Origin of the sequence: Paenibacillus sp. FSL E2-0151 (assembly GCF_037993015.1) — a bacterium.
Classification (GTDB): domain Bacteria; phylum Bacillota; class Bacilli; order Paenibacillales; family Paenibacillaceae; genus Paenibacillus; species Paenibacillus amylolyticus.
On the sequence record NZ_CP150308.1, the window covers coordinates 4,262,699 to 4,320,369 of the forward strand.

The window sequence follows — 57,671 nt, forward strand, 5'->3', positions numbered from 1 at the left end:
ACGTCAGATCAGCGATCTGTTTGGGATCGGCATTTTCATTTTGATCAGCAACGTTGGCCCATGCCTGCTGATCAGCAGATGTTTCTACCATATATTTCACAACCGTGTTTTCTCTCCACGTTATCTCCGCTCCAGACAGATTGTAGTCTTCACCCAGATCAATCATCACCCACTGTGGTTGTTCCGTTGTCACTCCAGCCTTAGCAGCCCAATGCGTGTCACTTTTACCATCAACCAAGTGCTCCTTTTTGCTCCAATGCTCCAAATATTCTGTGCTTACCGAAACCGCCTTGTTAAGTGCCACGTTCACTTTTTCATCTTCTGCAGCCGCTGGACGAACCATCAACCCCAGATCACAGAACAGCATTAGTAATACCAGACACCCGCTTATGTACCTTTTGTTCACTCTTGATCTCCCCCTTTTTGTGTTTGATTGTGCATGGATCAATGAATGTTATGATTCCTCCTCATTGTAAGCGCTTAATAGTGATGGGTAACACGGCATTTTCCAAAGGAAACAGCAGTTATTTTAACAATATGATCCTGTGACAGTTACATTTAGTTATATTAATCACACTATTTTGTAAAAAAAACAAAAAAATCTGTCCGTCTACCGTAAGGCAGAACAGAACAGATTTTCAGGTATATGATCATTGTTACACTTATTTAGAAAGTTTCAATTCAAGTTGTACCTGGATATCATTTTCAGTCGAGAGCACAACGGAGTGCGGATTTTCCATTCCGAAATCTTCGAACGTTACCATCGATGTTGCCGACAACAATACTGCATTATTCTCATAAGCAGCTTTTGCGTCAAAAGTCACTTCTTTTTCAATACCTTTAACCGTAATGGTACCATTCATTTTGATATCAACCGTTTGACCGACAGGCCATTCCGCAGGTACCCCTTCAAATGAAGTCGCTGTAAATGTAGCTTGTGGATATGTAGCAACGTCGAAGAAATCGGCTTGCTTCACGTGACCATCACGCTGTCCATTCCCGGAATCAATTCCGTCCATCTCGATCTGTCCTTCTGCCTTCATCTGAGCAGCATCATCTACATTAATTGTCCAATTGCCTGTTACCTTCTCGTCCACAAAGTTAACTGTCTCCTGTGATGTGGTTACGGAGAAGTATACTTTGGAACCTTCGCTGATGCTCCAGTCTCCGTTCAGTTGCTCTGCTCCAGCAGTTTCATTGGCTACAACCGTTCCTGTGCTATCTACAGCTGTAGTGGAAGTCGCTGTGCTCGCAGGAAGCACCTGCTCAATCTCCACGTTGTTGCCCAAGTAACTGTTTGTGATATAGTAACCACCGCCACCGATTACGGCAACCGCCGCTACACCTGTAATAAGCCATGCTTTTGCTTTCTTGTTCATCTCTATGTTTCCTCCAGTACATGATTGTTTAGGTTGCTTCTTGGAGTGAATCATATCAATTGAATGTGTCAGGAAGAAGTCAAGATAAGACAAGTCACATATTTTTTTGAAATCCGTAATACAGGATTGGCTTTACGCTCTGGCTAATGTAAAATCAGTACAAGTTTACAAAGCGAAAGGAGAACGCTTTTCTTGAAATCCATTCTTATCGTCGAGGATGAGCAAGCTATTGCACGAGTATTGGCTGCTTATCTGAGAAAAGCAGAATTTGAAGTTCATCATGCAGCAGATGGACCGACTGCACTTACCCTTTTTGATACCGTAACGCCTTCCCTTGTATTACTTGATGTGATGCTGCCAGGAATGGACGGATGGGATCTGCTGCGGATTATTCGTGAAAAAAGTGCTTGTCCCGTGATCATGCTAACTGCACTGGATGACATTTCAGACCGTCTCAACGGACTAAATGCCGGTGCTGACGATTATATGAGCAAACCTTTTGTACCGGAAGAAGTGGTTGCCAGAGTTAATGCAGTGTTGCGCCGTAATCCACATTGGACCTCAGGTGGCAAAGAGAAGCGTTCCTTTGGAAATCTCGTCATTGATCTTGCTGCCAAGCAGGTGCTGCTGAACGGTGCAGAGGTTGCACTCACACCTCGTGACCTGTCGTTACTGTTCTTCCTGTCCGATTATCCGAATCGTACATTTACCAGGGATCACCTTATTGAACAGGTATGGGGGATGGACTACGATGGCAGTGACCGTGCTGTGGATCTATCGATTAAACGACTACGTCAAGCCCTCTCCCACTGGTCGCCAGAGACGGGAGAAATTCGGACGTTGCGAGGAATGGGGTATCAATTTTGGATCGCCAACTGAAACAGAAGAAACCCAAACGAACGATATCCATTCTGTCACACTGGACACTGCGATATTTTCTCATTTTGTGCATTGGTTTCACGATTATTGCGGCAGGGGCACTCTACTGGATTCGAACAACTTCCATTGAGAAAAGCCTCAAAACCGCAGAACTGCTTGGTCTGGAGATTGCCGATCGAGTGACCAGTGAGAATAATATGCTTCGAGTTCCACCCGATCTGGACAGACTGGTAACCAAGCGAGAGAAACTATTCAACACAGATCATTATTTTTGTGTCATGATCTTGGACAATAACAATCAATTGATCTTTTCCCAGCCTAAAATGGAGCAAAAAGATGTGCATTATCGACTGTCAGACGACTATCTTGAACCGCGAAACAACAAATATGCAGGTGTAACGGTCAACATATCCGAGGGCGATCAAACCTTGGGCAAAGTGTGGGTCATGCAGTCCAAACAATCCATTACATTTGGTCCAGAGACGATATGGCTCGTGGCTCTAATCCTCGGAGGACTAATCCTCTGTGGATGGTTTACAATCTATCTCCTGTCCAAAAAGTTATCCAGACCGATTCGTCAGGTCGCCTATGCCGCTGAACAGATTCGAGGTGGCAATTATGATGTGAGTCTTGACTTGAATACACGAGAACGTGAGATCAATGAACTTGTAAATTCATTTCGCGATATGGCCACTCGTCTCCAACAACTTGAAGAATGGCGTACACTTTCGCTGGCAGGGGTAAGTCATGAACTCAAGACACCGGTAACTTCCATCAAGGGGCTCGTTATGGCAGTACGTGACGATGTCGTGAGTCCACAGGAAGGTAAAGAATTTTTGGATATCGCTTTGAAGGAATCTGAACGCATGGAGCGAATGGTCGCAGATTTGCTTGACTATAACGCCATGGCTGCAGGAAGTGTTGCCGTTCGCAAGGAACGGACGGATCTGAAACTGTTGGTCGGTGAGATCATCTATCAGTGGAAGATTGCGTATGAGGACAAAATGCCAGAGGTTCAGCTGCACGCACCTCCAATTAACTTTTTTACCATGGGGGATGCTCTCCGCATTCAGCAGATCATTGTCAATTTGCTTAATAACGCACTTCATGCCACAGCTCCTGAACAGAAGGCTGTCTTCGATATTTATCTAAGTACAGAAGAACAGATGCTTTACGTTGATGTTAAGGACCACGGCACAGGCATCGCAGCCGAAGAACAACCAAAAATCTTCGAACGGTTCTATCGTGGAGAACTCAAAAAACGTCGTAACCGCGGTCTGGGTCTAGGATTAACATATAGCCGCCTACTCGCTCAGGAACAGGGCGGTGAACTGATACTTGTCTCCAGCAGCCCGGAAGGCAGCATGTTCAGATTAAGCCTGCCACGCTGGACTGCAACACAAGAAGCTATGAATACAGAAAAAGCATACGGAGCAGCCGTTAAAGTATAACGCACCTCGCTAACATGACAACTAGCCCAGAACTCCATTCAGGAGACTGGGCTAGTTCAACGTGTTCCTTGTTGCTCTAGCCAGAATGGAAGCAATCAACACTCTAATACACGTGGTCTGTATTCATCGTAAGCATCCGAGATCAGTTGCTTATGAAGTACACTACTGGCAATGATTGCTTTCCGCTTTGCTTTCAGAACGATCTGCTCTATATCCGCATAACTGCACCCGGTCAAGCGTTCACATATGTAATCTTCCAGCCGAGTCTCCTGTTCAAATGCCCCTACCAATTTGCTGATATACAATTTGCGACTCGAATCATCAGGCATACCGTAGGTCATCTTCGTATCAAACCGCCGCCAGATGGCGTGATCCAGTTGGGTTTCCAGATTCGTTGCAGCCACCAGAATGCTTTCCCCATCGAATTCGTCCAGACACTGCAACAATGTATTCACGACACGAGCCATCTCTTTCACTTCATCATTGCTCTCACGTGTCCGGCCTATGGCATCAAATTCATCCAGAAATAACACACAGGGATTCATTCGTGCATATTCGAATAACTTACGTACGTTACTCCCCGTCTCCCCAAGATGGCTATGAATGATCGCATCTAATCTCACAAGAACCAATGGCAGATCAAGGCGCTCCGCCAGATGTGATGCCGTTAATGTTTTTCCCGTACCGGGTGGCCCGAACATGACCATTTTGTTGGGGATTGATACATCATGCTCTCTGAACTTCTCTTTCATGCCCAGAATGGTGATAAATTCATTAATGATGCGTTCATTTTCAGCGGAAAATACAATATGCTGGGCTTTGCGTCTACACTCTTTCGGCGTGTAAAAAGCAGCCATATCGATCCCTTTCGCGCGGGGAATCCGGTTCATATGGTTTATTTTGCTCATGTATACACATGCTCCTTCATTTATGGTTTCAGTCCATGATTCAAGTTATATAAGTTGAACTAATGAATATTTACACTGACCACTTCGATGACAGAACAACCTTCCGATCGCTGTTATCCCCAGATTTTTTGATTAAATTCCTAGAGGGGAAATCCAGGGATAAAGGCGAAGTATATGCTTCCGATGCAGCTTTTTTTCCAAAAGCTTTTAGCTCCGCTCCTTCAGGTTCTTTCTGTCCTCTCCGTTTTCGTGTAAATGTTTAGTTCAATTTATATAGAATCAATTAGACTTTTAATCGTAATTATTACTATTAAATAATAACATACTACTGCCTTTTTGCAAATATAACCACAGCACGTCCACTATTTTGCCACAGATGGGGGCATTTGGTTGCAAGCTTCAATAAAATTTGCTATTCTAAGTGTGCATCGTTGTGTATAACGCAAAAAAGCCCTCCGAATTTCGTGAGAGCAACAAAATTTTCCAGATTGACAAGCGGCAACTTGTTATATCCGGATTCTTTATACCAACGACTGTAATCCAATTAAAGTGAGGTTAACAATCATGGCAAAAGACGTATTGTGTGAAGTTAATTCCTGTCGTCACTGGGCTCAAGAGAACAAATGTAACGCTTCTTCGATCTACATTGTGAGTCACAGTAACAAAGAAGCAAGTCAGTCTGCTGAAACAGACTGTAAGACTTTTGAAGTAAAATAAGTAATTTCATGTGATTCACTTAAAGGAGCCCTTACCGGTTCCTTTTTTCTTTGTCTATTGTAACAAGAATGATAATTATTATCAAGCCCTATTCTGTAAAAATCCTTCTCACCTCTTCAATGCACATTGGACAGATGACCTACGTACACTACGTAAGAAGTCAGTATGCCCATGAACGATTAGAACCAAGAGGTGAATAACAATGCCTGTTAAAAGTGGCACACAGTATCGCGAACGAATTGATGCACAGTCCGTCCCTTGCTGGTACAAAGGTAACCTTATTACTGGAAAACGCTCTGAACATGTAGCATTTGCTGGTTTGATGGAGACTCAGATGTACATGTATGATCTGCAATCTGATCCTAAATTTGCAGAAACGATGACGTATGCCTCCCCGGCAGACGGCAAACCTGTGGGCATATCCTTCCTGCCTCCAACCAGTGCCGACGACCTCCGTAAACGACGGGAAGGGATGAATATCTGGGCAAATGTGCATCACGGCTTTCTTGGTCGCTCACCCGATTACATGAATACAGCCATAATGTCCTTTTACACAGGTGCCGATCTCCTGAACGAACTATCTCCCCAATATGCAGAAAATCTCAAAAATTATTATGCGTACTGCCGTGATCATGATATCACACTATCCCATGCCTTCATTCAGCCATATGCCAGCAAAATCTCAGGGCAATTGGATGCTACTGAAGATGCTATTGCCGCAAAGGTCGTGGATCGCACCGAGGAAGGTCTCATTATTAGCGGAGCATTCATGATGGCTACACAAGCTGCCACTTCGGATGAGATTTTTGTCTATCCGTCACCTTCTCCCGCCCCATTTGATGACGAAAATCCATTTGCATTCTCTTTTGCTGTCCCCAATGATCTTCCGGGTATCAGTCTGGTATGCAGGGATACCTACGCGGCCGAATCTCACGCTAACTATCCGCTGAGCTCCAGGTATGAAGAAATGGACAATATCGTCATCTTTGACCGGGTGCTCGTTCCGCATGAACGGATATTTTTTGCAGGAAGTGAGGAAATGTCCTCGCGTCTCTTCAGTGGTAGCAACTTTCATATTCACGCTGGTCATCAGGTATTGTGTCGTTATATTGCCAAGACGGAATTTGTTCTCGGTACAATCCAGCTTCTCACGGATACGCTGGATCTGAATACGGAAGCACATGTTATAGAGAAAACTGCACGTGTGTTCGCAGGTCTTGAATCGTTAAAAGCATTAGCTTTGGCCGCGGAGGCAGGTGCAATACCAGACGGAAGAGGATTTGTATTACCTGCACCCAAACCGTTGATGGCAGCTAATCTCCTCTTTCCGAAACTTTATCCTGAGATGATTGAAATTCTGCAGCTCTTGGGTTCGAGCGGGGTGATTATGATCCCTCAGGAAGAAGAGTTTCAATCCGATATCGCTCCTTCACTGAATATATATCTGAAAGGGAACGATATGCCTTCTCACGAACGCAACGCTCTGTTCCGCCTGATCTGGGAGCTTGGGTCTGGTTCATTCGGGGGCAGACAGACCCAATTCGAACGATTCTTTTTTGGCAATGTTCTTACGGTATCCAATCGGTTGTTCTCCGTCTACAATAAAGATCAGACGAATCGTCAGCTCGTTCGTGATTTTCTATTCAACACCAGCATATAACAGAACTAATGAATCATTTTTTTAGACCAGATGGTCATAGACCGTCATCAGTTCAGAGGCTGGTCTGCTTGCATCCATATCCCGCAATGCAGGCTGGTCTCCGTAACCGATATGAAAGACCCCCAGCACCTTCTCTTCACTTGTCAAACCCATCAAATTCATAAACACAGGATGTTGTTGATAATCATTGATCTTCCAGACAGCATTCAACCCCTGTTCCGCAGCCAGAATACTAAAGCGTTTGCTCCAGGCTTTGGCCGGCAGAAGATCATCCTCACGGGCATTTCTAGGCGCCACGACAACCAGATGGGTAGGGATTGCTTCCGTGTATTGATATGTAGCCCAATCGCCGTAGCGATCAGCCAGATGGGGTGGATAGCTCTGTCTGACCGCTTCCAGATAAAGCTGTCGTCCTTCGCCTGCAAACAACATAAACCTCCAAGGTTCTGAACTCATTACATATAATGAAGGATCTGCTTCATCAAGCAACTTTCGTATAACCGACTGGGGTACTGGCAACGGACTGAATTCGCAAGTTCCTGCACGTCTCTTGCTGCTGCTTATATCTTGACTTAGACCGGTAGACATGGCAACTTCCCCTCCTCTATCTGCATGATATATCGTTATCCTTCAACTGTCTTCACATCAACCATGTTTTCTTCGGTTCAATGGCTTCCGTTCTCCAGCGATCTACCTCTTCGTGGATGCGCGCTTTATCACGCGTCGTAAACTGTTCTGACTCCACCACTTCTGCTTGCGGCATGCTGTCACGTATCAAGCGAATGTAGTCCATGGAACGGATCAGAGACTGGCGTCCAGGGATGTACCTTATTTTGCGTCCTTCCAACAAGCAGTATATCTCGATCATACCCGGTAATTTTCCGAAGGCTTCCCAGCAGAATGCACTGACCATATGCTGAAATGCCTCAACTACGTTTGGATCATGGACAACCATATATTTCTGAATCAGCAACGAATCCCAGCCTTCTGGTTGCCAGGCCGCCTGAAATATCATCGATAAATGCATGGATAATGAAGGTAACTCCGTTCTCCACTGTTCAAAAAGAATGGCTGGATGCTTCAAATCATCGTTCATTGCAATGGCGAGTGACAATTCATCCGTAATCTTGTTCTTCACATCCCAGTAATGGAGAACAGATTCGAAACCATCCGTCTTTCTGGGCCACCACTTCTCAAGTAAATACTGTACGGGTACCTCTTTGCGAACATCGGGGTCGAGACTGTAAAAAGCATTGACCGCATGGCTCACCGCATATTGTACACGGTGCCTCCATTGAAGTGGAAGACGCTGCTCAGACACTGGTTCAGGGCGGATGAATCGATGTGGGCTGCGCAGCATTTCTTCCAATCTGTAATCTTCAAGCAGACGTCCAGGAAGATCATTCCTTCCGACTGGCATCGCTGCCTGAACATTATGTCTTAACATGATCTTTAGGATACCTGTAATCCGGCAGCAGCGAAGCGTTTGCCAAAGTCACGGCATGTTTCTTTCTCCTGCTCAAGCGGACTATATTCAATTTTCAACATCTCTGGAGATACCTCCGCCCCACGCTCCTGCAGCTTGGCAGCCGCCAGATCAACTGCACCGCAGAACTGCTCATACGAGGTGTCACCACTACCAAACACCGCAGCTCTCTTACCACTCAGGTCAAGCTCATCCAGCTCCTCATAGAAATCAAGGAATTCATCTGGCAACTCCCCATCTCCCCAGGTGTACACACCGATCATGAATCCGTCATAGTCCAATACATCAGATGCATTACAATCCGTTACGGATTTCAGGTCTGCCTCGTGGCCTCCCTGTGTAATTCCTTCCACAATCAGTTCTGCAATTTCTTCTGTATTTCCTGTCATGCTCGCATAAGCCACTAACAATTTAGCCATCTATTTTTCCCTCACTTTAATTTGATCATGTTATATTCTCTCTATGAAGAAAGAATGAATTTTGGATTAACAAAATCATATGTGATAATGATTATCATTGTCAAATTAAATTTTTGGTTATCTTTGTTTTTCAGTATATGGTGCACTCCCGTCCCCCAACTGGCGTCCAAGCCCTTTTTTGTTGTACAATAGTATCCAAATGACTTTTGAAGGATGGATAAATCATTATGTACGTAGCTAAGAATTGGAAGGACTATGAAGTAATTGATACAGGAGGCGGCGAGAAACTGGAGCGTTGGGGAGATGTGATTTTACGCAGACCCGATCCACAGATTATCTGGCCCCTTGAGCAAGAAACCAATGAATGGCGTCAGGTGCATGGTCACTATCATCGCAGTTCTTCCGGTGGCGGTAACTGGGATATGAAAAAGCCCATTCCCGAGCGCTGGACGATCGGATACGAAAACCTGAAATTCCACATTAAACCTACCAGCTTTAAGCACACTGGCCTGTTCCCTGAACAAGCTGCTAACTGGAGCTGGATGATGGATAAAATTTCCAATGCAGGACGCCCTATTTCTGTTTTGAACCTGTTTGCCTATACAGGCGGAGCAACGGTAGCCGCAGCTTACGCAGGCGCTTCTGTTGTGCATGTGGATGCAGCTAAAGGCATGGTTCAATGGGCCAAGGAAAATGTTCAATTATCCGGACTGGCTGATCGCCCTGTTCGTTTTATTACAGATGATGTATTCAAATTTGTACAACGGGAACAACGTCGCGGAAATCGTTACGACGCCATTATTATGGACCCTCCTTCATATGGCCGTGGCCCTAATGGAGAGACATGGAAACTGGAAGAGAACCTATATCCTTTCCTGAAGTCGTGTATGACGATCTTATCGGATAATCCATTATTCATGCTGGTTAACTCCTACACTACGGGCATTTCCTCTACGGTTCTGCGCAACATGTTGACCATGACGATGTCTGCTCAGTACGGTGGTGACATTACTGCAGGTGAAATTGGTCTGCCGATCACACGTAGTGGTCTTGATCTGCCTTGTGGTATTCTGGGCCGTTGGGAGTCTTAATCATGTCAGAACATCGGCATGACCACGATGCGATTCCGATTCTGTTTGAAGACAACCATCTGTTAGGCATTACGAAGCCGGTCAATGTACCTACCCAGGAAGATTCATCAGGTGATCCGGATTTGCTTACATTGCTGAAGCAGGATTTGAAAGAACGATACAACAAACCTGGCAATGTTTATCTCGGGTTAGTACACCGACTTGATCGTCCTGTTGGAGGGGCAATGATTTTTGCCAAGACTTCTAAAGCAGCTTCGAGATTGTCCGAGACTGTGCGGGGACGTCATTTCCGTAAAATATATGCGGCTGTTGTACATGGCAAGTTACCTGCACAGCAGGGAACGTTAAAACACACGCTCCTGAAAGATGCACGTACAAATACCGTTACTGTTGTACCTAAAGGTACGGCTGGCGGTAAGGATGCCGTTCTGGATTACCGTGTTATCGGCGAGACAGACCGTTACAGCCTCGTCCATATCGAACTGCACACCGGCAGATCTCATCAGATTCGAGTGCAAATGAAAGAAATCGGCTGCCCTCTGTACGGGGATCAGAAGTACGGCGCAAGCGTGAATAAACCCGGGCAACAGATTGCTCTATGGTCGGCGATTGCTGCTTTTCCTCATCCAGTTACTAAGGAAGAAGTTATTCTGCAATCTTTGCCTGCAAGAGAATTCCCCTGGGCAGAATGGCCCGCTACCGTGTACCAAAAAGCTTTTGGACAACCTCAATAAGTACGTGTTCAAAAGACTGATTTTCAGTACCGTTACGATGGGATCAGAAGCGGTATTATCGAACAACCTCTATAAGTGCACAGGATCAGGTTACATCTGTCCATACAACGTGTCGTTCAGATTCTGTATCTGAACGACACGTTTTTTCATATTTTCAGCTATATACCTAAAATACAGAGAGGAGACATCATGATGACCCCGTTTACCAAACAAGTCGTTGCGATCATCGCAGCGATTCCTGAAGGTAAAGTGATGACTTACGGTCAGATCGCAGCCCATGCCGGAAGTCCAAGAGCCGCGAGACAAGTCGTACGTATTCTGCACTCGATGAGCCGAAAGGAACGTCTGCCCTGGCACCGTGTCGTCAATGCAAAAGGAGAAATCTCCATACCGGACGAACACTCGCGCATGATGCAGGAAACAGAACTGATTAGCGAAGGTGTGGAGTTTCAACTAAACGGAACCATTAATCTCAAACAGTTCGGTCATGAGCCCGATCCTGTATTTCTTATCGATCCAACGATCCAGCCCGAATAATAAAAGTACTCTCCTCCTATCGCGCACACCAAAAAAAGAGAACTCAGGCAGTTAGGGTTACCCCTTCGACTGCTAGAGTTCTCTTTTTGGTTTTATCTGATATTCGTTATGCTGTAGCCGTCGCTTTTTCCTGTTCTACAGTAACAGGCTCAACAGCTGGTTTTGTTTTCCGAATAAAGAACGCCATGATCAAAGCAACCACGGTCATTCCGGTAGCCACGATGAATGCATAGTTAACGCCGTAAATCGTTGCATCTGCTGTAGCTGCTAACATCGCTGTCTTATTATTAGGGTCAACTTGGCCAGCAGCCACTGCATCCGCCAGATGTGTTTTGAGCTTACTACTCATGATAGTAACCAGAATTGCTGTACCAATCGCACCGGCAACTGTACGCAATGTATTGGACATCGCTGTACCATGCGCGTTCAGACGTTGAGGCAGTTGATTCAGACCTGCTGTCTGGATTGGCATCATCAGCATCGACATACCGAACATACGAGCCGTGTAGATAAACATCATGTAGCCGTAGGTAGTATCGATTGCCAGACGACTCAGTCCAAAAGTTGTAATTGCCGTAATGGCAAGACCTGCAACCGAAAGCCAGCGTGCGCCCACTTTATCAAATATGCGACCTGTAATTGGGGACATAATCCCCATCAATATCGCACCAGGCATCATCAGAAGTCCTGATTCAATCGGTGAGAATCCACGAATGTTTTGCAGGAAAATAGGAAGCAGGATCATACCTGCAAACATCGCCATGGTCACGAGCATATTGATAATCGTTGTTAATGTATACATGTTGTACTTGAAAATACGGAACTCAAGGAGCGGATGATCTGTTGTCAGTTGACGAATAACGAACAGAATCAGGGATATCGCACCTACGACGAGACATCCAATGACAATTGCACTGCCCCATCCATCGGTACCCGCATCACTGAATCCGTAGAGCAAACTACCAAAACCAAGTGTAGATAAAATAACGCCTGGATAATCCAGTTTAGGTCTGGACTGACGTGTTACGTTTTTGACAAAAGCAATACCAATTGCCGTTGCAATAATAGAGAATGGCAAGATGATGTAGAACAACAATCTCCAGGAATAATGCTCAACCACATAACCTGAAAGTGTAGGCCCAATCGCAGGAGCCAGAATCATCGCAATCCCCATGGTTCCCATGGCCTGACCGCGTTTCTCAATTGGGAAGATGGTCAGGAATACAACGGTCATCAGAGGCATCAGGATACCTGCACCTGCCGCTTGAATAACACGACCTACCATCAGAATGGTGAAGGTTGGACTAAGACCACAGACTAATGTACCTATGGTAAATAGAGTCATGGCTGTAATGAAAATTTGACGCGTTGAAAATTTGGCAATCAGATATGCCGTAATTGGAATCAGCACACCGTTCACAAGCATATAACCCGTAGTTAACCATTGGGCTTTGTTTGGCCCGATGCCGAGGTCTTCCATGATTTTAGGAAGCGCTACGTTCATCAGGGTTTGGTTCAGGAATGCCACAAAGGCACCAATTAACAATGCCGCTACAATTGGGCCTTTCTTGATGTTGTCCATCGCTGAGGATGGAGCTGCAGCAGTAGTCGTACTCATATGTTGTTCATCTCTCTTCCTTCTAACTTTTCAATCATTTGACTATGAATTCTAAGTAGGTGCTCAAGGTCTTCCTTCGATATGTCCAGAATGGGTGATACTCTTTCCATCCACAAATGGTGCGTTTCCTGTTGGGCCTGTTCCCCTTTATCCGTAATCTGAAGTTTAACGGATCGGCGGTCAGCATCCGAACGTGTCCGAACGATATACTCGCCTTTGACCAGTCGCTCTACAACAGCGCTCATGGAACTGCTACCCATATGGCATAGCTCAGCCACTTCATTGATGCCAATGGAAGGACGCTCCCTCAGAATGGATAACACCATAAACTGGATCGAAGTCAGCTCGATCTCCTTGTTCTCATTCCAAAATGCTCGAAAAAGCATTTGATTCACTTGGCGGAACGAATTAATAATATAGAATACTTCATACGTATCAGTCATTGTTTCACCCTTTTACTTTTGGAATATAATATTTCGTACACGAAATATCAGGGGAACAATTATTTATTATAACAAAAATATTTACATAGTCAACTCTTTACATATGAATTCGCAAAAATAATATTAGGACATACTAACTGTGTTACATCCATGCCTTTACTCAACTAACCTGGACACAGTGTGTAGCATATGTAATTTGTAAATAAAATAACCATAGGGCTCCTGCACGAAACGAGCAGGCACTCCTATGGTTATTCATAAGAATCAGCATGGTATCATACCGAAGTAGATAAGGCAGGCTCTTTGGTTTTGGGTGTTGTCATTTTGCCTAACAGATATACCAGCAATTGTTGATTGTGCATCGAAATGTTACTGAGAACAGAGTTCATGAATTCATTCCGGATGGTGATTCCCCGCTCTGTCTCCATTCTTCCTTTCTCTGACAGAGATACCCACACAATGCGTCGATCCTGATTATCCCGATTCCTGCGAATCAGATCATTCTTCTCCATTCGATCGAGCAGCATGGTTACAGCAGCTGGCGTAGTTGACAGATAAGGAATCAGATCCGAAGGTTTCATCTTCTGATGGTCTTCAAGTACCTCCAAAACAGCCAGCTGAGCCTCCGTTAATGAGGGTGCCAGCTCTTGATCCATATGCAATTTATAATCTTTGGTCAACCTGGACCAGCACTTGGCAAAATCGGAATTATACATCTTCCATCGCTCCTCTCTGCAACCGGTTATCACTTCACCTGCTTAAGTTTTCGCGCTCCAAAGCCGCATTCCTGCTGCCTTTTTTCAATTTCCTAGCGATCGACCGTAATCGACGAAGGTTGTTAAACTTTGCATGAATGCCCTCTTCTAATCCGCCTTCGAACAACAAAAAAAGACTTCTCGCATGACAGGATTAGCTGTTCTGCGAAAAGTCTCGTTTGTTTGTTTTTATGAAGATGATGGTGGTTGATTCTCATTGAAGTCCCTTAGAAGTTCAACGATCTCGTCCTGTTTGTCCACATGAACGATCAGCTTGCCAATATGTTTGCGCTCTGTAATCGGAACACCTTCCGAAGAGATCGGGAACACTTGGCCTTCTTTGGTCATTACAGTGATCTTACGTTGCTCTTTGCAATAAAACGCTCCAACAATACGGCTACCATTCGGTTTCACACGTTTGCCTTCTTTGAACTCGAATGTGGCAAGCCCCTTGCCTCCACGGCTCTGTATAGCGTAATCCAGAAGTAATGATCGTTTACCATATCCCAGATCGGACAACACGGCAACTTCACCTTCATCTCCTTCTACCCATAGAGCCGATACAACTTCATCTGTATCTCTTAACTGAATACCACGAACACCACCGGATACACGTCCCATTGGATTAACCTCATCCTCTCGGAAACGAATCGCCATGGCTTCTTTTGTAATCAACATAATATCTTGACCACCTGTACTTAGATGTACAGATAACACTTCATCGTCCTTGCCCACTTTACATGCCGCAACTGCACCGGAACGTTTGGTAACGTAATCCTTCAGCTCCGTTCGTTTCACCTGTCCTCTTCGTGTAACGAAGACCAGACTGTGATTTGGCTCTTCAAAGGATTTCACAGCAAGCACACTTGCAATACGGTCATCTTTCGCAAGGGGAATGACATTCACAATGGCTGTGCCTGGATCTTTCCACTTGAATTCAGGTACCTGGTGAACAGGTAACAGGAAGTACTGACCTTTCCTCGTAAAGACAAGCAAGTTCTCAAGCGTATTTACTTCCAGAACCTGAGCGATATAATCGCCGTCTTTCACACCACTTCCGCTCCGTTCACCACCAGAACGTGTAAAGGACTGCATGCCTGTACGTTTCACATATCCCTCTTTGGATAACGTAACAAATACATCTTCCGCATTCACAAGTACTTCGAGATTAACCTTAAGTTCTTCCACTTCACCCTGGATCGCAGAACGACGGTCTATGCCGTATTTCTCACGAATCTCCATCAATTCCTTACGGATGACTCCGATGAGCTTGCGGTCACTATCCAGAATGGATTGTAATTGTGCAATCTTTTTCATCAGTTCACCGAGTTCCTTCTCCAGAGAATTGATCTCCAGATTCGTCAAACGGTACAATTGCAACGTAAGGATGGAATCCGCTTGGCGTTCCGTGAATCCAAACATCCACATCAGGTTGTTTTGGGCATCTTGACGGTTCTTCGACGCTTTGATAGCCGCAATGACCTCGTCAAGGATGTTAAGTGCTTTTACCAAGCCCTCGAGCACATGCGCACGGTCTTGCGCCTTCTCCAGCTCAAACCGGGTACGGAAGGTTACAACCTCCCGCTGATGGGCAATGTAAGCCTCGAGGATCGATTTCAATCCTAATTGATGAGGTGCTTTATTCACAATCGCCACCATATTGAAATTATAGGTGACCTGCAGGTCGGTTTTCTTCAGCAAATAAGCCAAAATACCTTGTGCGTCCGCTTCTTTTTTCAACTCAACCACGATTCGCAGACCTTCACGTCCGCTCTCATCACGCACTTCGGCAATACCTTCAACCTTCTTCTCAAGTCGGATGTTCTCCATCGCTGTAACCAGACGAGATTTCACGACCTGATACGGAATTTCGGTAATAACGATCTGCTGTTTACCACCGCGCATGTTTTCAATCTCGGTTTTGGACCGGATATAGATCCGTCCCTTACCTGTGCGATAGGCATCCAGAATGCCGTCACCGCCCATAATCAATCCGCCTGTTGGAAAGTCAGGACCCTTCATAAACATCATGATTTCGTCCAGCTCAATCGACGGTTTCTCCATCACAGCGATCGAAGCATCAATGACTTCACGTAAATTGTGTGGAGGAATCTCCGTTGCAAATCCGGAGGAAATACCGCTGACACCATTAACCAGCAAGTTCGGATAACGGGATGGCAATACAACCGGTTCTTTGGCCGTATTATCAAAATTATCCTTAAACAGAACCGTCCGTTTCTCGATATCGCGAAGCATCTCCATCGCGATGGGCGACAAACGGGCCTCCGTATACCGCATCGCCGCTGCCGGGTCATCATCCTGTGATCCCCAGTTACCATGACCGTCCACGAGCATATGGCCCATTTTCCATGGCTGAGCCATCCGCACCATGCCCTCATAGATGGATGAGTCACCATGTGGATGATAATTACCCATTACGTCCCCAACGGTTTTGGCAGACTTGCGGTAAGTCTTGTCAGGCGTATTACCTGAATCGTACATGGCGTATAGAATACGCCGTTGTACTGGCTTCAACCCATCCCGGACATCCGGAATGGCTCGATCCTGAATAATATATTTGGAGTAGCGACCGAAACGGTCCCCAACGACCTCTTCGAGAAAGGCCGGCATAAATTGTTCTGATGGACTCATTCCAAGCACCTTCTATTCTTCGTACTCTGTAAAGTCGACGTTCTCTACGATCCAGCGTTTCCGCGGATCAACCTTATCACCCATGAGCGTAGATACACGACGTTCTGCTTTTGCTGCATCAACAATCTGTACCTTCAGCATCGCACGAGTTTCCGGATTCATTGTTGTCTCCCACAGTTGATCCGGATTCATCTCACCAAGACCTTTATAACGTTGAAGCTCAACATTATTACCGAATTCCTTCATATAATTGGCCAGTTCTTCATCCGTCCATGCATATCGAACACTCGCAAGCTTACCAGACTTACGAGTAAGTTTGTACAATGGCGGCTGAGCAATATATACTTTGCCTGCATCAATTAAAGGCTTCATATAACGATAAAAGAAGGTCAACAGCAGCACCTGAATATGTGCGCCGTCCGTATCCGCATCGGTCATAATGATAATTTTGGAATAATTGCTGTCTTCAACTGCAAATTCGGTTCCTATGCCCGCCCCGATCGCCGCTGTAATGGCGCGGTATTCTTCATTTTTGAGAATGTCGGCCAGCTTTGATTTTTCCGGATTGAGCGGTTTTCCCTTGAGCGGCAGAATAGCCTGAATCTTCGAGTCACGTCCCTGTTTGGCAGAACCACCTGCGGAATCCCCTTCGACAATAAATAACTCATTTCGGGTAAAATCCTTTGATTGCGCCGGCGTTAGTTTGCCGTTCAGGTTGGAACTTTCGCTACGTTTCTTGCCTGTGCGCATATCATCACGTGCTTTGCGGGCTGCTTCTCTGGCTCTGGAGGCTTGGACCGCTTTGCGAATTAACGTTTGCGCTACCTGCGGGTTTTCTTCCAGAAACCGTTGAATATTCTCGGACACGACCGAATCCACTGCACTTCGAGCGGAAGCGCTGCCGAGCTGATCCTTGGTCTGACCTACGAACTCAACCTCTGACATCTTGACACTGATGACGGCCATCATACCTTCACGCAAATCATTGCCTTCAAGGTTTTTATCTTTTTCCTTAATCATGCTGGTACGGCGCGCGTAGTCATTCATTACACGAGTATACGCAGCCCTGAATCCGGTCTCATGTGTACCGCCACCCCGAGTAGAGATCGAGTTCACGAACGAAGCCAGCGTTTCGGTATAACCCGCGTTATACTGGATTGCCACTTCGACTTCAATGTCATCCTTCTCCGCATAGAAGTGAATAACATCATGCAGCACATCTTTATTTTCGTTAAGAAAAGCAACAAACTGGCTTGCTCCACCTTCATACATGTATTCATCCTGATTGCCCGAACGTTCATCCTTGAGCACAATTCTCAGACCCGAATTCAGAAAAGCAATCTCCTGAAGACGTTCTGCCAATGTATCATAATTAAATTGAATACCGCTCTGGAACACCCGAATATCCGGTTTAAATGTAACTTTTGTACCTGTCCGATTGGTATTGCCCAACACTTCGAGACCGGAGACCGGTTCACCGACATGTTCAATCCCTTTTTTGTCCTTCCAATACTCGAATCGCTGACGATGAATCTTGCCATCACGGAAAATCTCGACTTCAAGCCACTCGGACAATGCGTTAGTAACTGACGCACCTACACCGTGCAAACCGCCTGATTTTTTGTATCCTGATCCACCGAACTTTCCGCCTGCGTGCAAAATCGTAAACACGACCTGGGGAGTAGGAATCCCTGTTTTATGTATACCTGTCGGAATTCCCCTTCCGTTATCCTGAACCGTAATAGAACCGTCCTTATGCAGCGTGATATCGATTTTGGAGCAGAATTTGGCGAGATGTTCGTCGACAGCGTTGTCGACAATTTCCCATACCAAATGATGTAAACCTGAAGTGCTGGTGCTACCGATGTACATCCCCGGCCGTTTCCGTACCGCTACCAACCCTTCAAGTACTTGAATGTCGTCCGCGTCGTAGCCTGAAGACCCCTGTCCTCCGCCTGTCGAACCTGCCGACATATCGATTTGCTCGACCATTCATGCTCCCCCTTCTTAACTTGCAACTAAAAAAATGCCTAAAATGCAAACAGATGTTTTCTTATCCTTGTCCATTTTAATTCAAGATATCCCGTTTCGTAAAGACAAGGAATGACACAATGAGTGAAGCAATGCCCCAAACACTAAGCACAATAAGGGAAAAACCTAAATTCATACCCTCGATTGGAGGTAACCCGCCAGACAAATAATTCGGAAGTTCGAGGTTAACCATGAACAAATACTTCGCGGTCTGCCAGGACGCTGCCATACTGGTCAAGATTGTTCCTGCAATCAAAGCGGCCATCATGATAACAATACTTGCAGCAGTACTGCGCACAAGCACAGATACCATAAATGCAAGCATAGCCACAATTACACTCACAAACCAGATCAGTCCTGCCTGCATGAGCATGTACAGCCACTGGTCTACAGCATGCACTGCCGACATATCGACATCTGTTCCCACAACTTTGAATCCTGTGAAGATTGGCATGTTGAAGCCTTTATAACCAAAGACCGCACCCGATATGACATAACATATAATGTAGGCTGATACCACTATGATCGAAACAAACATAATCAGCGTAATTAATTTACTCAAAAGCACTTTCCAGCGTCTAACCGGACGCGTTAAAAGCATTTTAATCGTACCTGTCGTACGTTCACCAGAAACAAGATCTGAAGCAATAGCCATGATTAACAGTGGAATAAACAATCCAACCGCGTTGTTCATGAACTCCCGCGTAAAGGTGACACCGCCCGGTTCTTTGGGATTGATGTCATTCTCAAGATAATACTGCATCTGCTGGATGTATACTGTTCTATATTTTTTGTACTCTTCAGGTACCCGGTCGCTACCGAGCGAATTTTGATTGTCTGTGATGGCCTGTTGCAGTTCAAGACGCCAATCGCCGCCAAACTTGTCGCGATTATTCTCCGCAGATTTCATCTGGGCATACGTAAACATCGGTACGAGGACCGCAAGTACAATAAATATAATATAAAGCCGTTTTTTCTTCACCATCTTAATCGTTTCATTGCGGATCAGCGGCATGATATTACTCAATGGATTCACCTTCTGTCATTTTTAAGAATAGTTGTTCAAGCGTAGGCTGAATCCGCTGTACCCCTTCAACCTGTATACCAGCTTGAACCATCTGTTGTACCATATCAGGAATTCGATCTTCGTGCATCTCGGCAACCACAGCGTTGGGACCAAGGCCCGCAACAATGGTATCATCCATCACATCCGCAGGTCGACCTACCAGAGCAATGCCTGCATCCTGCAACATTTTTTTGCCTTGCTCCAGTGGTGAAACATGCCATATAGCCAACTTCGAATGATCTTCAATCAGTTCGCTTACACCTCCAACGGCAAGCACACGCCCAGCACTGATAATGGCTACTCTGTCACAGAGAAGCTGGATCTCACTTAACAAGTGACTGCTGACAAATACAGCCATACCTTCGCTGGCAAGTTGCTTAATAAAGACACGAAGTTCCTTAATCCCTTTTGGATCAAGACCATTTGTCGGTTCATCCAGAATAAGCAGACGCGGTCGTCCAAGCAGCGCTTGTGCAATACCGAGCCGTTGACGCATACCCAATGAGTACGTTCTGACTTTATCGTGAATCCGCTGATCCAGACGCACAATATCTACAACTTCCTGAATTCGTTCATTGTCCACACCTGGTTGCATGCGAGCGAAATGCTCCAGGTTCTCCCACCCTGTCAGATATGTATATACCTCCGGATTTTCAACAATGGAGCCTACATACTTCAAAGCACGCTCAGGGTCCCGATTCACATCATAACCACAGACTTTAATTTTTCCTTCTGTTGGTTTGATCAGATCGACCAGCATCCGTATCGTCGTTGTTTTGCCGGCACCGTTGGGACCGAGAAATCCGAAGATTTCACCAGGTTTTACGTCAAATGTAACGTCCTTAATGATCCATTTGCGTCCGATCCGCTTTTTCAGATTCTGTACGGATAGGACGGAATCATACTGCTGCTCTGCCATTTAATTTCCGCTCCCTTCTGCCGGTGTATCTGCCTGGAATTCCTGTGCAATCCGAACTGCAATTTGCTCATAACCTTGTCCGTTGGGATGGAAATGATCTGACGAGAGATACTCCCCCAGATGATTTTCAAACAAATCGAATGTAGGGACCAATGTCATCTTGTCCTCATTGTTCAAAATAGCCAGTGCAGCATCGTTCCATGCAGCCACCACTGCATTACCTGGCTTCTCCAGTTCCTTCACATCGCCAAATGGATTGTACAACCCTATGTACGCAATCTGCGCATCGGGATTAATTTCTTTTACTTTCTTCAATATCTCTTGAAGGCGCTTCGACGTTTCCGGCAAAGCCGCTGCCAGCTGCTCTGCTGTTGGCGGATCTTCCCCCTGTAGAACTTGTCCTCCCTGGAACAAATCATTTGCGCCGATCGAGAGCAAGATAAAATTGGATTGTTGTAAGACGTAACGTACGCCTTGCTCATCGAGTTTTTCCAATAAAGCATCTGTTCTCAAACCGTTTACACCCAGATTATTAAGAACCTGAACGTCATATCCTTTATCTTTAAGCAGATTCCCTGCACGTCTCACAAAACCGAGTCCTTCATCATCGCCCGTGCCTCTTGCCAGAGAATCACCGATGACGGCCATCCGAATCTTGCCATCTTCCAGGACAGCCGGTTCCCCCTCGATATCCTTAGATGGAGCAGTTGCCTCCTGGCCTGTCGTTAATGCGGAATCTCCCTCGGGAAAAATCACGTCTTTTATGGCGTATCCAAATCCAAATAACAACAACAAAGTTGCCAAGATGGATACTGTACTAACAGTTCTCCAGATCCAGGGTGCTGAATCCAGGCTTTTTTTCTTTTTCATCATCACATCTCCACTCATGTACACCAGTCCGGGTGCTTTATAATTTATAATTTATAATTTATAATGACTTTACATTAAGGCGTGTCTGAAAATCCGATTACTTCGGAGTTTTCAAACACGCCCTGATGATGCTATTCCTAAATAACATAAATGTTCTGTCGTTAATTTGCAAACTTTGGCGCTGCATTCTCAGAATTCATTTTTTATATGTCATTTTACGGAAAAAAGGTTATGCCATACACAGATTTGAACTGTGTACTGGCATAACCTTGTGGAAAAGAAAATCATACTTTCTTCATTATAAATCGATTACTTACCGATAAACTCTTGTGCCCAGTATCCGTTGTAGAAACCTACACCGATATGCGTAAAGTTTTTGCTCAGAATATTGGCACGGTGACCTTCACTATTCATCCAAGCTGTAACAACTTCCTGTGGTGTTTTTTGTCCTTGGGCAATGTTCTCACCTGCATAGCTGTAAGTTACTCCGAATTGTTTCATCATATCAAACGGAGAACCATACGTAGGTGACTGGTGATCAAAATAGTTATTGTTACTCATATCTTTTACTTTAGCAACAGCTACTTTGTCCAGAAGTGCATCTGAAGTCAGAGCGTTCAGACCTGCTTTAGCACGCTCAGCGTTCACAAGTTTTACAACTTGAGTAGCAAAGTCGGATTGTGTGCTTTCGCTACCATTATTACTTGTATTGTTACCTGTATTACCTGTGTTACCCGTGTTTGAAGGATCTTTAGCCGGTGTAGTTTCCGGTTTTTCTTCTTGAGCTGGTTGTGTTGGTTTAGTCGGTTGCTCAGGCTTAGTTGTAGGCTCAGCAGGTTTTGTTGTTGGTTGAGTTGGTTTTGTTGTCGGCTCAGCAGGTTTCGTCGTTTGATCAGGCTGCGTAGCAGGTTTCTCTACAATTTGCCCCTCGGATACGGTGTATCCATTTTGTTTGAGCCATTTCTCAATGTAAGCTTTCAAGCTGTCTGTGCTTGTAATTTTGTACGTTGTGATAGTCTTATATGTTGAATCTGCAGCAGACGCGGAAGCAGGAAGCATTACCCCTACGGCCAGTACGGCTGTCAGACTACTCGTTACGACAGTTTTCATCCATTTCTTTTTCAAATTCATTCATCTCCTTAAGATTAGTTATTACAACTTTGTAATTAATACTCTAGCAGTATATCAATTCGACAGGAGATTGTGAACCTATAAAATATGGAAAAGTAACTTTTTTGTCATTTTTTAGAATGTTACAGATTTTACAAAAGCATAAAAAAAAGACATTCGGACTAAAAATGCTAGTCGAATGTCGCTTCACCATCTATTTATCATTCACCACACCAGATTGTGCAGATCAGGATATCATGAGAATTTCCATGCAATAGAAGAAACTTTTTTTATACTATAGAAGAACTTTACTGAACCGATAACCTCTTTTCTGAAAACCAATGTGCTCATAAAAAGAGTACGTTGTTGAAGTCACTTCACGGTTTGCACCCGTGACAAACAGTTGTTTACCACCTTGCTGTCTGCCCCAATCTTCGGCACGAGCCATCAGACGACGGCCAATCCCACCACCACGATGTTCTTGACCTACAATCAGGGAAGTAATTTGTGCGGCAGGTTCTGGATAGGCATGACTTTGCACACATTGCAAGCCAATCACACCAATAATTTGTTCATCCACTTCGGCAACAAGCATGCATGCGTTTGGATTGGTTTCCAAACATTCAATACGTTCCTTCATGACATTGGTTGTTGTCGGATAGCTGACCTCTCGCATCAGTCCCGTTACCGCTTCAGCATCTCGTAGCTCACACTCTCGGATCATCAGTACAGGGGCCTCAACATTATTGGACATGATTTACCTCCACTTTCAGCATATTAGCGGCTTGAACCGCTGTTTTACGAGCTTCTTCCACATCTTGACCAGCACTTAAGGCTACAGCCATTCGGCGTCCTACTTTGGTCTCAGGTTTGCCAAATACACGAATCTGAGTACGAGGAAGAGCCAGTGCTTCTTCAATCCCGCCTACAGTAAAGTCAGATGTTTCATCATTAGCCTTCAGCGTTGCTGAAGCTCCCGGTGTCAACAGATGTACACCTGTGACCGGAAAACCAAGAATTGCACGTACATGCAGCGCAAACTCGGAACTGTCTTGCGTCACCATTGTAACCATACCTGTGTCATGTGGACGAGGAGATACCTCGCTGAACACAACACCATCCGATGTGAGGAACAATTCCACTCCAAACAGTCCATACCCGCCAAGTTCATCCGTGACGGATTTGGCAATATGACAAGCTTGCTGCCATTGCTCAGGAGTCATTGCATGAGGCTGCCAGGATTCGACATAATCCCCATCCTTCTGAATATGACCAATAGGAGGGCAAAATACGGTGCCTGATACAGACCTAACGGTAAGTAATGTAATCTCACTGTCAAATTGCACAAAGCTCTCCACGATAACACGAACGGATTTGCCACGAGCCCCCGAAAGAGCAATGTTCCAGCAATCCTCCACGTCGCCCGGTGTTCGGCATACACTCTGCCCTTTGCCGGAAGAACTCATTAATGGTTTAATGACACAAGGTGTGCCAAGCTCACGTACGGCTTCCTGAAGTTGTTCCAGGTTGTCCGCAAAAAGGTAATCAGCTGTCGGAAGTTTCAATTGTTCGGCTGCAAGCCGACGGATGCCTTCGCGATCCATCGTTAGACGTGCAGCTCGGGCAGTAGGTACTACACAAAATCCCTCTTCCTCAAGCTCCAGTAAAGCTTCTGTTGCAATAGCTTCAATCTCAGGTACGATGTAATGAGGTTTTTCTTTACGGATCAATTGTTTCAAAGCTTCGGCATCCAGCATGTCGATGCAGTAAGACCGGTGCGCGACCTGCATTGCAGGTGCGTTCTCATAACGATCAACAGCGATCGTCTCTACTCCCAGTCGTTGGGCCTCAATAACGACCTCTTTTCCCAATTCTCCACTGCCTAGTAGCAGCATTTTTTTGGCTTGAGCCGTAAAAGGAGCACCCCACATGTTCTTTCCAATCCTCCCAAAGAGAAATCTTCTATATCTGTCTCTCTATTTTCGGGGTTTTGGTTAAAGATTGCAAGAGTGCTCCCTATTTTTCTTGTGAATTTTACAAGATTTTTTGTGTTTTTTCGATCAAATTTTACAATTACCGCTCACAGATTCGATACTCCTTCCATTCCTCCCAAAATTAAGGAAATGTTAAAAGAGCAGACTTCAATACTCCAACGAATCGAAATACGCAAACAAATCCCAAGTTTAAAGACTTGGGATTTGTCGATTTTTTTCTCTGAAGATTTCATTATGGGAAGAAACATAAGCCATCTTGGGTGCATCTGGCGTCATATATTGTTTCGCACTATTAACTGCCACGATCGCATCATTGAAAGCTCCTGCAATGAGCCTAACTTTGCTATCGTGCGTCGCACAGTCTCCTGCTGCAAAAACACCCGGCAGACTCGTCTGTGCATGGTGACTCATTAGAACCATTCCATCGTCCATTTCTAAGCCACAACTGGCAAGATCACTTAAATTGCTTTTATATCCATGACTAATGACGACTTCATCCACATCTATCAATACATTTTCCTGACTCTCCATATGCGTAATTACAACCTGATGGATACGTTCACCATGATTATGAAGCCGTGTGATGCTATATGGTGTTCTGACATCCGTTACATTGTTCATCTCGCTAACATTGCGTTCCATTGCACGAAACTCATTTTTTCGGTGGACGACCACTACGCTCCGTGCAAGTTGAGCAAGTTCAATTGCCCAATCTACTGCACTGTTGCCTCCTCCTGAAATGAGCACACGCTTCCCTGAAAAATGTTCTGGATTTTGGACGGTGTAATGAAGATTCTCATGCTCATATTGAATCTGCTCCTGAAGCTCCAATTTCTGAATTTCTGCGATACCGCGGCCTACTGAGACAATGATTGTACGCGTATAGTGTATGTCGCCTTCAGCAGTATACAGAGCCAAAATCTCGTTGTCCAGTCGAGCGAACCGATCTACTTTGCAATTCAATTCAACCGTTGGATTAAAGGTATTCGCCTGCTGAACCAGATACTCAATCAACTTTGAACACTTCATGGGTGGCAGGCCACCCACATCCCAAATAGTTTTTTCGGAATAGGTATGCAGAAAACCACCAAGTTGGTCTTTGCCGTCAATGATCTTAACTCTCATATCACGCATCCCGGCATAAAAGGCCGCATATAATCCTGCCGGTCCGCCTCCGACGATGGTCAGATCATAGATATCTTCCTTATTCATTTTAAACACACCTTGTTAATTTAGTTATGAATTCGAGATACATGTAACTTTACCCGTTTGCTTTATTTGTTTTTTGCTTCAAAAGCAGCAACAATATCATCAATGACATATTCATCGGCAAGTGGAGACATTCCCAGATTGAACCATTCCTTGCCACCCACCATATAGACGTGGTCCTGCTTGACTGCTTTCAGATTTTTCCATAACGATGAAGATAACATATCTTCAAATTTCTTTTTAATTTCCGGATTTGTCTCATCATCCAGCTGAACGATCAGATGATCTGCGTCGTATTCAGGCAGTACTTCCAAGGATACGGACATGGCAGTTTGATCTTTCGGGAAATTAGGAAGTGGATTCATTCCCAATCGTTTATGGACAAAGTTTCCTCGGTCAAGGTTCTCCCCATGAAGTACGATTTCTTTTTCCATCACTCTAATGTAGAGAACAGTCTCCTCACCAATCAGCTTATCCAATTTGGAAGCAGCTACCTTCTCCTTATCCACCAAATCCTGAATCACCTTTTCTGCCTGTTCTTCTTTGTCCAGAATTTTGGCCATATCCCGCAGTTCATCGCGCCAATCATCACGCTGTGGCAAAAGTACGGTAGGTGCTATCAGAGTAAGCTGATCATAGTCCTTTTTGGACCACCAGTCAGGGGCGATAATCAAATCCGGAGCTGCCTCCATCAGGGCTTCAAAGTTAGGCGTTCTTCCTATTCCCATTTTCATCGTGTTTGTGAATGGCTCTTGCAAGTAAGAAGGAAAATCCTCATGGTAGTTCTGTACAGCGATGGGTACGATGCCAAGTGAATATAAAAATTCTGGATATACAACGGACAAACCAACTATTTTTTGTGGGTTCACCGGAATTTCAACTTCTCCCATTTCCGTGTTCACTTTTTTCACCTGACTGGCTTCTGTTGTTGAAGAATTGGCGGTACCCGCTTCTTGACCCTCGCTCGAGGATGCTTCGTTGCCTGCTGCACCGCAAGCCGAAATAATGAGCACCAACATCATGGTGCATAGTACCGTTAACCATCTGAATCTCATTCTTTATGTACCCCCTATATGGCATTTAGTTATGACAACGTCTAATTAATAATAATTATCATTATCATTTGATATAGGAGTAAGTATATTAAAATATGTTCAGGTATGATATTGACTATTCAGACTTTTTGCTATGGACGATCTTGCCATAACTTTAATATTTCATCCAACATAAGCTCATGGGTAAACGCAGTGTAGTCCAGCAGGACGCTCGACAAAAGCATATCCATTCTGCCATTCTGTACCGCTAACAATGCAAGCCATTCCTCAGACTTACGCACAGCAGACCATGTCTGCCTAGATTCCTCATCTTCACCCACAATCAATAATATTCTTTCCACGTTGAGAACAGATAACTCCTTAATGGTCACTGTGCCCCGTTCCCAATAAGTCTCAACTCCTTCGGGACCCTCCATTTGCATATCAACGTAAAAAACGGAAGCAATGCTCCTTGGGCCTAACATCTGCAACGCTTCACCATAAACTTTGAGTACAACTAATCTGTCTTTTCGTATGAAATCCTCAAGCTGATCCTTTATGGTCGTTGCCTTCTCTTCATATCTTTGAAGCCATACCTCTGCAATATCAGACCTGTCCAAAAAGCTTGCAACATATCTCAAATGTTCTCTCCAATCGCCTTTTTCCCACGGGAGGTCACACATAGGAGCAATGGAATGAAGCTGCCTCTGCAAATCCTCAGACTCCGTCCCAACAGTAATAATATAATCAGGTTTAACTAATCGAAGCTGTTCCAGCCAAGTGGTCTCACTCTCTGTGAGTGGCATAACTTTGTCCGTTTCATATTTACGTCTATAATAGTATGTCCATGGATGACTTGCCGGCGCGGCACAGGGAATGATCTGCAATGCAAGCAGTATACCAATGCTCACAGAATGAATTGCAGCAATTTTTTGTTTGCTATTACGTATAAACGCTGCTGGTGGAATGCCAGAGATTTGCTTGAATTTACGCCGGAAATACGTCTCATCCTGATAACCCACGTACGATGCCACATCCTTGAGTCGATAACTGTGATCATTTCTCATTAAGATCTGGGCTTGTTTAATTCGGTATAGCGTTAGATAGTCCACTGGACTGTACCCATACCTTTTCTTGAATAAACGCATGAAATGTCGAGGGCTCATTCGTGCCACATTTGCTAAATCCTCAATGGTTAATCTCTTCGAATAATTCTGCTCCATGTAACCTTTGACATGTTCAATTGGTGAAGCCGGATCCGTCTTTTCGGCACAGGCCACGTCGTAAAACATGGTATACAACAGTTCCTGAAAACGAATCTGACCATAGTACCTTTGCAAACCATCCTTCTTCAACGTGTGGTGGTAAATCATCTGACAGATCACACCAACAGCAACGGGTGAAGATGAGCTGACCTCGCCATTCACTTCATTACGTAAAAGTTGCTTCATCATTTCAAGGGCTGTTCCACCCTCCTGCTCCAGTGCGTACATGACATCAAAACTCATGTGATACACGCCTCTTTCATCCAACGAATGCACATTTGCCTCAACCAGTTGCCCCGGGAAGCCTACATACAGTCCGCCCGCCTTCAATTCGATGAAACTGCCATCTATCTTTAACCACCCTTGCCCACTGGCTACAAATAATAACATGTATGTTTCAATGAAGTGTTTCCTCAGAAGCCACTCCGTCGCAGGATCACTCGTATAATTAACGTGAAGGAGCCTAAAATTCATATGATCCAGGTGATCTAAATGCTTTGAATTTATTTCGTTGTTGTCCATCTGCATTGATCTCCCTCCAGCCATGAACGATTGTATTGATTTCATTCTTCAAAAATATAACATACCACACTAACGAATAAAAAAAACACTCCGGCTATCCTCTAACCTGTCTTCAATGAATAAGATGCACTTATTATTGAAGGATCAGGCTAAAAAACACCAGAGTGTTATAAGTTCATATGTGTTCAGACGCTTAACAGGCGTCCGAAGGTTTCATCACAAAAATCTGTATTGAGCTTCAATCAGCCCATTATAGACGCCTTGTTTCTGGATAAGCTGCTCATGGTTGCCCTCTTCTTTAATTTCACCATGATCCAGGACGATAATGTTATCTGCATTCCGGATGGTTGAGAGACGGTGAGCGACCATAAAGGACGTTCTTCCCTGCAACAGCACCTTCAACGCTTCCTGGATTTTAAGCTCTGTCTCTGTATCAATACTGGCTGTAGCTTCATCCAGAATCAGTATGCGTGGATCAGCAAGCAGCGCACGGGCAAAGGATAACAGTTGTCGCTGTCCCATGGATAATACGTTCCCGCGTTCCTCTACTTCGGTATCATATCCACCAGGCAGCTTCATGATGAACTCATGTGCATTGACTGCTTTGGCTGCATCCTCCACCTCTTCATTGGTTGCATCCAGTCGTCCAAATCGAATATTGTCACGAATCGTACCCGAGAAGATGAAAGTATCCTGTAATACAATGCTGATCTGGCTGCGTAAACTCTCTACTGTTACATCCCGCACATCCTGTCCGTCAATGGTGAGACGTCCGCCGGATATATCATAGAAACGACTGATCAGATTGATGATCGTACTTTTACCTGAGCCCGTATGACCAACAAGTGCAATCGATTGTCCCGCAGCCGCGGAGAAGCTAATCCCTTTCAGCGCCTGTCTGCCCTTCTCGTATTCGAACACCACATTTTCGAATGCAATATCTCCTTTAATAGAAGGAAGTGGCTTGGCACCTGGTTTATCCGCAATACTTGGTTTTTCATCCATGAATTCGAAGATACGCTCCGATGATGCCATTGCAACCAGCAACTGATTGTACATCTGTCCCAGACGGTTGATTGGGTCCCAGAAGTTGCCCACATAGTTGGCAAAGGCAACAAGTAATCCCACAGTCAATTGACCTTCCTGAATCAGATAAGCACCAAACCAGAAGAGGATTAATGTACCGAATCCGCCGGTAATCTCAATCAGCGGTCCAAAGCCTTGATTCATCGCTGATGCTCTATCCCATGACTTTTTGCTGGACAGGTTCATGTTGTCAAAGTATTTCATGTTCTCTTTTTCCTGTGTGTAAGCCTGAGTCACTCGAATCCCCTGAATGGATTCATTCAAGTGGGAGTTAATTCGAGAGTTCTTCATACGCACATCCTGCCAAGCCCGACGGATCAGCACCCGCAGTTTGGTCGAGATGATAAACATGATTGGCACCGTAATGATCACGGCAAGACCCAGTTTCCAGTTAATCAACAGCAAGATCACAATGATCCCGAGCAACTGTACGCAGTCGATCATGACGTTAACTGCACCATTGGTGAACAGATCCTGAAGGGAGTTAATATCATTCGTAACACGTACCAGTACGGAACCTGCCGGTCTTTTGTCAAAAAAGTTAAAGGACAGCTTCTGGATATGCTTGAACAGATCCGAGCGAAGATCATAAATAACGCGCTGTCCGATAATGTTTGTCAATTTGATCCGGTACGTATTGGCAGCCCACTGGATGAGATACAACACAAATATGGAGCCTGCGATAAGATAAAGCATGGTCATGCTTGGCAACCCCGTTGCCGGTGCGATGGCCCGGTCAATTGCCAGACTGATCAGAAAAGGTACGGACAATTTTGTAATGGTGCCCAAAATCATCATTAGAATAACGAGTGGTAACAATTGTTTCGCATAAGGTTTCATGTATGCAAATAAACGTCCAAATTCTTTCCAGTTAAACGGTTTTTCAATAATTTCATCATCCTGATACACAAATCGTTCATTCAGTTTCTTCTCAGAGGCCACTTTTGCCTCGCGCCTGTCTGCTATCGTTTCGGCACTCATGAATTCACCTGCTCCCCAGCCTCCCGCTTACCGCGGGCAATATAATCTGCATATTGAATTTTATAAACATCCTGATATGGTCCAGGCACTTCAATGAGTTCGGTATGTTTGCCACGTTGTACCACGCGACCTTCATCGAGCACCAGAATCTCATCTGCATGTCGTAGTGAAGATATCCGGTGTGCAATAATAAAAGTCGTTCTGCCGCGCATAACTTCCTGGAAACCGGACTGAATCTCGTGTTCCGTCTCCATGTCCACGGCGCTTGTTGCATCATCAAGTACCAGAATTTTCGGATTTTTCAGCAAAGCCCTTGCAATCGCAATCCGCTGTTTCTGTCCACCCGATAAACCCATACCGCGCTCACCAACCACCGTGTCATATCCGTCCGGGAACTCCATAATGAAGTCATGAGCCTTGGCCAGCTTGGCTGCACGGATGATCTCATCCATGGTGACATTCTTAAGCCCGTAAGAAATATTATTGCGAATGCTGGATGAGAACAGGAATGTTTCCTGGAAAACAGAAGCGATCTGACTCCGCAAACTGCGAATACCTATATCTTTGATGTTTTTACCATCCAGCTTGATCGTTCCCGAGTTGACGTTATAGGCACGCATCAGAAGCTGAATGATGGTCGATTTACCTGACCCTGTACCCCCGAGGAAACCGATTACAGAACCGGGTGCAGCGTCAAAATTAATATAGGTTACTGCTGGCATTTTGTTACCGTAGGCAAAGGTAACGGATTCAAATGTCACATGACCGTTCACTTGGTCTGCCTCCACAATGACCGGATCTTGCGTTTCTTCCACATCCACTGGCGTATTCAGCAGTTCGAGCACCCGTTCACCTGAAGCTTTGGATTGCGTATAGTTGTTGATATGGAACCCAAGATTCCACATTGGACCGATTATGTACCAGATCAAACTGAAAAAGGCAACGAGTTCACCGAGTGTCAGCGTCTTCTGTATAACCATTCTTCCACCGATCACCAGCAACAGCACGATACTCACCGAAGCAAGAATCTCCATGATCGGAAAATAGCGACTCCACAATGTTGCGGCATGAATCTGATTTGTTTTGTAACGCTCATTACGTATGGAGAATTTCTCCACTTCATAAGGCTCACGTGCAAAGGATTTTACCGTACGTACGCCAGTAATATTCTCCTGTACCGCTGTTGTCAGTGAACTGAGCGCCAGCCGCATCTCCTGAAACGCAGGGTGAATTTTGGATTCGAATCTCAGCGCAACGAAGGCAAGTAATGGGATGCATATGAGTGTGAACAGCGTAAGCTGCCAACTCATGGTCATCATCATGATTGCGCCGAATACGACCATGAAAACCATGTTAAGAATCTGGGCGAAACCAAATCCGATAAAGTTACGGATGGCTTCCAAATCTCCCGTGAGGCGGGACATCAGATCACCTGTCTTGGCCGTATCATAATAACGGAAGGATAAAAATTGAAGCTTTTCGTAACATGCATTACGAAGTCTGTACGCCAGGAAGTTACCCAAGCGTCCTCCATAAAAGCCGTGTAAAAACTGCATTCCCGCTTTCAAAATAACTACACCTAACACAGTCAAGGCAATTATGGGAACGTCTTCAAAAGTTCGCGGAACAATGATGTCATCAATCAGTATCCTCAGCATGTACGGATACACTAACCCAAGTGCGGTCGCTAAGGCGAGGAACAAGATTGATACAAATAAATACGTTCGCTTTTCCCAAAAAAAGGTTTGCAGTTGCCTAAGAACATCCATGTTTCTCCTCCTCTTATGTCGTTCAAAAATACTATGAACATTTATGAAGTTTATCACCGTACCCCATTCGCGGCAAAGCGAATAACAGACCATATTCTGCCTGCTTTCAGCTTATTGACGCATTAACGAAGGTAAATACCCACCTTTCAATCAAATGTTTGAATATTCTCTTTATTTCAGGTTGTTCGTACCAAAAAAAGGCTCCCTATATGCCTTTTCGGCAGGGGCCTTTTTGGGTTGATTTTCGCAACATTTTCAATGTATTGCTGTATCATTCATTTTGTTTTACAAAGACTTCCAGAGAATACGCGTTATGCCGTGATTTTAACTGCGTTCAATCTGTTCCAGTTGGTTAGACAAGCTGGTCCATTGCTCCGCCGGAATTCCGCTCTCCAGTGTATCTTGAATTCCACTCACCGCCTCGTCCAAACGTTCTTCCAACCGACGGGATTGGTGTTGCAACGATTGACAAATCTGGTTGTCATAAAACTGAATCAGTTTTTCTTGCGCAGCAGGAAGAACTTCAATGATCATCTGTTTAAGGACAGGATCAAGTGCCTCCTGTAACCGCTGACGTCCGTCCCCTTCGAAGAACTGTTTCGGATTACGGAAGTAATTCAAATAGCTCTTCCATCCAGACGGTTCTTCCAGACGAACTTCTTCAAGCACAGGTGTACTCCAGCGTTCGTTCAGTGGCAGTGACACATCCACGCCACCCGATAACTGTCTCACATCGTCTATACATTCCGTAACTTGCTTCATCAGCCAGGACTGACCTGCCTGTTCAAGTCTGAGGGTGGTAGCAAGCAGTTCCTGCTCCAGTTCAATGGCAATCATGCGTAACAGTTCACGCCCACAGGCTGCAAAAGCCGTCTTCAGATTGCCCCGATCCTCCCGAAGTACGGAAGGATGGAATGCTTCTGCCATGAATAGACCAAGGCGATAGGCAAGTCGCTGCCGCACATGGAACAGCAACTCTGCTGTTTCCTGTGACAGTTCTTCCTTCATGGATCGCTCTGCAAGTCGCTGTATGCGCTGGCGTGACTGTCCCTGGATCGTCTCCAGTTCATCCCGCCGCTGCTGCAATGCTTCCTCACCCTGAGCTGCATCCTCGGCACGCTTCTTCAACCGCTGAATGACACGTGCCATCTCTTCGGAAGCTCCACCTACGGCAAGATCGGCTAATTCTCTGCCTGCAAATTGGTTGAACTCTTCCTCAAAACGGATAAAACCGGATTGCTCAAGCAGCTTCGAATCACCTGCCATCTTGCCTTCCATCGCCAGTATGCTGGATACCGGGAAGAGTCGTGGTGCCCGAATTCCATTACTGCGCAGTTGGGTGCTCACATGATCGAGAACCTGCTCCAGTTCTTCCTCAGAGGAAGACAAGTCACTGGCATTCACAACAAAGAACATCTGATCCATGGCAGAACTATCCTTAACACGTCCCAACTGGTTCAGGAACTGGCGATCTCCTTGGGAGAAAGCATGGTTGTAATACGTTACAAAAATGAGTGCATCCGCATTCTTCATATAATTGAAGGTTACACCCGTATGACGAGCATTCACAGAGTCCGCTCCTGGTGTGTCCACCAATACAATGCCTTGTTCAGTCACATCGCAACTGTAATAGAGATCGATACTGTCTACAAAACAGGACTTCTTCTCGTTTGCGACAAAGTTACGATAACCGTCCAGATCCACCAGCACATCCTGACCTAACTGGTCCGCTGTTTCTTCCCAGCCAGCTGCCGCTGCCTGCAAAAAGCTGTAATGCGGGCGCCCCGCCGGATGCACATCCTGTGGTGAGAGGGAGCGTACTCGCTTCTGCCACTCCGCTCCCGGCTCACCCAGTCCGAGTAATCGGAAGGAATAGCCGAGGTCTTCCTGGAAGGCGTCCCGGGTCTTCATGCGGACCCGGGCTGTTCCATGCTCCGCGCCCCCGGCAGGAGCCATGATTCGGTTAATCGCCGCTGTTGTTGGATGCGGCGAGACGGGTAGTACAGCTTCGCCCAGCAACGCGTTGGCGAAGGAGGATTTGCCGGCGCTGAATGCTCCGAACAGCGCCAGAGTGAACGTGCCGCCCGCAAGCGAAGCCGCGCGTGCACGCAGATCCCGTACCGCCGACCCCATGGCGGGGTACGGCTCCACCAGCGCAGCAGCGGCTTCGAGCCGTGCCGCTGCTGCGTCCAGGCGTCGGCGGCGTTCAGCGCCAGCCGCCGACGATGGCCCAGGCACCGCCGCCGCGACTGCGCGCTGCTGCGGCGGTGCCTCTTGCGTCAGTGGCTGCGCAGCCACTGACGTTGACGTGCCCGCATGCGAACCGGGAGCTTCGCCCGGTTCAGGCACCGCGGGCACGTGCGGGCCCTTCACCTCCGGCAATAGCCCGGAGGGGAGGGGGCCCGCATAGGGCAGCAGGCTGCGCAGCCCTGCTGCCTCTGCGGCGGCGCTGCGCTGGAGCGCCGTGTAGCGCGCCGCCGCCGCGGATTGCGCCAGCAGCGCTGCGCGGCTGGCGTCCAGAGCCTGGAGCGCGGCTTCGCCTCGCGCTGCCAGCGCCTCCAGCATGCGGTCGGCCAGCATCATGGCCGACTTGCGATAGCGGGCCTCAATCTCGCCCCGCACATCTTTACTGAACTGAATCACATACTCTGGAGATACCTCTGCACTCGCACTGCGTTTCATCTCCAGCAGTGCCTCATCTACAGCAGGCAGTTCCGTATTAAGCGACTGCTCCCACTCCGCTCCCCATAGCTGATGGGATTCACCCAGCTGTCTAAGCATTGTACGAATATGTACCTCAACTTGTCCGGAAGCCTGATCCTGCAATAACCGCACCAGTTCAGAAGCACGACGTTGTTTCTCCTGCTCGGTTTTGCCACCTGAGAACAATAAGCCTACCCTGAAACCTGGTTTGCGGCTCTCCAAATAGGCGGCAGCCGACGCACGAATATCCGCAGGAGTAAGATTTGCATTTGCCAGAAGAGGTTCCAGCTCTGCCCGGAATTTCTCACGCACTCGCGAAGGCCCGGTACGAATGTCTGCTGCTTGTTGATCAAGAAGCTCCAGCTCTCGTTCCAAGCGTTCAATTCCTTCCTTGCCACCAATCTCATCCAGCAGGGAATTCTCTTCGTCTTCACGTTTCTCGGCTTCTCTCGTCAAGTGTTGCTCCGTTACATGACTGGCCGAACTTGCCAAACTGTGCGTAATTAACGCTTCCTTCTCTTGCATCATGTGTCCAATGAGTTCCGGAAGCACATCCCACTGGTTATAGCGATGCTGCTTGTCGCGGAGGGAAGTAAACAACAGTCCGTCATATCTAACTTCCCAGGCCGCAAATATAGCTTCGACACCTTCGGTATATTGGTCAAAAGAGAGCTCACGCTCCCGATGCTTGTCGATCTGGTTCACGATCAAAAACAACGGTTTGCCCCAATCCGACAGACTCTTGGCAAATGAAAGGTTGGTCTCGGACTGGACATGGTTATAGTCCATGACATAGAACACCACATCGGCCAGATGGAGCGCTGAATGGGTTGCGAGACTATGTCCGCGATCTGTTGAATCCACACCTGGTGTATCCAGCAGGACAGCATCATCTTTCAGCAGAGGAATATCATCCCATACCTCAATTGAGCTATAAGCTCCACCATTTTTGCAATACGCCTCCAATTCCTCTGGAGAAACTTCAAGTGTTCCTGCTCCATTGTCAGCGCTTACGTTTGGAGTAGTATAAATAAGCGCTCTTGGCTTACCATTACGTATGGATACCACATTTGCACTTGTTGGCACGGGACTTGAAGGCAGCACCCGCTTACCGCATAAACTGTTGATGAGACTCGATTTGCCTGCAGAGAAATGACCACAGAACGCAATCGTCAGATGTTTCATTTCCGCCTTGCTGATTAAATCCGTTATAGCCTGTACAGCCGTATGGTCCCCTGTCTGCTCCATCGCTTCACGCAGCGGAAGCAGAGGTTTGGCCATTTCTTTTGGGTAATCTGTTCTGGACATGACTGGCCTTCCCCCTGGCTCCTCTAATTTGACATCCGTTTCGACGTCTATCTCTTTTACAACATTTATTTTAACATTATCAAGTTTGAATTTGAACGGTTGGAATTGAATATACATAAATGAACGTATAAGTTCTATAATCTAAAAAAAATAAAACCGAACAAGTCGGTTTTATCTGTAATACGTTTTATACTTGGTATTTAGCAAATGCTTACCCCAAGTGTCTGTTGCATGAATGCGATGCGATCACCGTAACCACAACGATCCTCATGACATTAATACAACAGAACCAATAGTGTAATCACTTCTTATGAAACTGCGTTCTCCATGGAAGGTAGCAAGATTTCAAATACTTGTCCATGTTGCAGAATTGTAATGTCTCTGCCTTTGTCTCTCATAACAACAACTTCAGGTTTAACGGACATACGCTCCAGATAATGTTCAGGCACGTCGCCAGAGTGGCTTACTGTGATACCTTCTACTTCTTTTTCTTCATTTTCAGCCATTTCCTGTTCAACGATTTGTTCAAAGATATCGGAGAAGGCCTCAAAATTGTCAGTGTACACGGAAATGCATTTCATGATTATTCATCCTTTTCTGCTCATTAATTTATTTTTCGTTTTCGGGTGGTGACACGTTCCTTATCTTTCCTGATTTGGGACGTTTTCATACGTTTTTTCCCTTCCCTGCATATGTCCAGCAATGGACAGATATGACACGCAGGGTTCTGTGCCTTGCAATGGTAGCGTCCAAAAAATATAAACCGGTGGTGAGTTAAAGTCCACTCCTCCCGGGGTACGCGCTTCATTAGTTTCTTTTCGACTTCAAGTACGGAGTCATCCCAACCTGCAAGCGCCAGCCGCTTGGATACACGTTCAACATGAGTATCTACCGCAATTGCCGGTACTCCAAACGCATTGGAAACAACTACATTCGCGGTTTTCCGCCCGACACCTGGTAGCGTCACAAGCTGATCATGTTCCTGCGGTACATCACCGCCATACTGCTCTATTAAAATTCGGCACATGTTCTGAATATGCTTGGCCTTGTTCCGGTACAAACCGATTCGCCGAATATCCTGTTCCAACTCTTCGAGAGGAACTGCCAGATAATCTGCTGGGCTTCTGTACTTCTGGAACAGATCTGCGGTTACCTTGTTCACCGTTTCATCGGTGCACTGGGCAGACAAAAGGACAGCTACCGTCAATTCAAATGCATTGCTGTGATTTAATTCGCAATGTGCATCAGGAAACATTGCTTCCATAGTTTCGAGTATATGTCTAACCGTCGCTGCATTCATGAAGAGCTACCTCCCACAAAATGACTCCACTCTGCGGAGCCTTACTTCGAAGCTTCATCCGAGTACTTTGCGGGGACCTCAAAAAGCTTGCAAAAAAAACGTCTTGATGCGGGAAAGATCCCGTATCAAGACGGTCATTCTTTTGATCCTCGAAAAGAAACGATTACTGTTTTTGAATCTCCAGAATAACATTGTTCAGGAGATACAATACAATATTATCATTATCTCTGAGAGATTGCACGCTTAAAGTATTGTCACCCTGGTGAACAAATACACTTGATCCGAGTGCAAAACGATAGTTTGTGTCTGCTGTCGTTTCCCGTTTAACCAAAATCTGGTTACCAACGCCATCATAAGACCAGAATTGTTTGCTCATGACAGTTAGTACTCTGAAGCGTGTGGAATTATCCGTATCTTTTGTCATTTCCACACGATCTCCGACAGTAAGACTAGTCAGTGAAGTTAATGTGGAGCCAGATTTTACGACTTTAACCGAACCGCTAACAGGCACGGTTTCAGTCTGGCCGTTAAACTGTTTGAGCGTTACAGATGAAGCATCCACCGCTGTAACCTCAGCCAGCGTACGCTTCACGACTTGAACCGCTTTTGGCGTAGCTCCTTCAAACGTTACATTAATCAGGTTGCCTGCTGTCAGTTGTGAAGGCGTGATCGTCTGACCACTCTCTCCTGTCAGTACGGCTTGATCCACGTAGAACTGACTTGTCAACAGATCGGATTTTACTCGAATACGACTATTTGCTTCCAAGGCAACCACTTCGAATTGAGCCACAGTGTTCAGTGAAACCTTCTGCACTACATCCTGATTTGCTCCAAGCGTTACGGTCACTTTGTCACCAATCTTCAAATCTCCCAGACTTGCGCCCGATTTGTTATAGATCTCAACCGTAGGTAAGGTAGTATAAGGCACTGTAATCGTCTGATTACCAGACAACACACTGATTTTTCTGCCCGTTGTGTCAATGTTGCTGATCGTACCTTCATACTTGTAAATCACTTTAACGGACAACGCACGTGTTCCCACATAGGTCAGATCCAATTTGCGACCATCATTTAAAATCGACTCCAGACCAGCGAGTGTAGGTTTGGTCGTATTGTAGTCCAGTTTGGTTTTTTCGTCCAATGTAAATACAAACGGTTTTTTGTTGTTGTCCAGTACGGTAAGTACCTTTGTTTTGCTGTTGTAAGATACAACCGTTACTCCGTTCATAGGTTCCATTTGACGTCCAATCACCTGAATACGTGTTACCTGATCGTCAGAGTTCAATGACAACTCCACCTGATCCCCGTTCGTTGCATCCGTGATGAGATCATTTAGCGTCGCATCCTGAATACCATTAATAATAACTTCCGGCTTTTCAGTCAGCAGTTTCGCCTCAAGGGAACCCCCTTCACGTTTGAACGTTAACGTGGACTGGTTGCCACCGATCTCAACCAATGTTCCGCGCACAGATTGCTCCACACCTTGAGACAATGTGATAGTTTGCAAAACACTGTCCTTTACAGTGTATTTTACGGCACTGCCGGCTTTGAGATCAGCCACTGACATGATACGGTTTTGATATGTGATAAGCAGATTGTCATTGTATGCAAACTGCTCTGTAGCACCCGCTGCATTGACAAGTTTGATCGTTTTGCCAGAAGTGGATACTTCAGCAATTACGCCATTATCACTCTTGTTAACAATGCCGGATTTCACACAAATAGCAACTGTTTTTTTGTCAGTCGAGAACGTCTCACGCTGTACTTCGATGATGCTATCTGCCGTAATATCGGACAGTTTTATTGCATTACCATTCTGATCGATGAATGCAGTTGCCTCATCATAACTGTACGTTTCGTAATTCTCGCCCACAAAGATACCAATTTTATTACCAGACAATGAACGTGCAAATGTACCTTCAACACTTTCCACCTGCGGTGTAGCATCAACAACTTCTACATAGGAAGCCCCAGCTGCAGAACCTACAACCATAACTTTTGTATACAGCTTCACATCTGTGGCGGAAGCACGAGTCTCACTGTCTTTCGTAAAGTAAGGCGTACTGCTGTTCACTGTGAAGTTAACGGCTTTGCCGTCCACAACCAGCGTGATCTGCCCATCTTTCAATCCTGTCACATAACCCGTGGTTGTGTTCGGGTACGTTGTATCCGTTAATGATTCACCACGACTGAAGAAGGTAGCCAGTTGAGCACGGGTTACGGAACCAGTTGGATTGAATTTGTTGCCTTCCACACCTTTGGCCAGATCCAAGCTAACAGCCAGATTGACATAACCTTTACCACTTTCGGAAATACTTGCATTATCAGCAAATCCGGTAGATTGATTGTTTTGTGCCTTCGCTTCAGCATCCTTATCCAATGAACGGATTAACAATTTTGTAATCCATTCCCGTGAAGCCGGCTTTTGACCCCAGGAGGTCTTGGATACATCCACCGTTGATTCTTCCGTTTTGTCAATCAGTCCCAGTTGAAGTGCCAGCGCGACATATGGCTTGAAATAATTTCCCACTTCCATGTTTGTCGGTAATGCCGCAGCCGTGTCGGTATTCAACTGGCCCTCTTGATTCATAAAACGGATTGCCATTGTTACAGCTTCTTGCTGTGTTACCGCGTCTCCTGGACGGAACAGGCCGTTGTTACCGAGAAGAATACCTTGATATGCCAGTTTGTACACATGTTTCTCAGCCCAGTATCCGACCTTGATGTCACTGAACAAACCAGTTGGTGCAGCCGTATTTGTTATTGCAGCAGTCTGACCCTGCCCCGTTTCTGTTGATTCTGCTGCCATGGCAGCTCCGCCGGCGCTAAGGGCCATCATGCCTGCAAGCACGGCTGATACTACTTTTTTAGAGTGTGATGTATGGTTATATTTAAAAGTCACCTATGATTCCCCTCTCTCATGTAAAACGACCCATATTCCGTGGATTCCCGGTACAACAGCATGCTGTACAGCCTATTCGGATCTTGTCATTGGATGTTCAAGATCCACATGGCCCATCAGACTCTCCGTCTGCTGACCATCCACCAGTAAATCAAGTGATTTTACTTCATCAAACTGGAAGAACGTTTGTTTTAGAGCATCCAGTGCATAAGACTCTCCACCTGCTCCAAGACGTGCCGTATCTGGCATATGAATATCCAGCGTAAGAGCTCCATCCTTGAACTGAACAGACTTCAATTCAATTTCTTTAGACCACAGCGGAACCAGTTTAGCGTCTTTGCTCTGTTGCAGTGATGCAAAGGCAGCTTTATATTTGGCATCATCCGATGCGTATGAAATCTCTGCCGAAGCTTTGTGCAACTCCAGTTCTTCTTCATCCGTATAGAATACAGTGATCGTTTTCTTTTCATTACTTTCGGAAGTTGCCGGCTTCTCCGTAGACGTTTCGCTTGGCGGAGTAGTTGTAGTCTCTTCCTCCGAACTGCCTTCCGTCGATTCTGTAGGCGTTGTATTCTCTTCAGGCTCAGCAGTTACCGGTTCAGTAATTGTTTCGCCTTCAACCTCGGTTACATTGTTTTCAGTTCCTGCGCCTTGCGTCTGATTCGGAGCAGCTGTTGGCTTGCTTCCACATCCAGCAGCAACTGCCATAACCGTTACCAGCAAGGCTGCAATCCATATTTTCTTGTTCATTCTAACTCCGCCTCCTCAACATAAGGGCTTGTCCCTTATTTAATTCCCAGATACTCCTTGATTCCTGCAACAATCCCTTTGGCAACACTGTTCTGGAAACTCTCAGTGAACAGGGCTGCTTCGTCGCTCTTATTGCTAAGGAATCCACCTTCCAGCAGAACTGCTGGCATTGTCGTTTCACGGGTCACATGGAGACTTGCCGTTTTCACTCCACGATCTTTCAGTCCGGAAGACTGTAAAAGATACTTGTGCATCACTGTAGCAAGTGCTTTGCTGTTGGAGCGTGTATAGAATGTCTCTACACCGTTCGCAGCAGTAGGGCCACTGTTAGCATGAATGGAGATGAAAATATCCGCTTTTATGTCTTGTGCAATCTTCACACGTTCTTTCAATGCCAAAAATGTATCATCGCTGCGCGTTAACACAACGTCAATTTTGGATTCTTTTTTCAACAAGGCTTCCACTTTCAGAGCCATTGCCAGATTGAAGTCTTTTTCACGTTTACCAGTTACACCGATTGCGCCAGGATCCTGATCTCCGTGACCTGCATCGATAACGACAACTTTTTTGCCATTATTACCAACTGGAGGGGCAGGTGTACCACTTTGATTGTCGAGGTTAATCATAACCAGTCCGGAATCATTTTGCACACTGTACCCTTTTGAACTGGACAGATCGATTACAAAACGAATTGTAGATGGACTGTTGCTGTATAACGAGTAACGAATCTTCGACACATCCGGATAGCCGCTAACGACGAGTTGTCCATTCTGGTTGCTGTCTAGAGCCTGTCCTTCACTGAATGAATCAGCAAATGCGGTATTCGGCAAGTCTATAACGATTCGATCTGGTCCTGTCATCGTGAAGACGTTCGGCTTCGTACTTCCGCTTGTTGCAATCATGAAGCGGTTGTCGCTGAAGCTGATGCCGTTCACCAGTACAAGACCTTCTTGATCCGATCCTCCGCCTTCATTGCCAGAGTTCGGAGGTGTGGTTGTCCCGTTTCCGGAACCTGAATTCTGGGTAACTAATGTTACCGTCTTCGTGGTATTGTTCCAACCCACCTTAAGACCCATTTCCTCACCAATAAATCGGAGAGGTACGAGCGTAGTACCATTTTTCACGAGTGGCGGGGCATCCAAGTTTACGTTACTGCCGTTCACCGTTGCCGTCTTCTGTCCAACAATCATCTGCATGGCAGTGTTGTCTTTGCTAATAGTCACTGTTTGCGTTTGCTGCTTCCACTCCACGCTATATCCAAGATTTTCGGACACAACCCGGATCGGAACCATCACCTTGCTGTTGATAATTTCCGCTTTTGTATCCGATGGCTGTACGATTTCTTTTCCGTCTAGGATAATTTTCGTGTCTGTTGCTGCGTGACTATAGCCCGGGAATACGAGCCCAAAGACAAATAACAGTACCAAAAAACCGAACTTCTTCATCCTTCACCCCTACCATTCTCATATTTTTTTGCCGCATGTTGTCATTTTCCAACTCCGACTGACCGCTTGGGCATTACCAGACACCTATTAGACGCCCCTCGCTCTCAAAAGTTGCGAATATATTCCAACATAACAGAAAAAAAACGTTGTCAGATCAAGCTTTTTTTACATTTTAATGTCTTGTTTTTTCCTTATTTATCAAATATACATCTCTAAACAACGTAATACCCTAACCTTCATATTTGCGCACAATTCAATTTATAGTCCCAAAAATTCAACAATTCCGTCCACAATCGCCTGTGCACATTTGTCCTGGTATTCTTCCGTGAGCATGACTGCTTCATCTGTAGGGTTACTTAAAAAACCAAGTTCAAGTAACACAGCAGGCATGGTTGTTTCACGCGTCACATGCAGACTAGCCGTTTTAACCCCACGATCCTTGAGTCCTGTTACCGGTAACACATATTTGTGAAGAGTGTCAGCCAAAGTTTTGCTTTCTTTACGACTGTAGAGCGTTTCAATGCCGTTTGGTACCGGTGTAGTGAATTTGTTTCCATGAATGGATACAAAAACATCTGCCTGATTCAATTCAGCAATATCCACACGCTGTTTGAGCGAAAGTTCTGTATCATCCTGGCGTGTAATGACCGTTTGAATATTTGGGTATTTTTGAAGGGTTGCCTGTACCTTCAGTCCTACAGCCAGATTGAAATCCTTCTCATAAGCTCCTGACAAACTCACTGCACCCGATTGACGACCACCATGTCCCGGATCAATGACCACAATCGTTTTGCCATCATTGGTAGGTACTGCCGGTTGGCTTGTCGGTTCTCCACTCGTGGCTGTCAGGTCAACGAGCAAGACATTGTTATCTCCAACAGACCATTTGGCTGTAGCCGTCTGATTCAGATCCAGAACGACACGCACGGTAGAAGGCGATTTACTGAACATGGCATACCGAACTTTGGAAACTATGGATGAATCCGTAACGAGAATCTGTCCACTCCCATCCGGGTTAGAGGCTTGTCCCTGAATGAATTCCTCAGAAAATGTCGCTGAAGGCAGATCAACAATAATTCGGTCTGGCCCACCAATACTGGATACTTTGGGGCTAATATTACCGTTTGTTGCTACAATCAAGCGATCTCCGCTGAAGCTGATGCCTTGAAGCTCTGTCAAACCATCCGGGACAGGTGCCTCGACGGGGTCACTGTCACCTTCCGTTTCAACTACGGGAGGAATACTAAATAGGCTTACTGTCTTGGTTCCATTGTCCCAGCCAACACGCAGACCCATGCCTTCCCCAACAAAGCGTAACGGAACAAGCGTAGTTCCCTGTTTGATCAGTGGGGGCGAATCCAAGTTCACCACGTTTCCATTCACTGTAGCTGCATCTTTGCCAGCCGTCATTTGAATCATGCTGTTTCCTTTTTGAACCTGGACTGACTGAGTTTCCTTCTCCCACTTCACCTTATAACCCAGGTTCTCGGATACAATTCGAATTGGAACCATGACCGTTTTCCCAATATTCTCTGCAGGTGCACCCGTCTGCTGGTTAATGGTTACACCGTCGAGTACAATCGAGGGAGTGGTGTCTGCATGGGCCATGACTGGGAATAAACATAGGAACAGAAGAAAAACGACTGCTGCCGACCATTTTTTCATAACTCATCCACCATTCTTTTTGTCTTTTGAACATCCGACCTGATTCTCTGCAGCGTAACATCAATGACAATATGTAACCTTCCATAATCTACTAATCAGTTTATCAGATATTGTCTGATCATCCGGTTACAACGTTGTCATATTTAGTCGGAAACTGAGTGGCAAAAAGGTTACTTTCTCCATTCGTCCAGTACCCGAAATCATATGGAAATTACATTCCTCATCCATTTTTGCTATGCTGAGTTCAAATACTTGAATACAGGAGATTGAGACTTGATGCCTAAAATACTGATCGTGGACGATGAAGCAGATCTTCGAAAGCTACTGACTGATTATTTTGAAATTAACGGATATTCCGTGATGACGGCCAAGGACAGCAGGGAAGCGCTGCGGAAAGTGGAAAAACAACCCGATCTCGTTTTGTTAGATATCAACATGCCTGAACAGAACGGCCTTCAATTATGTGAAAAAATTCGCGACTTTGTCTCTTGCCCGATCTTATTCTTAACGGCTCGAATCGAAGATGCTGATAAAATAGCGGGATTTCGTGCCGGAGGCGATGACTATATCCTGAAACCTTTCAGCATTCGCGAGTTGGGCGCCAGGGTCGAAGCACATATACGCAGGGAACAACGAATCCAAACTAAATCTTCGGTAAGGTTTAACAATGAATTGGTCATTGATTATACGGCCAGGGAGCTCTACTACCTGGATAAGCGAATTTCACTGCCCAAAAAAGAGTTTGATATTGTCGAATTGCTGTCCACGCATCCTGATATGGTGTTTGGAAAGGAACGCATATACGAAAAGATTTGGGGCATGGACGAGCAAGGTGACAGTAACGTCATCGCAGAGCATATCCGGCGAATTCGCTACAAATTAAAGGAATACGGCTGTGATAATCAAATCGAGACCGTTTGGGGAGTAGGGTACAAATGGCCAAGTTCATGACTAGACTCCTGTTTTTAAAGCGATTGTCCTTGCTACAATCTTTTATGCTGTTGTGTGTGGTCACACTCATTGCCGTGCTTGCCGTTATAACTTTGGAGTTTGCTTGGGCGGAGAACCTGCGGCTGCGTTTCGGAGAAACGGATTGGGTGATGCCCTCCCTCGTCACGGCGGTTCTGCTCACCGTAGCGACTGGTATTGTCACCATGGCCGTTCTATTTTACAGATGGAAGCTAAAACGTCCGCTGGAGCTATTAAAACGAGCATCCAAGAACATTTCGGCCAACGATCTAGACTTCAGCATTTCCTATGACAGCCAGGATGAGATGGGCGAGCTGATCGCGCTATTTGAAAACATGCGCTCACAATTGGAAAAAAATCTTAAGACACTTTGGCGTTCGGTTGAAGAGCGCAAGCAGATCAATGCTATTTTTGCCCATGATCTGAGAACACCCCTGTCCGTGTTAAAAGGAAACGCCGAGCTTCTCTCCACCTATCTTCCTGAGAAGAAGTTGTCAGAAGAAAAGGTGCTGGACTTGATTCATACTATGAACCTTCACATCTTGCGTCTGGAGAGTTATGCAGAGGCCATGAACTCCATTCAGAGGCTGGAGGATGTGCCGTTGAACATCCAATCGATGGATACGATTTCATTGACGGCTTTGCTGGATGGCAGCGCTGAACAAATCGCGAAACAGTTCGGTATACGTTTCGTCTCATCCGTGGAATATGATAATCCCTCAGTACATGTAGATCCCTATCTCGTCATGCAGATTTTCGAGAATATAGTGGCTAATGGGGCGAGATACGCAGCCAGTCAAGTGAACGTCCATTATGACGTTCAGGGAGGCATTATGAAGATTACCGTCTCAGAGGACGGTACTGGTTTCTCTGACGAAGCCCTGAGTAAGGCTATACTCCCTTTTTACCGAGGCGAAGTATGGGATGCGAGCGAACATCGCGGGCTGGGCCTTTACGTTTGCAAGGTGTTTTGCGAAAAACATGAAGGTAGTCTTCAGATTGCAAACGGTCCTAACGGAGGTGGAAGCGTCACGGCAAGTATTCGGACCCAAGTTGATAAATAGTTGAAAATGATCTGATAACATCTCCTTATCTTGAATTCAAGGAGTGTTATCATGCTAAAACTGAAAAAAAGAATGTATATCACAATTAGCTGTTTGTTGTTATGTACCGCGTGGGCGTCCCCCTTATCCGCCGATGAAGCCAGAAACAGGACAGAAGTGCTGCAGGAGATCGACGAATATATGAATCGGAGCATGAAGGCCAATTACATTAAGGCTGCTTCACTGGCGATTGCCAATAACGATGAGGTCTTTTACGCAAAAGGCTACGGGACATTGGCGGACGGCCAGAAGGTTACGGGCAACACCCCTTTTCCCATTGCTTCACTAAGCAAGTCCTTTACTGCATTAGCCGTTCTGCAGCTGGTGGACAAGGGTCAGATCGACTTGGATGCGACTTACGCTTCCTATTTTCCAGAGCTTTCTCCACAGGACCCCCACGTTCTTGATATCACGGTCCGTCATTTACTGAATCAGACGAGTGGTCTCAATGACAAGATTAATCCCGATATGACAAAGACTCCGCAATTCCAATCACTGGCTGAAGCGAACCAATTATTAAACATGGTTCAACTTGCCCATATCCCCGGAACAGCCTACAGCTATCATAATCCCAATTACGTGCTGCTGGCGAACCTCGTGGAAAGTGTTAGCGGAGAGCGCTTTTCGGATTATCTGAAAAAACATATTTTTGAACCGTTAGGAATGAATCATACCTTCAGTGTCAATACAACGCAGCAATTCTATGAGAATAATACTATCCCGCTAGGACATTACCTGAGCTTTGGACGCGCTATAAGTCAATCCGAAACGCTTTGGTTCATTGAGGGCCCCGCCGGCATCGTTTCAACCGCAGAGGACATGTCCCTATGGATGCTTTCCCAATATAATAGCCGCCTCGTTTCCCCTGTGCTGATGAAACAATATCATGCCTCAGGAGCGATCGGTCCGTACGGCATGGGCTGGCTTGCAAACCAAGATGCGTCTAACGGCCAAACGATCTCCCACAGCGGCATTTTCTGGACCTACAAGTCCGAAGAACAGGTTTATTTGAACGAGCAAATGGGCATTGCCGTAATGTTTAATTCTGGTATAAACGCTTATGTGAATTACTCGGCATCTATTGATGGAATAGCGGATATTATGAGGGGGCAGGAACCCCAAACCTCTTTTGTAAACGGTCGGAATATGGAAATGATCATGATTGCGCTGATCATCGCTACGCTTGCATGGGGCATCTACGGCTATTCTCGCATACTTCGGAGCAACCAACGCCTAACGATCAGAAAATTGATTCTGATCACGGTCGGAAGACTGATCCCAGTTCTAATTCTCTTATCTCTGTCCCACCTGGTTACGTTTATCGGCGGAGGACGTGTGCTGCCTTGGTTTGGCATCTGGACTACCCTATCAACTCCAATCATATGGCTTATGGTATGGTCACTTGTGAATTTCGTGCATTTGGCTTGTTATATCTATGTCTATTTTCAAAATACAAAAAACGACCCTTTGGAGTTACCTCAATAATCGATTTTTAGGTTCTCTATTTAGTCAGCTGTTATTGTATCTGTTGAAGTATTCGGTCAAGAAAAATCAGGAGTTCTATGTATAGCTGACTTATTAAGCTAATTTACTTCTGAAACTACAAAAAGCTTCTGTCTCACCGATGGGAACAAGGTCCCTTGGGCGAGGCAGAAGCTTTTTGCTATGCGATACTTTAACGATTAACCGAACAGTTTTGCCGCGTGGCGTTGTTCATAAGCAGCGATTTCATCATCATGTTGAAGAGTCAGACCGATATCATCCAATCCTTGCAACAGGAATTGACGACGGTGCTCATCCAGATCAAAATCGATATGCAGTCCGTATGCATCAGTAATCGTTTTGTTTTCCAGATTTACATTCATCTCATAGCCTTCATGTGTCGCTGTACGTTGGAACAAGTCTTCAACTTGCTCTTCTGACAACTTGATTGGCAAGATTCCGTTCTTAAAGCAGTTATTATAGAAGATGTCTGCATAAGATGGAGCGATGACACAACGGAATCCATAGTCCAAAATCGCCCATGGTGCATGCTCACGGGATGATCCACAGCCAAAGTTGGCACGTGAGATCAGGATGGATGCCCCTTCATAACGAGGTTTGTTCATTTCGAAGGAAGCATTATTGTTGCCCTCTTCATCAAAACGCCATTCATAGAACAAAAATTGTCCAAATCCGGTACGTTCAATCCGTTTCAGAAACTGTTTTGGAATGATTGCGTCTGTATCTACATTGACCCGGTCTACCGGTGCAACGATGCCTTGTAATGTTTTGAATTCTTCCATATTAAACGTTCTCCCTTCTGTCTGTTATAGATTAGATCGCTGCTTCTGTTTTGAAATTCCAGTCCCGTACGTCCACAAAGTGGCCCTTAACCGCTGCTGCTGCTGCCATTGCCGGAGATACCAGATGCGTACGTCCTCCGCGTCCTTGGCGTCCTTCAAAGTTACGGTTGGACGTCGAAGCACAACGTTGACCTGGCTTCAATACATCCGGGTTCATTGCCAGACACATACTGCATCCCGCATCACGCCATTCAAATCCAGCTTCCGTAAAGATTTTATCCAAACCTTCTTGTTCAGCCTGAATTTTAACACGTCCTGAGCCTGGTACAACAATTGCTGTAACCTGACTGGATACCGTGTGACCTTTAGCCACTTGTGCTGCTGCACGCAGATCTTCGATCCGTCCATTGGTGCAAGAACCGATAAATACATAATCAATTGGAATCTCGGCGATTGGTGTTCCCGGTTCAAGTCCCATATATTCAAGCGCTTTTTCAGCCGCTTTACGTTCGTTTTCTGTAGGCAGTTCAGCCGGAACAGGAACTTTCGAAGAAATGTCGGTTCCCATGCCAGGGCTTGTTCCCCAAGTTACTTGCGGAATCAATGTCTCCACATCGATTTCAACCATATGGTCGAACTCGGCACCTTCATCGGTTACAAGCTGTTTCCAACCTGCTACAGCTTCGTCGAATTTGGCATCCGCTGGTACGTATTCACGTCCACGCAGATATTCAAATGTTGTTTCATCCGGAGCGATCAATCCTGCTCTTGCTCCACCTTCGATGGACATGTTGCAGACCGTCATACGCTCTTCCATGCTCAACTCACGGATGGATTCGCCTGTGTACTCAATAACATAACCTGTTGCAAAGTCTGTACCGTATTTGGCGATGACTGCGAGGATCATATCTTTCGCGGTTACACCCGGGTTACGTTTGCCGACAAAACGAACTTCCATCGTTTTGGCTTTTGCTTGTTGCAAACATTGAGTTGCCATAACATGCTCAACTTCACTTGTTCCGATTCCGAATGCCAGTGCGCCAAACGCACCGTGTGTGGACGTGTGACTGTCACCACATACAATCGTTTTACCCGGGTGAGTCAGACCCAGTTCAGGTCCCATAACGTGTACAACGCCTTGATCAATCGTGTCCAGATCATACAATTTCACGCCGAAATCACGGCAGTTTTGCGAAAGTGTATCAATTTGTTGTTTGGAGATAGGATCTGTAATGTTGAAACGGTCTTTCGTTGGAACGTTGTGGTCCATTGTTGCAAATGTCAGTTCAGGGCGACGAACTTTACGTCCGCTGAGACGAAGACCTTCAAATGCCTGTGGAGAAGTTACTTCGTGCACCAGATGCAGATCGATATACAGAATGCTTGGTTTGCCTTCTTCTTGATGAATTACGTGATTTTCCCAAATTTTCTCAAACATCGTTTTTTTACTCATCATTTTCACCTCATTATAAGTTCGGTCCTTGGAAGAGCCTCTGTTTTCTTTAAAAAGTGAAGCTCTTGAATGACATAAATATATCACCCTGTCCTTCATTGTTCCAAGATATAATATCTATAGATGTAATAGGTTTAACCTATAATGAGAGAAAGACAAATAAACCACTGCTCGTCGCAGAGGTTTCAATTGATAACAATTATCATTATCAGATAAGTCTTATACTACGTTTCCGTTGCTTCGCTGTCAATGCTTTTTATCTAGAACATAAAAAAACAGCCCTGAATCCAGAGCTGCTTTGCTAGTTTCTGTTATGAAATGAACATTATCATATCAACACCTTCTTATAGAGAGTGCTTGTCCGACTACTGTATTACAAACCGTTTTTTGCAATCACATCTTTGTACCAATAGAAACTCTTCTTTCGTTTTCTCTCCAGTGTTCCATTGCCGTCATTATCCTGATCTACATAAATAAAGCCATATCGTTTCTCCATCTCTGAAGAAGAATAACTAATCAGATCAATCACTCCCCAACTGGTATAGCCGAGCAGTTCAACACCGTCCAGAATTGCCTCATGCATCTGTTCAATGTGAGAGCGGAAATAATCAATACGATAATCATCCTGAATGCTACCATCCGCTTCAATCGTGTCTACCGCCCCAATTCCATTTTCAACGATAAACAAAGGCACCTCGTAACGGCTATACAGTTCATTCAGTGAGATGCGCAGACCTATCGGGTCAATCTGCCAGCCCCAATCATTCGTTTGCAGATACGGGTTCTTCACCCCTCCAGTTGTATTGCCACTCACCTGCTCCAATCGGTCGCCATCCACACTTGATACGAGGGACATATAATAACTGAATGAGATAAAGTCCACAGTGTGTACTTTCAAAATCTCTTCATCCCCCTCAAGCATATCCAGGTTAATCCCTTTTTCGGCAAAGAACCTCTTCGTAAAGTATGGATACGCTCCCCGCACCTGTACGTCCGTAAACATAAGATTAAATTGATTATCCCGGGAAGCAACAAGTACGTCTTCGGGATTACATGTATGAGCGTACGTTGTCAGTTTGGTAAGCATACATCCGATCTGGGAACCGGGAATGATCTCATGACAGTATTTCACTGCCAGAGCACTCGCTACAAATTGATGGTGTAACCCCTGATATACGGCCTGCTCCACATTTTCGAATCGCTCCGGAACAATACCACCACTCGTAAACGGATGACGAACAATGCTGTCAATTTCATTAAATGTAATCCAATACTTCACTTTGTCCTTATAACGGGTGAACACGGTTTTACAAAAGTGAACAAAATACTCGACGACTTTCCGATCCGTCCATCCACCGTGGTGATTCACCAGATACATCGGCATCTCATAATGCGACAACGTAATTAAAGGTTCAATCCCTTGTCTCAGCATGCCATCAATAACGCGGTCATAAAACTGCAAACCGGCTTCATTCGGCTCAGTTTCGTTGCCATTCGGGAAAATTCGGGTCCAAGCAATAGATAAGCGCAACGTTTTGAGACCCATCTCCCCAAACAGGGCCAGATCCTCCTCATAGCGGTGGTAAAAATCAATGCCTCTGCGTTTCGGATATTCTCTGTCCGAGCTAGACTCCATCGCAGTTTTGATCTGTTCTTCATTGATCGCATTATGCTTTTTATACTCACTCTTGGCTACACCTTTTCGATAGATAGCAATGTCCGCTGTAGACAGACCTTTGCCATCCACATTCCACGCTCCTTCTGCCTGATTGGCAGCAATCGCTCCTCCCCATAGAAAATCTTCTGGAAACGTTCTTGTTGTATTGGTCATTGTGTATTCCTCCTTGGATTATCTCTGTAACTCTTTCATTCTTGCTCAATTGCGACTCATGACCCGATTGATATGAATAATCAAATACATCATCTCTTCATTGGAGATCGTATGTTCAAAGCGAGCTTCAATATAATCCTTGATTAGCAGTACGCAGGCTTCTTCCTGCGGATATTTATTCGCGATCTGCTCAAAGAGCTCATGATCCTGCGTGTTTAATGTTTTATGTTCAAAAAGCCGTTGAATAAAAAACTGCAAATGGGTCAAAAAGCGTGAATAGTTGATGCTGTGTGTGTCCAGCTCCACTTGATAGTGAATTTTGATAATATTGAGTACATTCTTGACTGTATTGGTCATCATCATGACCTGATTCATATTGTCATCATTCTGCTGAGCATTAACGAGATGAAAGGCGATATTGGCCGCTTCTTCTTCAGGCAGGGAGAGACCAAGCTGTTTTTGAATGAGAGACAGGCCATGCAACCCGATACTGAACTCCTGGGGATAGAACTTTTTCACTTCCCACAACATTCGGTTCTGGATCGTCATATTGTCCTTGAATCGCTTCATGGCCATATACAGGTGATCCGTTAATGCGACATAGAGATGATCACTCAGATGGCGGGACAATGTATGTTTGGCATGGGAGATGATTTCATCAGCCAGAATCAGATATTCTTTTGGCGTTTCCTTCATCAGGGCGGTGAGATCCGAAGAGATCGTTTCATTTTCAAGGACATAGATCTTCTCGATCTCATCCTCGCCCACGACATCTCCCGGTTTGCTCCTGTAGCCGATGCCCTTTCCCATCACAATAATTTCCTTGTCATCCTCAACACGTCTGGCAAGAACAATGCTCGAATTCAGTATTTTTATGACTTCCATATCAGGCTGCCTGCCTTTCATTCATATTTCAGCGAGTTATAACACCGTAATTAATGGTTTCCCCGGTCCTGTTGTCGCCGCAGTTTCATTGCCCAGCACCTCCAGATAATCCGAGGAATTGGTCACAATTACAGGGGTCGTGGTGTCATAACCTGCGGCTTGTATAGCTTCAAGATCAAATTCAATCAGGAGCTGACCATGAGAGATCTGTTCTCCTTCGTTCACTTTTACATCAAAATGCTGGCCTTTCAGTTTCACCGTATCCAATCCGACATGAATCAGAATTTCTACACCTTCTACCGATCTCAGACCGATGGAATGTTTAGTGCGGAACACCGTCTCAACGGTACCATCAAACGGGGCAAACACCTTGCCAACACTTGGCTGAATGGCCATACCTTGTCCCATAGCTTCTTGCGAGAAGGCCTCGTCCTTCACCTCTCTTAATGGCAGAACTTTACCTTCCAATGGAGCAAAAACGATCTTTTTCGATTTGATCCCTTTGGATGGCTGGATTTCAGATTCGCCTCTCGCTTTGTTTGTAGGACTGCCTGCTATCGACACTGCTGTTGGAACAACATCCTGAAATCCAATGACATATACAGCGACAAACGCGACAATGGCAGAGATCAGCATGGTAATGATCGCATAGATAATATTCATATGATCTTCACTGATAAACATAGGCATAGATGCAATCCCCGGACCCACGGCAGCATATGCCTTGAGATTCACAATTCCTGCGAACAACCCAGCGACTCCGGCGCCGATCATGCAGGCAAACAGCGTTTTCTTGAGCCTTAAATGTACACCGTACAGAGCAGGTTCCGTGATACCGAATACACCTGAAATTCCTGCAGACAAAGCGACTTGTTTCAGCTTGATGTCTTTGGTTTTGAATGACACCGCCAGTGCGCCTGCTCCCTGCGCCATATTGGATGCCAGCATCGCGACCAGCACCAGTGTTTCATATCCAGGTGAAGCCAAGGCTGCGAAAATAATGGGATAAAATACTTTATGCATACCGAACATGACAATCAGAGGCATCAGTATAGCCATAATGACAACGGTCAACCATCCAATCTTATCCTGAATCCAATAGATCAGGTTGGACATTCCCGTTCCGAGATACATCCCCAGAGGTCCAAGTACAATCAGGGCAACTGGAGCAACAATGAGAATAACAATCAAAGGTTTAAGGAAAATTTTGACCGGTCCTGGTGAGATCTTGTCCGCGAACTTTTCAATGTAAGACATGAACCAGACCGTTAAAATAATCGGTACCACGGATGTCGCATATTGAACGGATGCAACAGGTATGCCAATAAAGGAAACCGGATCTTCACCGCCAAGCAGACCAATCATATTCGGGTGTAACATGATTCCACCAAACAGAACGGCAACAAAGGGGTTGGTTTTAAATCTATTTGCACTGGAATAAGCCAGTAGAATCGGAAGAAAGTAAAAGGCAGCATCAGACATGACACTCAAAACGGCATATGTTTGGCTCTCTTTAGACATCAGGCCGGTCACAGTCGCCAGTAGCAACAGTGCCTTAAGCATGCCCGAGGCAGCAATGGCTGGGATAATAGGTTGGAAAATGCCTGCAATGACACTGGCAAAAGTATTAAACAGTCCTTTGGGGCTATAATCCGCTTTTTGTTTCTCCTGAATTTCGTTTGATTGCCGAGTATCCATCATCTTGGCAAGTTCATTGTAGACGTACGCGACGTCATTACCGATAATAACCTGATATTGTCCGCCGCTATTCACTGCGCCAATAACACCATCAAGGCTCTTAATTTCTTGGGTCTTCGCCATATCCGGATTCTTCAGGGTAAGTCTGAGCCTGGTAGAGCAATGAATTAACGTGTTGATATTATCATTGCCACCGACCAGCTCCATAATCGATTGGGCTAATTGTTTGTGATTCATGGTGCACCTCCGTTTCTTGATGGGAACAAAAAAAGACCTAAAAAGGGTAGGAAAAGAGAAACTCTTCCCACCCAATCTAGGTCTTGCCTGCCGAACAGTAACACGCCATCGTTGGATGAATGTTATTCAATTATATGAACGAAAAAGAATATTAACATTTGAAATGGTTCTGTGCTAACACTTGAAACTGGTACACATGAAAACGTTGATTTTGTTTTACCCGGGTAAGTGGTTCTTATTAAGCGTTTTCAAAATTAGTATAACAACTCTTCTGATGGAGTGCAAGCGGTTAAGCGAAATTAATGATTTCTTCATCTGTAATGATATAATGGTGGCATAACGAAAGGAATGACCGATGACGATGGAATTCAGACAACTTCAATATACGCTGCAAATTGCGGCCGAACGCAATTTCTCCCGGGCAGCAGAGAAGCTACATATTGCCCAGCCTTCATTAAGCCAGCAATTATCCAAATTGGAAAAAGAATTGGGTGTGCTACTGTTTCAGCGTAATACAAGTACCGTGGAGTTAACCCATGCGGGTGTTACGTTTGTCGAGCAAGCCCAGAAGATCGTAGATGCTGTGGAGCTATTGCGTCAGGAAATGTCCGATATCTCCCAGCTTCGCAAAGGTAAAGTCGTTGTAGGCAGCATGCCGATCACGGGATCACACCTGCTCCCACACGTGCTTCCTGCGTTCCAACAAGCTTATCCCGAGATTGAGGTTACCTTATTGGAAGACTCCGGGCTTACGCTTGAGAAATTGACAGCAAGTGGCAAAGCAGATCTCAGTCTGTTATCTCTTCCTTTACAAGAGCCAAGTCTCGCCTATGTTGCCATTGGAGAGGAAAAGATTGATCTGGCAGTTCCCCCGAATCACCCTTTGGCACGCAGGGCAGATCCGGAACATCCGCTTCCTGTGCGAATTGAAGAGCTTCGGGATGAACCGTTTGTTGTGTTGAAAAAAGGGCAGGGCTTCCGCAAACTTACATTTGATCTCTGTGAGCAGGCTGGTTTTGATCCCCAAGTTGTGTTTGAGAGCACAAATATTGAAACCGTTCAGTCGCTGGTCGCCACTGGTATGGGCATTACACTGGTTCCACGTTTTATCGCCCGTGCGCCGCGCAGTGAGTTCGTGCCTGTGTATGTGCCACTTGCTGAGCCTACTCCTAGCAGAACACTTGTTGTGGCTTATCGTCAAGGAAGAGTGCTGTCGAAGGCAGCCGAAGCATTCATCCATACGTTTCAACAAACCGTGGCCGAACTGTCAAAGGGAGACTAAAAAATTTCTCCTATGGGTATGGGTACATTTCATACTGAAACAAAACAAAGGCTTGACCCTTATGGGCCAAGCCTTTGTCATATACTCGTTTCCCGCATCCGCAGGATAGAGTTCTTACATTGCAATCACAGTAACTGGTTACAGTACAATGTTGCTTGTTAAGTTGTTTAGCTCAATGCTAATTTATAATGTTAACGTAGAAACGTACATAAGAAAACTTCATGTCTGGCGGTTTATTTACGCAAATTACGATCGCTTGTCAGCCTGTTTTGCTGATTCATGACACGGCCTTCGTCCTGAACAGTTGAATCAGGGGGTGATAGCCCTCCTGCTCCATTCTCTAAGAATGCCCTTAAGTGATCTTCCCTTGTGTTATCCTGTTCCAGTCTCCTGAGCGTATCTTTCACATGGTTGTCCATTGATTGATCATCCTCCTTGGTGACGGGATAGTTATCATTACCCGCGTCCTGGAAGAATAAACACTTTTTCTGAAGAATTTTATTTCAGTTTTTATTTTCCGCCAAAATAAACGCCAGGTCGACGGTCTTCAAATACAGGAATACGTCCGCGAACCTCATCTACCAGAGATGGACGAATAATTCCGGTCACGATCTCTTCCCCTTCGCCACCTTCAGCCACAATCTCACCCCAAGGATCAATGATGAGGGAATGTCCGAAAAATTCGGTCTCTCCCCCTTTACCTACACGATTACATGCGATCACATACATCTGATTCTCAATTGCTCGTGCGGTAAGCAACGTACGCCAGTGGTGCAGACGAGGTTTCGGCCATTCGGCGGGTACAATCAATGCCTTGGCACCATTCAAAGCAAGGGTGCGGGCAAGCTCCGGGAACCGGATGTCATAACAGATCGAAGCACCCGCTGTAAGACCGTTCTGCAATTCAAAAATTTCAGGTTCCGCACCAGGCTGTAAATATTTCTCCTCGTCCATCAGACGGAACAAATGTAATTTATCGTATCGTGTTACCTGTTTTCCTTCACGATCATAAGCGTACATTGTATTGTATATTTGACCATCCCGTTTCTCAGCAATTGAACCGCCAACGATGGAAATTTGATGTTTTTGAGCAAAAGCAGACAGCCATTCCCGAGATTTCTGGCCTTCCGGGTCAGCGAGTTCATGAATTTGAGTCAAAGCGTATCCGGTATTCCACATCTCAGGTAACACAGCCAGCCCCAGATCCGGATATTGTTCTACCGCACGCTTAAGCAACATCTGCATATGTTTATGATTGGCCTCAGGGTCT

At 45.5% G+C, this 57,671-nt stretch carries 47 protein-coding genes (2 of these 47 running past the window's edge); 11 read left to right on the top strand and 36 right to left on the bottom strand.

From position 1 onward, the window contains the following. On the bottom strand, positions 1-406 hold the 5' end (the start) of the coding sequence (locus MHI55_RS19185; RefSeq protein WP_340386644.1) for a glycosyl hydrolase 53 family protein. It extends 3,971 nt beyond the left edge of the window; 406 of the gene's 4,377 nt are visible here — the first part of the coding sequence; it begins with the start codon at positions 404-406; its stop codon lies beyond the left edge, outside the window. Between the two features lie 256 nt (positions 407-662). Next, positions 663-1,379, bottom strand: a complete 717-nt coding sequence (locus tag MHI55_RS19190) for a YceI family protein (RefSeq protein ID WP_076317527.1) — start codon at positions 1,377-1,379, stop codon at positions 663-665. Between the two features lie 192 nt (positions 1,380-1,571). Between MHI55_RS19190 and MHI55_RS19195 the strand changes: the two genes are divergently transcribed. Then, positions 1,572-2,258, top strand: coding sequence for a response regulator transcription factor (locus MHI55_RS19195; RefSeq protein WP_036672909.1), 687 nt, complete (start codon positions 1,572-1,574; stop codon positions 2,256-2,258). Further along, positions 2,243-3,709 (top strand): HAMP domain-containing sensor histidine kinase, encoded by a 1,467-nt coding sequence (locus MHI55_RS19200; protein ID WP_340386645.1) that lies wholly within the window; start codon positions 2,243-2,245, stop codon positions 3,707-3,709. Before MHI55_RS19195 ends, MHI55_RS19200 begins: the two co-directional genes overlap by 16 nt. A gap of 95 nt (positions 3,710-3,804) precedes the next feature. Here the strand turns inward: MHI55_RS19200 and MHI55_RS19205 are convergent, their stop codons facing one another. Further along, a complete protein-coding gene (locus MHI55_RS19205; RefSeq protein ID WP_036672911.1) occupies positions 3,805-4,617 on the bottom strand; it encodes an ATP-binding protein in 813 nt (270 codons plus the stop codon). 564 nt (positions 4,618-5,181) lie between these two features. Between MHI55_RS19205 and MHI55_RS19210 the strand changes: the two genes are divergently transcribed. Continuing rightward, complete coding sequence (locus MHI55_RS19210; protein WP_076209985.1) at positions 5,182-5,334, top strand: DUF1540 domain-containing protein; 153 nt, start codon at positions 5,182-5,184, stop codon at positions 5,332-5,334. Positions 5,335-5,536: 202 nt separating this feature from the next. Further along, complete coding sequence (locus MHI55_RS19215) at positions 5,537-6,994, top strand: 4-hydroxyphenylacetate 3-hydroxylase N-terminal domain-containing protein (protein ID WP_340386646.1); 1,458 nt, start codon at positions 5,537-5,539, stop codon at positions 6,992-6,994. Between the two features lie 21 nt (positions 6,995-7,015). Here the strand turns inward: MHI55_RS19215 and MHI55_RS19220 are convergent, their stop codons facing one another. The 3 genes from MHI55_RS19220 to MHI55_RS19230 are packed head-to-tail and all read right to left on the bottom strand — an operon-like array spanning position 7,016 to position 8,899. Continuing rightward, entirely contained in the window at positions 7,016-7,582 is a 567-nt protein-coding gene (locus MHI55_RS19220) for a nitroreductase family protein (RefSeq protein ID WP_074095588.1), read from the bottom strand. A gap of 52 nt (positions 7,583-7,634) precedes the next feature. Next, positions 7,635-8,441 carry a hypothetical protein gene (locus MHI55_RS19225; RefSeq protein ID WP_076250045.1) on the bottom strand — a complete coding sequence of 269 codons (807 nt, stop codon included), beginning with the start codon at positions 8,439-8,441 and terminating at the stop codon, positions 7,635-7,637. Between the two features lie 5 nt (positions 8,442-8,446). Continuing rightward, positions 8,447-8,899 carry a flavodoxin gene (locus MHI55_RS19230; RefSeq protein WP_017687802.1) on the bottom strand — a complete coding sequence of 151 codons (453 nt, stop codon included), beginning with the start codon at positions 8,897-8,899 and terminating at the stop codon, positions 8,447-8,449. Positions 8,900-9,126: 227 nt separating this feature from the next. Here MHI55_RS19230 and MHI55_RS19235 point away from each other — a divergent pair, with 227 nt between their 5' ends. The 3 genes from MHI55_RS19235 (at position 9,127) to MHI55_RS19245 (ending at position 11,261) form a co-directional block, all read left to right on the top strand. Then, entirely contained in the window at positions 9,127-9,990 is an 864-nt protein-coding gene (locus tag MHI55_RS19235; RefSeq protein WP_017687801.1) for a class I SAM-dependent methyltransferase, read from the top strand. 2 nt (positions 9,991-9,992) lie between these two features. Then, positions 9,993-10,724 carry an RNA pseudouridine synthase gene (locus tag MHI55_RS19240; RefSeq protein WP_253501292.1) on the top strand — a complete coding sequence of 244 codons (732 nt, stop codon included), beginning with the start codon at positions 9,993-9,995 and terminating at the stop codon, positions 10,722-10,724. Positions 10,725-10,916: 192 nt separating this feature from the next. Then, on the top strand, positions 10,917-11,261 hold the full coding sequence (locus MHI55_RS19245) for an MGMT family protein (protein WP_036613313.1): 345 nt from the start codon (positions 10,917-10,919) through the stop codon (positions 11,259-11,261). A gap of 106 nt (positions 11,262-11,367) precedes the next feature. Here the strand turns inward: MHI55_RS19245 and MHI55_RS19250 are convergent, their stop codons facing one another. The 23 genes from MHI55_RS19250 to MHI55_RS19360 all read right to left on the bottom strand — a co-directional run bounded on the left by MHI55_RS19250 (position 11,368) and on the right by MHI55_RS19360 (position 44,658). Next, positions 11,368-12,879 (bottom strand): DHA2 family efflux MFS transporter permease subunit, encoded by a 1,512-nt coding sequence (locus tag MHI55_RS19250; protein WP_340030689.1) that lies wholly within the window; start codon positions 12,877-12,879, stop codon positions 11,368-11,370. Further along, positions 12,876-13,322, bottom strand: a complete 447-nt coding sequence (locus tag MHI55_RS19255; protein WP_036613308.1) for a MarR family transcriptional regulator — start codon at positions 13,320-13,322, stop codon at positions 12,876-12,878. Before MHI55_RS19255 ends, MHI55_RS19250 begins: the two co-directional genes overlap by 4 nt. A gap of 275 nt (positions 13,323-13,597) precedes the next feature. Further along, the gene (locus MHI55_RS19260) at positions 13,598-14,038 is read right to left on the bottom strand and encodes a MarR family transcriptional regulator (RefSeq protein ID WP_036613306.1); all 441 of its coding nucleotides are present in this window, start codon (positions 14,036-14,038) and stop codon (positions 13,598-13,600) included. Between the two features lie 228 nt (positions 14,039-14,266). Further along, positions 14,267-16,729 carry a DNA gyrase subunit A gene (gene gyrA / locus MHI55_RS19265; RefSeq protein ID WP_340386647.1) on the bottom strand — a complete coding sequence of 821 codons (2,463 nt, stop codon included), beginning with the start codon at positions 16,727-16,729 and terminating at the stop codon, positions 14,267-14,269. Between the two features lie 12 nt (positions 16,730-16,741). Further along, positions 16,742-18,721 carry a DNA topoisomerase IV subunit B gene (parE, locus tag MHI55_RS19270; RefSeq protein ID WP_036613300.1) on the bottom strand — a complete coding sequence of 660 codons (1,980 nt, stop codon included), beginning with the start codon at positions 18,719-18,721 and terminating at the stop codon, positions 16,742-16,744. Positions 18,722-18,797: 76 nt separating this feature from the next. Continuing rightward, positions 18,798-19,787 (bottom strand): ABC transporter permease, encoded by a 990-nt coding sequence (locus MHI55_RS19275; protein WP_036613298.1) that lies wholly within the window; start codon positions 19,785-19,787, stop codon positions 18,798-18,800. Then, the gene (locus MHI55_RS19280) at positions 19,780-20,745 is read right to left on the bottom strand and encodes an ABC transporter ATP-binding protein (protein ID WP_036613296.1); all 966 of its coding nucleotides are present in this window, start codon (positions 20,743-20,745) and stop codon (positions 19,780-19,782) included. Before MHI55_RS19280 ends, MHI55_RS19275 begins: the two co-directional genes overlap by 8 nt. Continuing rightward, on the bottom strand, positions 20,746-21,618 hold the full coding sequence (locus MHI55_RS19285) for a GDSL-type esterase/lipase family protein (RefSeq protein WP_340386648.1): 873 nt from the start codon (positions 21,616-21,618) through the stop codon (positions 20,746-20,748). Positions 21,619-21,924: 306 nt separating this feature from the next. Further along, entirely contained in the window at positions 21,925-22,740 is an 816-nt protein-coding gene (locus MHI55_RS19290) for a CAP domain-containing protein (RefSeq protein ID WP_051447300.1), read from the bottom strand. Between the two features lie 280 nt (positions 22,741-23,020). Continuing rightward, the gene (locus MHI55_RS19295) at positions 23,021-23,479 is read right to left on the bottom strand and encodes a GNAT family N-acetyltransferase (RefSeq protein ID WP_017687788.1); all 459 of its coding nucleotides are present in this window, start codon (positions 23,477-23,479) and stop codon (positions 23,021-23,023) included. Further along, positions 23,469-24,656: a formate-dependent phosphoribosylglycinamide formyltransferase gene (purT, locus tag MHI55_RS19300; protein ID WP_047843517.1), complete on the bottom strand. Its 1,188-nt coding sequence runs from the start codon at positions 24,654-24,656 to the stop codon at positions 23,469-23,471. The genes MHI55_RS19295 and purT overlap by 11 nt, the downstream gene beginning before the upstream one ends. A 252-nt stretch (positions 24,657-24,908) precedes the next feature. Continuing rightward, the gene (locus tag MHI55_RS19305; RefSeq protein WP_340386649.1) at positions 24,909-25,931 is read right to left on the bottom strand and encodes an NAD(P)/FAD-dependent oxidoreductase; all 1,023 of its coding nucleotides are present in this window, start codon (positions 25,929-25,931) and stop codon (positions 24,909-24,911) included. Positions 25,932-25,993: 62 nt separating this feature from the next. Then, complete coding sequence (locus MHI55_RS19310; protein WP_340386650.1) at positions 25,994-26,983, bottom strand: ABC transporter substrate-binding protein; 990 nt, start codon at positions 26,981-26,983, stop codon at positions 25,994-25,996. 131 nt (positions 26,984-27,114) lie between these two features. Then, positions 27,115-28,617 carry an AraC family transcriptional regulator gene (locus MHI55_RS19315; protein ID WP_340386651.1) on the bottom strand — a complete coding sequence of 501 codons (1,503 nt, stop codon included), beginning with the start codon at positions 28,615-28,617 and terminating at the stop codon, positions 27,115-27,117. 348 nt (positions 28,618-28,965) lie between these two features. Then, positions 28,966-30,816, bottom strand: coding sequence for an ABC transporter ATP-binding protein (locus MHI55_RS19320; RefSeq protein WP_036613270.1), 1,851 nt, complete (start codon positions 30,814-30,816; stop codon positions 28,966-28,968). Beyond that, on the bottom strand, positions 30,813-32,585 hold the full coding sequence (locus MHI55_RS19325) for an ABC transporter ATP-binding protein (protein ID WP_340386652.1): 1,773 nt from the start codon (positions 32,583-32,585) through the stop codon (positions 30,813-30,815). The genes MHI55_RS19320 and MHI55_RS19325 overlap by 4 nt, the downstream gene beginning before the upstream one ends. A 324-nt stretch (positions 32,586-32,909) precedes the next feature. Continuing rightward, entirely contained in the window at positions 32,910-36,596 is a 3,687-nt protein-coding gene (locus MHI55_RS19330) for a dynamin family protein (protein ID WP_340386653.1), read from the bottom strand. A gap of 308 nt (positions 36,597-36,904) precedes the next feature. Beyond that, the gene (locus MHI55_RS19335; protein ID WP_017687779.1) at positions 36,905-37,177 is read right to left on the bottom strand and encodes a hypothetical protein; all 273 of its coding nucleotides are present in this window, start codon (positions 37,175-37,177) and stop codon (positions 36,905-36,907) included. A gap of 23 nt (positions 37,178-37,200) precedes the next feature. Beyond that, entirely contained in the window at positions 37,201-37,896 is a 696-nt protein-coding gene (gene nth, locus MHI55_RS19340; RefSeq protein ID WP_076317519.1) for an endonuclease III, read from the bottom strand. 163 nt (positions 37,897-38,059) lie between these two features. Then, a complete protein-coding gene (locus tag MHI55_RS19345; protein ID WP_340386654.1) occupies positions 38,060-40,798 on the bottom strand; it encodes an S-layer homology domain-containing protein in 2,739 nt (912 codons plus the stop codon). Between the two features lie 72 nt (positions 40,799-40,870). After that, complete coding sequence (locus tag MHI55_RS19350; RefSeq protein ID WP_340386655.1) at positions 40,871-41,548, bottom strand: GerMN domain-containing protein; 678 nt, start codon at positions 41,546-41,548, stop codon at positions 40,871-40,873. Between the two features lie 35 nt (positions 41,549-41,583). Then, positions 41,584-42,993: an N-acetylmuramoyl-L-alanine amidase family protein gene (locus MHI55_RS19355; RefSeq protein WP_076250034.1), complete on the bottom strand. Its 1,410-nt coding sequence runs from the start codon at positions 42,991-42,993 to the stop codon at positions 41,584-41,586. 258 nt (positions 42,994-43,251) lie between these two features. Then, on the bottom strand, positions 43,252-44,658 hold the full coding sequence (locus MHI55_RS19360; RefSeq protein ID WP_076250033.1) for an N-acetylmuramoyl-L-alanine amidase family protein: 1,407 nt from the start codon (positions 44,656-44,658) through the stop codon (positions 43,252-43,254). 276 nt (positions 44,659-44,934) lie between these two features. Between MHI55_RS19360 and MHI55_RS19365 the strand changes: the two genes are divergently transcribed. Genes MHI55_RS19365 through MHI55_RS19375 form a run of 3 tightly spaced genes read left to right on the top strand, consistent with a single transcriptional unit; the run spans position 44,935 to position 48,215 of the window. Next, positions 44,935-45,609 carry a response regulator transcription factor gene (locus tag MHI55_RS19365; protein ID WP_036607568.1) on the top strand — a complete coding sequence of 225 codons (675 nt, stop codon included), beginning with the start codon at positions 44,935-44,937 and terminating at the stop codon, positions 45,607-45,609. Positions 45,610-45,632: 23 nt separating this feature from the next. Then, positions 45,633-46,691: an ATP-binding protein gene (locus tag MHI55_RS19370; protein ID WP_340386656.1), complete on the top strand. Its 1,059-nt coding sequence runs from the start codon at positions 45,633-45,635 to the stop codon at positions 46,689-46,691. 51 nt (positions 46,692-46,742) lie between these two features. After that, positions 46,743-48,215: a serine hydrolase domain-containing protein gene (locus MHI55_RS19375; RefSeq protein WP_340386657.1), complete on the top strand. Its 1,473-nt coding sequence runs from the start codon at positions 46,743-46,745 to the stop codon at positions 48,213-48,215. A 197-nt stretch (positions 48,216-48,412) separates the two neighbouring features. On the opposite strand, the gene leuD is transcribed toward MHI55_RS19375, so the two are convergent. From leuD to MHI55_RS19400, 5 genes are all read right to left on the bottom strand, one after another. Beyond that, positions 48,413-49,015, bottom strand: coding sequence for a 3-isopropylmalate dehydratase small subunit (gene leuD, locus MHI55_RS19380; RefSeq protein WP_036607574.1), 603 nt, complete (start codon positions 49,013-49,015; stop codon positions 48,413-48,415). Between the two features lie 31 nt (positions 49,016-49,046). After that, a complete protein-coding gene (leuC, locus tag MHI55_RS19385) occupies positions 49,047-50,468 on the bottom strand; it encodes a 3-isopropylmalate dehydratase large subunit (protein WP_074095602.1) in 1,422 nt (473 codons plus the stop codon). A 373-nt stretch (positions 50,469-50,841) separates the two neighbouring features. Beyond that, positions 50,842-52,299 carry a glycoside hydrolase family 1 protein gene (locus tag MHI55_RS19390; protein ID WP_339186770.1) on the bottom strand — a complete coding sequence of 486 codons (1,458 nt, stop codon included), beginning with the start codon at positions 52,297-52,299 and terminating at the stop codon, positions 50,842-50,844. A gap of 45 nt (positions 52,300-52,344) precedes the next feature. After that, positions 52,345-53,184 (bottom strand): PRD domain-containing protein, encoded by an 840-nt coding sequence (locus MHI55_RS19395; RefSeq protein ID WP_339186769.1) that lies wholly within the window; start codon positions 53,182-53,184, stop codon positions 52,345-52,347. A gap of 36 nt (positions 53,185-53,220) precedes the next feature. Further along, the gene (locus MHI55_RS19400; protein ID WP_339186768.1) at positions 53,221-55,119 is read right to left on the bottom strand and encodes a beta-glucoside-specific PTS transporter subunit IIABC; all 1,899 of its coding nucleotides are present in this window, start codon (positions 55,117-55,119) and stop codon (positions 53,221-53,223) included. A 361-nt stretch (positions 55,120-55,480) separates the two neighbouring features. On the opposite strand from MHI55_RS19400, the gene MHI55_RS19405 reads away from it, so the two are divergent. Then, a complete protein-coding gene (locus MHI55_RS19405) occupies positions 55,481-56,401 on the top strand; it encodes a LysR family transcriptional regulator (RefSeq protein WP_036607891.1) in 921 nt (306 codons plus the stop codon). A 233-nt stretch (positions 56,402-56,634) separates the two neighbouring features. Here the strand turns inward: MHI55_RS19405 and MHI55_RS19410 are convergent, their stop codons facing one another. Together MHI55_RS19410 and MHI55_RS19415 are read right to left on the bottom strand one after the other, a co-directional pair. Further along, positions 56,635-56,820: a hypothetical protein gene (locus MHI55_RS19410; protein WP_017687767.1), complete on the bottom strand. Its 186-nt coding sequence runs from the start codon at positions 56,818-56,820 to the stop codon at positions 56,635-56,637. 91 nt (positions 56,821-56,911) lie between these two features. After that, positions 56,912-57,671: the 3' portion of a carbon-nitrogen family hydrolase gene (locus tag MHI55_RS19415; protein WP_074095606.1), read on the bottom strand. Its footprint extends 62 nt past the window's final position; only the last 760 of its 822 coding nucleotides appear in the window; its start codon lies off the right edge, out of view — the gene reads right to left on this strand; the stop codon is at positions 56,912-56,914.

What these genes read in the sequence shown, in the direction of transcription:
- MHI55_RS19190 (WP_076317527.1), bottom strand. Translation starts at nt 1,379, where the DNA reads ATGAACAAGAAAGCAAAAGCATGGCTTATTACAGGTGTAGCGGCGGTT.
- MHI55_RS19205 (WP_036672911.1), bottom strand. Translation starts at nt 4,617, where the DNA reads ATGAGCAAAATAAACCATATGAACCGGATTCCCCGCGCGAAAGGGATC.
- MHI55_RS19210 (WP_076209985.1), top strand. Translation starts at nt 5,182, where the DNA reads ATGGCAAAAGACGTATTGTGTGAAGTTAATTCCTGTCGTCACTGGGCT.
- MHI55_RS19215 (WP_340386646.1), top strand. Translation starts at nt 5,537, where the DNA reads ATGCCTGTTAAAAGTGGCACACAGTATCGCGAACGAATTGATGCACAG.
- MHI55_RS19220 (WP_074095588.1), bottom strand. Translation starts at nt 7,582, where the DNA reads ATGTCTACCGGTCTAAGTCAAGATATAAGCAGCAGCAAGAGACGTGCA.
- MHI55_RS19225 (WP_076250045.1), bottom strand. Translation starts at nt 8,441, where the DNA reads ATGTTAAGACATAATGTTCAGGCAGCGATGCCAGTCGGAAGGAATGAT.
- MHI55_RS19230 (WP_017687802.1), bottom strand. Translation starts at nt 8,899, where the DNA reads ATGGCTAAATTGTTAGTGGCTTATGCGAGCATGACAGGAAATACAGAA.
- MHI55_RS19235 (WP_017687801.1), top strand. Translation starts at nt 9,127, where the DNA reads ATGTACGTAGCTAAGAATTGGAAGGACTATGAAGTAATTGATACAGGA.
- MHI55_RS19240 (WP_253501292.1), top strand. Translation starts at nt 9,993, where the DNA reads ATGTCAGAACATCGGCATGACCACGATGCGATTCCGATTCTGTTTGAA.
- MHI55_RS19245 (WP_036613313.1), top strand. Translation starts at nt 10,917, where the DNA reads ATGACCCCGTTTACCAAACAAGTCGTTGCGATCATCGCAGCGATTCCT.
- MHI55_RS19250 (WP_340030689.1), bottom strand. Translation starts at nt 12,879, where the DNA reads ATGAGTACGACTACTGCTGCAGCTCCATCCTCAGCGATGGACAACATC.
- MHI55_RS19255 (WP_036613308.1), bottom strand. Translation starts at nt 13,322, where the DNA reads ATGACTGATACGTATGAAGTATTCTATATTATTAATTCGTTCCGCCAA.
- MHI55_RS19260 (WP_036613306.1), bottom strand. Translation starts at nt 14,038, where the DNA reads ATGTATAATTCCGATTTTGCCAAGTGCTGGTCCAGGTTGACCAAAGAT.
- gyrA (WP_340386647.1), bottom strand. Translation starts at nt 16,729, where the DNA reads ATGAGTCCATCAGAACAATTTATGCCGGCCTTTCTCGAAGAGGTCGTT.
- parE (WP_036613300.1), bottom strand. Translation starts at nt 18,721, where the DNA reads ATGGTCGAGCAAATCGATATGTCGGCAGGTTCGACAGGCGGAGGACAG.
- MHI55_RS19280 (WP_036613296.1), bottom strand. Translation starts at nt 20,745, where the DNA reads ATGGCAGAGCAGCAGTATGATTCCGTCCTATCCGTACAGAATCTGAAA.
- MHI55_RS19285 (WP_340386648.1), bottom strand. Translation starts at nt 21,618, where the DNA reads ATGATGAAAAAGAAAAAAAGCCTGGATTCAGCACCCTGGATCTGGAGA.
- MHI55_RS19295 (WP_017687788.1), bottom strand. Translation starts at nt 23,479, where the DNA reads ATGTCCAATAATGTTGAGGCCCCTGTACTGATGATCCGAGAGTGTGAG.
- purT (WP_047843517.1), bottom strand. Translation starts at nt 24,656, where the DNA reads ATGTGGGGTGCTCCTTTTACGGCTCAAGCCAAAAAAATGCTGCTACTA.
- MHI55_RS19305 (WP_340386649.1), bottom strand. Translation starts at nt 25,931, where the DNA reads ATGAATAAGGAAGATATCTATGATCTGACCATCGTCGGAGGCGGACCG.
- MHI55_RS19310 (WP_340386650.1), bottom strand. Translation starts at nt 26,983, where the DNA reads ATGAGATTCAGATGGTTAACGGTACTATGCACCATGATGTTGGTGCTC.
- MHI55_RS19315 (WP_340386651.1), bottom strand. Translation starts at nt 28,617, where the DNA reads ATGTTATTATTTGTAGCCAGTGGGCAAGGGTGGTTAAAGATAGATGGC.
- MHI55_RS19320 (WP_036613270.1), bottom strand. Translation starts at nt 30,816, where the DNA reads ATGAGTGCCGAAACGATAGCAGACAGGCGCGAGGCAAAAGTGGCCTCT.
- MHI55_RS19325 (WP_340386652.1), bottom strand. Translation starts at nt 32,585, where the DNA reads ATGGATGTTCTTAGGCAACTGCAAACCTTTTTTTGGGAAAAGCGAACG.
- MHI55_RS19330 (WP_340386653.1), bottom strand. Translation starts at nt 36,596, where the DNA reads ATGTCCAGAACAGATTACCCAAAAGAAATGGCCAAACCTCTGCTTCCG.
- MHI55_RS19335 (WP_017687779.1), bottom strand. Translation starts at nt 37,177, where the DNA reads ATGAAATGCATTTCCGTGTACACTGACAATTTTGAGGCCTTCTCCGAT.
- nth (WP_076317519.1), bottom strand. Translation starts at nt 37,896, where the DNA reads ATGAATGCAGCGACGGTTAGACATATACTCGAAACTATGGAAGCAATG.
- MHI55_RS19350 (WP_340386655.1), bottom strand. Translation starts at nt 41,548, where the DNA reads ATGAACAAGAAAATATGGATTGCAGCCTTGCTGGTAACGGTTATGGCA.
- MHI55_RS19355 (WP_076250034.1), bottom strand. Translation starts at nt 42,993, where the DNA reads ATGAAGAAGTTCGGTTTTTTGGTACTGTTATTTGTCTTTGGGCTCGTA.
- MHI55_RS19360 (WP_076250033.1), bottom strand. Translation starts at nt 44,658, where the DNA reads ATGAAAAAATGGTCGGCAGCAGTCGTTTTTCTTCTGTTCCTATGTTTA.
- MHI55_RS19365 (WP_036607568.1), top strand. Translation starts at nt 44,935, where the DNA reads ATGCCTAAAATACTGATCGTGGACGATGAAGCAGATCTTCGAAAGCTA.
- MHI55_RS19375 (WP_340386657.1), top strand. Translation starts at nt 46,743, where the DNA reads ATGCTAAAACTGAAAAAAAGAATGTATATCACAATTAGCTGTTTGTTG.
- leuD (WP_036607574.1), bottom strand. Translation starts at nt 49,015, where the DNA reads ATGGAAGAATTCAAAACATTACAAGGCATCGTTGCACCGGTAGACCGG.
- leuC (WP_074095602.1), bottom strand. Translation starts at nt 50,468, where the DNA reads ATGAGTAAAAAAACGATGTTTGAGAAAATTTGGGAAAATCACGTAATT.
- MHI55_RS19390 (WP_339186770.1), bottom strand. Translation starts at nt 52,299, where the DNA reads ATGACCAATACAACAAGAACGTTTCCAGAAGATTTTCTATGGGGAGGA.
- MHI55_RS19395 (WP_339186769.1), bottom strand. Translation starts at nt 53,184, where the DNA reads ATGGAAGTCATAAAAATACTGAATTCGAGCATTGTTCTTGCCAGACGT.
- MHI55_RS19400 (WP_339186768.1), bottom strand. Translation starts at nt 55,119, where the DNA reads ATGAATCACAAACAATTAGCCCAATCGATTATGGAGCTGGTCGGTGGC.
- MHI55_RS19405 (WP_036607891.1), top strand. Translation starts at nt 55,481, where the DNA reads ATGGAATTCAGACAACTTCAATATACGCTGCAAATTGCGGCCGAACGC.
- MHI55_RS19410 (WP_017687767.1), bottom strand. Translation starts at nt 56,820, where the DNA reads ATGGACAACCATGTGAAAGATACGCTCAGGAGACTGGAACAGGATAAC.